Origin of the sequence: Pseudomonas sp. WJP1, assembly GCF_028471945.1 — a bacterium.
In the GTDB taxonomy this organism is placed as follows: Bacteria; Pseudomonadota; Gammaproteobacteria; order Pseudomonadales; family Pseudomonadaceae; genus Aquipseudomonas.
The window spans coordinates 2,361,302-2,416,399 of the sequence record NZ_CP110128.1 but is presented as its reverse complement, the minus strand read 5'-3'; the positions used below and the strand labels follow the sequence as shown (position 1 = coordinate 2,416,399).

Annotated in this window: 58 protein-coding genes and 3 tRNA genes (2 of these 61 only partly in view); 24 read left to right on the top strand and 37 right to left on the bottom strand. The window is 59.4% G+C overall.

Annotation, left to right across the window (positions count from 1 at the left end; translation table 11 throughout):
• The 4 genes from OH720_RS10945 to OH720_RS10930 all read right to left on the bottom strand — a co-directional run.
• Positions 1-697, bottom strand: the 5' portion of a protein-coding gene (locus OH720_RS10945) for a hypothetical protein (RefSeq protein ID WP_272605603.1). 827 nt of this gene lie to the left of the window's left edge; the window shows 697 of its 1,524 coding nt (coding positions 1-697); its start codon is at positions 695-697; the stop codon falls past the left edge of the window.
• Between the two features lie 359 nt (positions 698-1,056).
• Positions 1,057-1,422: a phage tail protein gene (locus OH720_RS10940; protein WP_272605602.1), complete on the bottom strand. Its 366-nt coding sequence runs from the start codon at positions 1,420-1,422 to the stop codon at positions 1,057-1,059.
• Positions 1,419-1,754, bottom strand: a complete 336-nt coding sequence (locus OH720_RS10935) for a hypothetical protein (protein WP_272605601.1) — start codon at positions 1,752-1,754, stop codon at positions 1,419-1,421. The genes OH720_RS10940 and OH720_RS10935 overlap by 4 nt, the downstream gene beginning before the upstream one ends.
• A complete protein-coding gene (locus OH720_RS10930) occupies positions 1,754-2,155 on the bottom strand; it encodes a hypothetical protein (RefSeq protein WP_272605600.1) in 402 nt (133 codons plus the stop codon). Before OH720_RS10930 ends, OH720_RS10935 begins: the two co-directional genes overlap by 1 nt.
• A gap of 427 nt (positions 2,156-2,582) precedes the next feature.
• Between OH720_RS10930 and OH720_RS10925 the strand changes: the two genes are divergently transcribed.
• Positions 2,583-3,761 carry a tyrosine-type recombinase/integrase gene (locus tag OH720_RS10925; protein ID WP_272605599.1) on the top strand — a complete coding sequence of 393 codons (1,179 nt, stop codon included), beginning with the start codon at positions 2,583-2,585 and terminating at the stop codon, positions 3,759-3,761.
• A 78-nt stretch (positions 3,762-3,839) separates the two neighbouring features.
• On the opposite strand, the gene OH720_RS10920 is transcribed toward OH720_RS10925, so the two are convergent.
• The 9 genes from OH720_RS10920 to thrS form a co-directional block, all read right to left on the bottom strand.
• A tRNA-Pro gene (locus OH720_RS10920) sits at positions 3,840-3,916 on the bottom strand.
• Positions 3,917-4,005: 89 nt separating this feature from the next.
• The gene (locus OH720_RS10915) at positions 4,006-4,362 is read right to left on the bottom strand and encodes a MerR family transcriptional regulator (protein WP_003179985.1); all 357 of its coding nucleotides are present in this window, start codon (positions 4,360-4,362) and stop codon (positions 4,006-4,008) included.
• Positions 4,343-4,645: an integration host factor subunit alpha gene (gene ihfA, locus OH720_RS10910; protein WP_002553164.1), complete on the bottom strand. Its 303-nt coding sequence runs from the start codon at positions 4,643-4,645 to the stop codon at positions 4,343-4,345. Before ihfA ends, OH720_RS10915 begins: the two co-directional genes overlap by 20 nt.
• Positions 4,646-4,648: 3 nt before the next feature.
• Positions 4,649-7,030 (bottom strand): phenylalanine--tRNA ligase subunit beta, encoded by a 2,382-nt coding sequence (gene pheT / locus OH720_RS10905; protein ID WP_272605598.1) that lies wholly within the window; start codon positions 7,028-7,030, stop codon positions 4,649-4,651.
• Between the two features lie 26 nt (positions 7,031-7,056).
• Positions 7,057-8,073, bottom strand: a complete 1,017-nt coding sequence (gene pheS, locus OH720_RS10900) for a phenylalanine--tRNA ligase subunit alpha (RefSeq protein WP_007905876.1) — start codon at positions 8,071-8,073, stop codon at positions 7,057-7,059.
• 109 nt (positions 8,074-8,182) lie between these two features.
• Positions 8,183-8,539, bottom strand: coding sequence for a 50S ribosomal protein L20 (gene rplT, locus OH720_RS10895; protein ID WP_007905879.1), 357 nt, complete (start codon positions 8,537-8,539; stop codon positions 8,183-8,185).
• Positions 8,540-8,567: 28 nt separating this feature from the next.
• Positions 8,568-8,762, bottom strand: a complete 195-nt coding sequence (rpmI, locus tag OH720_RS10890) for a 50S ribosomal protein L35 (RefSeq protein WP_002553160.1) — start codon at positions 8,760-8,762, stop codon at positions 8,568-8,570.
• A gap of 60 nt (positions 8,763-8,822) precedes the next feature.
• Positions 8,823-9,374, bottom strand: a complete 552-nt coding sequence (gene infC / locus OH720_RS10885) for a translation initiation factor IF-3 (RefSeq protein ID WP_172435703.1) — start codon at positions 9,372-9,374, stop codon at positions 8,823-8,825.
• Entirely contained in the window at positions 9,374-11,296 is a 1,923-nt protein-coding gene (thrS, locus tag OH720_RS10880; RefSeq protein WP_046815517.1) for a threonine--tRNA ligase, read from the bottom strand. Before thrS ends, infC begins: the two co-directional genes overlap by 1 nt.
• A 373-nt stretch (positions 11,297-11,669) precedes the next feature.
• On the opposite strand from thrS, the gene OH720_RS10875 reads away from it, so the two are divergent.
• Together OH720_RS10875 and OH720_RS10870 are read left to right on the top strand one after the other, a co-directional pair.
• Positions 11,670-11,969: a hypothetical protein gene (locus tag OH720_RS10875; protein ID WP_272605597.1), complete on the top strand. Its 300-nt coding sequence runs from the start codon at positions 11,670-11,672 to the stop codon at positions 11,967-11,969.
• Positions 11,970-12,261: 292 nt separating this feature from the next.
• Positions 12,262-12,474, top strand: a complete 213-nt coding sequence (locus OH720_RS10870; RefSeq protein WP_003179963.1) for a cold-shock protein — start codon at positions 12,262-12,264, stop codon at positions 12,472-12,474.
• Between the two features lie 71 nt (positions 12,475-12,545).
• Here OH720_RS10870 and OH720_RS10865 read toward each other — a convergent pair whose 3' ends face one another.
• Together OH720_RS10865 and OH720_RS10860 are read right to left on the bottom strand one after the other, a co-directional pair.
• The gene (locus OH720_RS10865; RefSeq protein WP_272605596.1) at positions 12,546-12,863 is read right to left on the bottom strand and encodes an I78 family peptidase inhibitor; all 318 of its coding nucleotides are present in this window, start codon (positions 12,861-12,863) and stop codon (positions 12,546-12,548) included.
• A gap of 165 nt (positions 12,864-13,028) precedes the next feature.
• Positions 13,029-13,334, bottom strand: coding sequence for a hypothetical protein (locus OH720_RS10860; protein ID WP_272605595.1), 306 nt, complete (start codon positions 13,332-13,334; stop codon positions 13,029-13,031).
• Between the two features lie 133 nt (positions 13,335-13,467).
• Here OH720_RS10860 and OH720_RS10855 point away from each other — a divergent pair, with 133 nt between their 5' ends.
• Positions 13,468-13,662, top strand: a complete 195-nt coding sequence (locus OH720_RS10855; protein ID WP_272605594.1) for a hypothetical protein — start codon at positions 13,468-13,470, stop codon at positions 13,660-13,662.
• Between the two features lie 203 nt (positions 13,663-13,865).
• Here the strand turns inward: OH720_RS10855 and OH720_RS10850 are convergent, their stop codons facing one another.
• The 8 genes from OH720_RS10850 to OH720_RS10815 form a co-directional block, all read right to left on the bottom strand.
• Complete coding sequence (locus OH720_RS10850; RefSeq protein WP_272605593.1) at positions 13,866-14,825, bottom strand: nucleoside hydrolase; 960 nt, start codon at positions 14,823-14,825, stop codon at positions 13,866-13,868.
• Positions 14,825-15,229, bottom strand: a complete 405-nt coding sequence (gene rbsD / locus OH720_RS10845) for a D-ribose pyranase (protein WP_272605592.1) — start codon at positions 15,227-15,229, stop codon at positions 14,825-14,827. The genes OH720_RS10850 and rbsD overlap by 1 nt, the downstream gene beginning before the upstream one ends.
• Complete coding sequence (gene rbsK, locus OH720_RS10840; RefSeq protein WP_272605591.1) at positions 15,226-16,143, bottom strand: ribokinase; 918 nt, start codon at positions 16,141-16,143, stop codon at positions 15,226-15,228. The genes rbsD and rbsK overlap by 4 nt, the downstream gene beginning before the upstream one ends.
• A gap of 41 nt (positions 16,144-16,184) precedes the next feature.
• On the bottom strand, positions 16,185-17,204 hold the full coding sequence (locus tag OH720_RS10835) for a LacI family DNA-binding transcriptional regulator (protein WP_272605590.1): 1,020 nt from the start codon (positions 17,202-17,204) through the stop codon (positions 16,185-16,187).
• A 3-nt stretch (positions 17,205-17,207) separates the two neighbouring features.
• Positions 17,208-18,185 carry an ABC transporter permease gene (locus OH720_RS10830; RefSeq protein ID WP_180205987.1) on the bottom strand — a complete coding sequence of 326 codons (978 nt, stop codon included), beginning with the start codon at positions 18,183-18,185 and terminating at the stop codon, positions 17,208-17,210.
• The gene (locus OH720_RS10825) at positions 18,182-19,735 is read right to left on the bottom strand and encodes a sugar ABC transporter ATP-binding protein (RefSeq protein WP_272605589.1); all 1,554 of its coding nucleotides are present in this window, start codon (positions 19,733-19,735) and stop codon (positions 18,182-18,184) included. The genes OH720_RS10830 and OH720_RS10825 overlap by 4 nt, the downstream gene beginning before the upstream one ends.
• A 54-nt stretch (positions 19,736-19,789) precedes the next feature.
• Positions 19,790-20,746, bottom strand: coding sequence for a sugar ABC transporter substrate-binding protein (locus OH720_RS10820; protein WP_272605588.1), 957 nt, complete (start codon positions 20,744-20,746; stop codon positions 19,790-19,792).
• 160 nt (positions 20,747-20,906) lie between these two features.
• The gene (locus tag OH720_RS10815) at positions 20,907-21,338 is read right to left on the bottom strand and encodes a hypothetical protein (RefSeq protein WP_272605587.1); all 432 of its coding nucleotides are present in this window, start codon (positions 21,336-21,338) and stop codon (positions 20,907-20,909) included.
• Between the two features lie 325 nt (positions 21,339-21,663).
• On the opposite strand from OH720_RS10815, the gene OH720_RS10810 reads away from it, so the two are divergent.
• The 3 genes from OH720_RS10810 (at position 21,664) to OH720_RS10800 (ending at position 23,868) form a co-directional block, all read left to right on the top strand.
• Entirely contained in the window at positions 21,664-22,752 is a 1,089-nt protein-coding gene (locus tag OH720_RS10810) for an asparaginase (protein ID WP_272605586.1), read from the top strand.
• A 131-nt stretch (positions 22,753-22,883) separates the two neighbouring features.
• Positions 22,884-23,174 carry a DUF1654 domain-containing protein gene (locus tag OH720_RS10805; RefSeq protein ID WP_272605585.1) on the top strand — a complete coding sequence of 97 codons (291 nt, stop codon included), beginning with the start codon at positions 22,884-22,886 and terminating at the stop codon, positions 23,172-23,174.
• Between the two features lie 4 nt (positions 23,175-23,178).
• The gene (locus tag OH720_RS10800; protein ID WP_272605584.1) at positions 23,179-23,868 is read left to right on the top strand and encodes an endonuclease I family protein; all 690 of its coding nucleotides are present in this window, start codon (positions 23,179-23,181) and stop codon (positions 23,866-23,868) included.
• A gap of 75 nt (positions 23,869-23,943) precedes the next feature.
• Here OH720_RS10800 and OH720_RS10795 read toward each other — a convergent pair whose 3' ends face one another.
• Positions 23,944-24,309, bottom strand: a complete 366-nt coding sequence (locus OH720_RS10795) for an SPOR domain-containing protein (RefSeq protein WP_272606433.1) — start codon at positions 24,307-24,309, stop codon at positions 23,944-23,946.
• Positions 24,310-24,560: 251 nt separating this feature from the next.
• Here OH720_RS10795 and csrA point away from each other — a divergent pair, with 251 nt between their 5' ends.
• Complete coding sequence (gene csrA, locus OH720_RS10790; protein ID WP_008057174.1) at positions 24,561-24,752, top strand: carbon storage regulator CsrA; 192 nt, start codon at positions 24,561-24,563, stop codon at positions 24,750-24,752.
• 104 nt (positions 24,753-24,856) lie between these two features.
• Here the strand turns inward: csrA and OH720_RS10785 are convergent, their stop codons facing one another.
• Positions 24,857-25,312 (bottom strand): DUF2214 family protein, encoded by a 456-nt coding sequence (locus OH720_RS10785; RefSeq protein ID WP_272605583.1) that lies wholly within the window; start codon positions 25,310-25,312, stop codon positions 24,857-24,859.
• 182 nt (positions 25,313-25,494) lie between these two features.
• On the opposite strand from OH720_RS10785, the gene OH720_RS10780 reads away from it, so the two are divergent.
• Entirely contained in the window at positions 25,495-26,247 is a 753-nt protein-coding gene (locus OH720_RS10780; RefSeq protein WP_272605582.1) for a carbonic anhydrase, read from the top strand.
• 63 nt (positions 26,248-26,310) lie between these two features.
• On the opposite strand, the gene OH720_RS10775 is transcribed toward OH720_RS10780, so the two are convergent.
• The gene (locus OH720_RS10775; protein WP_008057177.1) at positions 26,311-26,505 is read right to left on the bottom strand and encodes a hypothetical protein; all 195 of its coding nucleotides are present in this window, start codon (positions 26,503-26,505) and stop codon (positions 26,311-26,313) included.
• A 377-nt stretch (positions 26,506-26,882) separates the two neighbouring features.
• On the opposite strand from OH720_RS10775, the gene OH720_RS10770 reads away from it, so the two are divergent.
• On the top strand, positions 26,883-27,179 hold the full coding sequence (locus OH720_RS10770) for a hypothetical protein (RefSeq protein ID WP_272605581.1): 297 nt from the start codon (positions 26,883-26,885) through the stop codon (positions 27,177-27,179).
• A gap of 46 nt (positions 27,180-27,225) precedes the next feature.
• On the opposite strand, the gene OH720_RS10765 is transcribed toward OH720_RS10770, so the two are convergent.
• The 3 genes from OH720_RS10765 to OH720_RS10755 all read right to left on the bottom strand — a co-directional run bounded on the left by OH720_RS10765 (position 27,226) and on the right by OH720_RS10755 (position 30,017).
• Positions 27,226-29,187 carry a hypothetical protein gene (locus tag OH720_RS10765; protein ID WP_272605580.1) on the bottom strand — a complete coding sequence of 654 codons (1,962 nt, stop codon included), beginning with the start codon at positions 29,185-29,187 and terminating at the stop codon, positions 27,226-27,228.
• Positions 29,188-29,560: 373 nt separating this feature from the next.
• Positions 29,561-29,637 (bottom strand) — tRNA-Val (locus OH720_RS10760).
• Between the two features lie 303 nt (positions 29,638-29,940).
• Positions 29,941-30,017: transfer RNA gene (locus OH720_RS10755), tRNA-Val, on the bottom strand.
• A gap of 183 nt (positions 30,018-30,200) precedes the next feature.
• Here OH720_RS10755 and OH720_RS10750 point away from each other — a divergent pair.
• The gene (locus OH720_RS10750) at positions 30,201-31,484 is read left to right on the top strand and encodes an NAD(P)/FAD-dependent oxidoreductase (protein ID WP_008057182.1); all 1,284 of its coding nucleotides are present in this window, start codon (positions 30,201-30,203) and stop codon (positions 31,482-31,484) included.
• 61 nt (positions 31,485-31,545) lie between these two features.
• On the opposite strand, the gene OH720_RS10745 is transcribed toward OH720_RS10750, so the two are convergent.
• Both OH720_RS10745 and OH720_RS10740 read right to left on the bottom strand, forming a co-directional pair.
• Positions 31,546-31,980 carry a DoxX family protein gene (locus tag OH720_RS10745; protein ID WP_272605579.1) on the bottom strand — a complete coding sequence of 145 codons (435 nt, stop codon included), beginning with the start codon at positions 31,978-31,980 and terminating at the stop codon, positions 31,546-31,548.
• Positions 31,981-32,083: 103 nt separating this feature from the next.
• Positions 32,084-33,505, bottom strand: coding sequence for a transglycosylase SLT domain-containing protein (locus OH720_RS10740; protein WP_272605578.1), 1,422 nt, complete (start codon positions 33,503-33,505; stop codon positions 32,084-32,086).
• A 236-nt stretch (positions 33,506-33,741) separates the two neighbouring features.
• On the opposite strand from OH720_RS10740, the gene OH720_RS10735 reads away from it, so the two are divergent.
• Positions 33,742-34,548, top strand: a complete 807-nt coding sequence (locus tag OH720_RS10735; protein ID WP_272605577.1) for a TatD family hydrolase — start codon at positions 33,742-33,744, stop codon at positions 34,546-34,548.
• A gap of 38 nt (positions 34,549-34,586) precedes the next feature.
• Here the strand turns inward: OH720_RS10735 and OH720_RS10730 are convergent, their stop codons facing one another.
• Positions 34,587-35,816 carry an acyl-CoA dehydrogenase gene (locus tag OH720_RS10730; RefSeq protein ID WP_008057192.1) on the bottom strand — a complete coding sequence of 410 codons (1,230 nt, stop codon included), beginning with the start codon at positions 35,814-35,816 and terminating at the stop codon, positions 34,587-34,589.
• Between the two features lie 154 nt (positions 35,817-35,970).
• Between OH720_RS10730 and OH720_RS10725 the strand changes: the two genes are divergently transcribed.
• The 3 genes from OH720_RS10725 (at position 35,971) to OH720_RS10715 (ending at position 38,523) form a co-directional block, all read left to right on the top strand.
• Positions 35,971-36,900 (top strand): LysR family transcriptional regulator, encoded by a 930-nt coding sequence (locus OH720_RS10725; RefSeq protein WP_272605576.1) that lies wholly within the window; start codon positions 35,971-35,973, stop codon positions 36,898-36,900.
• A gap of 177 nt (positions 36,901-37,077) precedes the next feature.
• On the top strand, positions 37,078-37,476 hold the full coding sequence (locus tag OH720_RS10720) for a MerR family transcriptional regulator (protein ID WP_272605575.1): 399 nt from the start codon (positions 37,078-37,080) through the stop codon (positions 37,474-37,476).
• Positions 37,477-37,623: 147 nt separating this feature from the next.
• A complete protein-coding gene (locus OH720_RS10715; RefSeq protein WP_272605574.1) occupies positions 37,624-38,523 on the top strand; it encodes a hydroxymethylglutaryl-CoA lyase in 900 nt (299 codons plus the stop codon).
• A 682-nt stretch (positions 38,524-39,205) separates the two neighbouring features.
• Here the strand turns inward: OH720_RS10715 and OH720_RS10710 are convergent.
• Positions 39,206-40,903, bottom strand: coding sequence for an AMP-binding protein (locus OH720_RS10710; protein ID WP_272605573.1), 1,698 nt, complete (start codon positions 40,901-40,903; stop codon positions 39,206-39,208).
• Positions 40,904-41,095: 192 nt separating this feature from the next.
• On the opposite strand from OH720_RS10710, the gene OH720_RS10705 reads away from it, so the two are divergent.
• From OH720_RS10705 to OH720_RS10690, 4 genes are all read left to right on the top strand, one after another.
• On the top strand, positions 41,096-42,259 hold the full coding sequence (locus OH720_RS10705; RefSeq protein ID WP_008031893.1) for an isovaleryl-CoA dehydrogenase: 1,164 nt from the start codon (positions 41,096-41,098) through the stop codon (positions 42,257-42,259).
• 12 nt (positions 42,260-42,271) lie between these two features.
• Entirely contained in the window at positions 42,272-43,879 is a 1,608-nt protein-coding gene (locus tag OH720_RS10700) for a carboxyl transferase domain-containing protein (protein WP_272605572.1), read from the top strand.
• A 145-nt stretch (positions 43,880-44,024) separates the two neighbouring features.
• On the top strand, positions 44,025-44,840 hold the full coding sequence (locus tag OH720_RS10695) for a gamma-carboxygeranoyl-CoA hydratase (protein WP_272605571.1): 816 nt from the start codon (positions 44,025-44,027) through the stop codon (positions 44,838-44,840).
• Positions 44,840-46,795, top strand: coding sequence for an acetyl/propionyl/methylcrotonyl-CoA carboxylase subunit alpha (locus OH720_RS10690; protein ID WP_272605570.1), 1,956 nt, complete (start codon positions 44,840-44,842; stop codon positions 46,793-46,795). The genes OH720_RS10695 and OH720_RS10690 overlap by 1 nt, the downstream gene beginning before the upstream one ends.
• A 39-nt stretch (positions 46,796-46,834) precedes the next feature.
• Here OH720_RS10690 and OH720_RS10685 read toward each other — a convergent pair whose 3' ends face one another.
• Positions 46,835-47,473: a LexA family protein gene (locus tag OH720_RS10685; RefSeq protein ID WP_272605569.1), complete on the bottom strand. Its 639-nt coding sequence runs from the start codon at positions 47,471-47,473 to the stop codon at positions 46,835-46,837.
• Between the two features lie 129 nt (positions 47,474-47,602).
• Here OH720_RS10685 and OH720_RS10680 point away from each other — a divergent pair, with 129 nt between their 5' ends.
• Positions 47,603-47,944 carry a DUF6124 family protein gene (locus OH720_RS10680; protein ID WP_272605568.1) on the top strand — a complete coding sequence of 114 codons (342 nt, stop codon included), beginning with the start codon at positions 47,603-47,605 and terminating at the stop codon, positions 47,942-47,944.
• A gap of 562 nt (positions 47,945-48,506) precedes the next feature.
• Positions 48,507-49,655 (top strand): M14 family metallopeptidase, encoded by a 1,149-nt coding sequence (locus OH720_RS10675; RefSeq protein WP_272606432.1) that lies wholly within the window; start codon positions 48,507-48,509, stop codon positions 49,653-49,655.
• Between the two features lie 179 nt (positions 49,656-49,834).
• Here the strand turns inward: OH720_RS10675 and OH720_RS10670 are convergent, their stop codons facing one another.
• A complete protein-coding gene (locus OH720_RS10670; protein WP_272605567.1) occupies positions 49,835-50,380 on the bottom strand; it encodes a cytochrome b in 546 nt (181 codons plus the stop codon).
• Positions 50,377-51,453, bottom strand: coding sequence for a catalase family peroxidase (locus OH720_RS10665; protein WP_272605566.1), 1,077 nt, complete (start codon positions 51,451-51,453; stop codon positions 50,377-50,379). Before OH720_RS10665 ends, OH720_RS10670 begins: the two co-directional genes overlap by 4 nt.
• A 158-nt stretch (positions 51,454-51,611) precedes the next feature.
• On the opposite strand from OH720_RS10665, the gene OH720_RS10660 reads away from it, so the two are divergent.
• Positions 51,612-52,118 carry an RNA polymerase sigma factor gene (locus OH720_RS10660; protein WP_008057230.1) on the top strand — a complete coding sequence of 169 codons (507 nt, stop codon included), beginning with the start codon at positions 51,612-51,614 and terminating at the stop codon, positions 52,116-52,118.
• The gene (locus OH720_RS10655; protein WP_272605565.1) at positions 52,115-52,867 is read left to right on the top strand and encodes an anti-sigma factor family protein; all 753 of its coding nucleotides are present in this window, start codon (positions 52,115-52,117) and stop codon (positions 52,865-52,867) included. Before OH720_RS10660 ends, OH720_RS10655 begins: the two co-directional genes overlap by 4 nt.
• A 130-nt stretch (positions 52,868-52,997) precedes the next feature.
• Here OH720_RS10655 and OH720_RS10650 read toward each other — a convergent pair whose 3' ends face one another.
• Positions 52,998-53,834 carry an IclR family transcriptional regulator gene (locus OH720_RS10650; protein WP_008057234.1) on the bottom strand — a complete coding sequence of 279 codons (837 nt, stop codon included), beginning with the start codon at positions 53,832-53,834 and terminating at the stop codon, positions 52,998-53,000.
• Positions 53,835-54,077: 243 nt separating this feature from the next.
• Between OH720_RS10650 and OH720_RS10645 the strand changes: the two genes are divergently transcribed.
• A protein-coding gene (locus OH720_RS10645; RefSeq protein ID WP_272605564.1) for an ABC transporter ATP-binding protein crosses the window boundary here: on the top strand, positions 54,078-55,098 show its 5' portion. 5 nt of this gene lie beyond the right edge of the window; 1,021 of the gene's 1,026 nt are visible here — the first part of the coding sequence; the start codon lies at positions 54,078-54,080; its stop codon lies off the right edge, out of view.

Here is a 55,098-nt window from a genome sequence, read left to right as displayed (position 1 = left end):
AAATCACTACAAACGACGCTATCCAATATTTAGCAGGAAGCATCTGAACATACGACTCGTCACGTCTCACGAATGGAAAGGATGCCAATATCAGCGGCACCAAAAACAGCCCAGGAAAAAGCCATGTGAAATATCCACACATCAAATACAGTGGAACTTTAAAGGATTTAACCCAGCACCAAATACACACACTACAAAGCGGTAAAGCGAGATTATCGCTAAGCACGGGGTTATACATTGGAATAACAAAAAACACCCAGCTCAACAATAGCATTGCAATGGCAGTGATAGCCTTTTCCTTGCCAACACCAAGCGCGATGATGGCGTCATAAAGAAGCGCGGCCGAAATGGAGAGCAATGCCGAATTCAACAGCGCCTGTAAAAATATCAGACCATCCCTAGACATGCCGATGTGGGCAAGGGGAATAAGATGCAAAAATCCTGAAGTCCTAATAGCTCTATATGGATCCCCCTCAACAGGAAGCCCATCAGCCAATTTTTGAATATGGTCTAGGTACACACTTCCATCCCACCCAGCACCACCTCCAACAGGGATAAATCCAAGATACAGATGAACCAAAAACAGAATCACTAAAATAGATAGGCCAAGTGCGCAACCATAAAAATGTATAAATTTACTTCTGATCATGAAGATGCGGCCTGCAATGTGTAATGCGCCATTGTATAGCGAATCCATATGGTGATGCCCATCGTCAGGGCATCACCAATCAATTTAATCACCCGCAATTGGTGGACATGGACAGCGCTCAGCTGGCTGGCTCCGCGATCACTTCAGGTACTGGCTTCTCCATAATAGTCACCTTGGCGCTGTAGGTGTTGATCAGCTGTGCAGTACAACCACCGCCTAGGGCTGGGCGCCTAAGACTCGCGAGCCTCGGCGTCGGCCTCTTCAGCCGTAGCAAACTCGACCAGATTGATTGGGTCGAAGGCGTTGCTGGAATTGATGACGATGAAAGGCATGGTGTATCTCCGACTTCAAATTTTGGACAAAAATAAACCCGCTCAGTGGCGGGTGCGTTGTGCCGCTTCGGCGCGCTACATCAATTCAGCGGTGCGAGCCATTGGGTCAGCAGCAATGTCCGGAACAGTTGGCTCGACCGGCCACTCTGGATTGGCAGGCCATGACGCCTTGGCGGCCACCTTGCCCAGCGCGAACTTGTAGGCTTTCCAGGCTTTGAGATTGAGCAACAACACGGCCTGCTCGGCTTCGTCCTCTTCGGTCGCTTCGCCGGCATCGATGCCGTAACCGAGCGTGTCTACTCGATCTTGTATGCGGACGATCTGCGCTGCCGCTTTGGCATTCTTCTCGCCGAGTTCAGTTTTCATTGCGGCCAGGTGCGCGGCCAGCGCGGCAGCGTCTTTCATGGCTTTGGTGATGAGCTGGGTCCAGTCGATATTCATGCCTGCTCCTCACTCACGGTTTCGCTAGGGACTTCTGGAAGCGGCAACGGAAACGCAACCGGGCCGTCAGGTACGTTAAGCAACGAAACCGGAAAAGCTTGTTCAGGGCTATAGTTCCAAGGGTTTGGCAGGATTAAGGTTAGTTCAAGTTCCCCGTTCACTCGATCAACCTCATAAGTAAACCATCCCGATGAAATGGCGCCTGCGGGCAAAGTGTCGCCTTCGCCAACTGGCGAAAAGTCGAAATCTTCACCGTTAACTGTCAAAACGTCACCATTCTTGATAACTTCAAGTGTGTCGTCCCGACGTTGCGGACTAAGCATAATTTTCATTAAAACCACCGCCCTATTGCTACATAATCAATTGATAGAATCATTGCCCCTCTTGAAATTTGTGTAAACACATAACCGCTAGGCCATTGCGTTGTGGAGTTCAAGAGTGTGGAGCCCGGCACAAACCAGCCTTCGCCTGTCTCCAGCGCGCCTTGTATATTAATAGCGGGGGCTGCAATGAATGGGTATGGAAAGTTTTTAGCCCCTTCACCAGATCCACCAAAAAATAGTGAACCTGTCGGACTACTCATCGTGCGGATAACTGCGTATTTGTATCTGCAAATCAGCGTACCGTCAGCAAGCTTGATAAACGTACCATTCGCGTTTGAACCAGCCTCTAATATCTTTCCGGTCGGTACGCCGCTAGCTTGCGAAACTGCACCTACCGCCGCTGCACCCATAGACGTGGCGCCTGTACCGCCTGACCCGAGGCGAATGGGTGTGCCTACGCTCAATGTCGGCACTGTGAGCAGCCCGGCATATGAGTAAGACATTGTTGGTCCGGTGGCTGAGTTATCAGCGTTCACTGATCGCCACGTAACCCCCCGTTACCACCACCTCTGTTGACAATGAAACGTCCTTCACCTTGGGATGAAGAGTTCCATCCCATGTACATTCCCTGCGTGCTAAACAATGCAGCCGCTACTTGAACCGCAACTTCGGAGAACGACGCACGACCGTCTGTTCTATAGGTGAGCGCGGTGTCGGCTTCGACCGGCAGGAGCTCGATGACTGGGCGACGGCGTATGTCGAGGCCAAAGCAATTGATAAAAAACGCGCCCCGGAGCAACAATTGCCCCGCAGCGAGCGCCTGAAAGGAGATAAATCATGGCGCGAAAATCGATCACAGGCCTCTCCGAGAGGAAAGGCATCTGGCATATCGACAAGAAAATCAACGGAGAACGACTTTGCGAAAGCACTGGAACTGGTGACCGGGAAGAAGCGGAACGCTACCTGATCTTCAGGCTGGAGCAGATCCGCCAGCAGAAGGTGTACGGCGTAAAGAAGGTCAGGATCTGGCGGGAGGCGGCGACTCGCTTCCTGCTGGAGTTCAAGGACCAGCCTTCAATCAATTTATCGGCACACCACCTTTCTCAGTTGGACCCGTTCATTGGCGATATACCGCTCACCCACATTGATGACGAAGCCCTGGTGCCTTTCATCAAGGACAGGTTGGCGACCAAGAAGCTCGAGGACGGCAAGGTTAAGAAGGGTGTGAGCAACAGAACGGTGAACATCTCGATCGAGCGAGTGGTTCGGGTTTTGTCGTTGTGTGCCAGGAAGTGGCGAGACGATGAGCGCAGGCCGTGGCTGGATAGCGTGCCAATGCTCACGAAATTGGAAGAGAAGAAGTCGAGCCGCAAGCCGTACCCAATGTCATGGCAGGAGCAGTCGATTCTTTTTGGGGAGTTGCCAGCCCACCTGCAAACCATGGCGTTGTTCAAGGTGAACACCGGCACGCGGGAGCAGGAAGTCTGCAAGCTGCGATGGGATTGGGAGATTGCGGTACCGGAGCTTGGGACCAGCGTATTTCTGATCCCGGCTGATTTCGGCGGCAGACACGAACGGTCCGGGGTGAAAAACGGTGATGAGCGACTGGTCGTGCTCAACAGCGTAGCAAGGTCAATCATCGAGCAGCAGCGTGGACTGAGCAAGGAGTGGGTTTTCCCTTACAACGGTACCGCGGTGCACCGGATGAACGACTCGGCCTGGAAGAAGGCGCGGGTGAGAGCGGCGAAACTCTGGCAGGAGGAAAACCTTCGCCCCGCTCACCCAGGTTATGCATCCATTAGGATCCACGACCTCAAACACACATTTGGCCGTCGGCTACGCGCAGCAGGCGTGACTGAGGAAGACCGAAAGGCACTTCTGGGCCACAAGAACGGCAGCATCACCAGTCACTATTCGGGCGCTGAACTCGAGCATCTGATTGAAGCTGCGAACATGGTATCAGCAACCGATTCGCGCGGACCGGTCCTGACAATCTTGAAGAGGAAACAGGCGTGAAAAATCGAGAAGTCACGCAAAAGTCACGCACATGAAAAAGCCCAACTCGTGAAAGTTGGGCTAAGTCATTGAAAAATATGGTCGGGACGGAGTGATTCGAACACTCGACCCCTAGCACCCCATGCTAGTGCGCTACCGGACTGCGCTACGCCCCGACTAGGCGTGTTACTCGTTCCTCATCTCGAGGGACGCTCAAGAATATATCGCAAGCTTTTGAAAACTGGAAGTATTTAAATGCAGGAATTTATTTCTTGAGCACAACCAGCACATCTTCGAGCTCGGCAATCATCTGCCGGATCATCTGTTTGTACTGGGTGGTGTCGTCTTTGGCTTCATCGCCGGACAGGCGCAGGCGTGCGCCGCCGATGGTGAAACCCTGATCGTACAGCAGCGCGCGGATCTGCCGGATCATCAGCACGTCCTGGCGCTGATAATACCGGCGGTTTCCACGGCGTTTGACGGGGTTGAGTTGAGGAAACTCCTGCTCCCAGTAGCGCAGCACGTGTGGTTTTACCGCACACAGCTCGCTGACTTCACCAATGGTGAAGTAGCGTTTGCCTGGTATGACGGGAAGCTCGTCGTTATGACTTGGTTCCAGCATAAGCCTCAACTCGGGCCTTCAACTTCTGCCCTGGACGAAAGGTGACCACACGGCGAGCCGTGATCGGGATTTCTTCCCCCGTTTTCGGGTTGCGGCCAGGCCGCTGGCGTTTGTCCCGAAGGTCGAAATTGCCGAAACCGGACAATTTGACCTGCTCGTTGTCTTCAAGAGCGTGCCTGATTTCCTCGAAAAACAGTTCGACCAATTCCTTGGCTTCCCGCTTGTTCAGGCCCAGCTCTTCATACAGACGTTCCGCCATCTCAGCTTTCGTCAAAGCCCCCATACGTCACTTCCTTAACGTGGCGTCCAACCTTTGTTCGAGCGAGGTGAGGATGTTTTGCGTCGTGGAATTCACCTCATCGTCATTAAGAGTGCGCGATGGATGCTGCCAGGTCAAGCCAACTGCGAGGCTTTTTCTATCAGGATCAATGCCTTTACCCTGATACACGTCAAATAGCCTGAGGTCTGTCAGCCATTCGCCTGCATTTTCACGGATTACGTCCAGTACCGCCGAGGCGGCAACGTCTTTGTGCGCAATCAGTGCAAGGTCACGACGCACTTCAGGAAAGCGCGACAACTCGTGGAAGTTAGGCATTTTGCCCGAGGCCACTTCCGCCAGGACCAGCTCGAAAACGAAGACCGGACGATCCAGACCCAGGGTTTTCGACAGTTCAGGGTGGATGGCGCCGACGAAACCGACCAGACGACCTTCACGCTCGATGCGCGCGGTTTGACCCGGGTGCAACGCAGGGTGTTTGCCCGGCACGAAGCTGAAGGCATCCAGCGCACCGGCAAAGCCCAACACCGCTTCCACGTCAGCCTTGACGTCGAAGAAGTCGACGGTATCGCGACCCTGTGCCCAGCCTTCCGGCAGACGGCTGCCGCAGACTACACCGGCCAGCATCGGCTCTTGCTTCAGGCCTTCGAGCTGGCCGACGAAACGCAGGCCGCTTTCGAACAGACGAACGCGATCCTGCTGGCGGTTCAGGTTGTGCGAAAGCGCCTTGACCAGGCCTGGCCACAGGGACGAGCGCATGGCAGCCATGTCGTTCGAGATCGGGTTGGCCAGCAACAACGGCTCGACGCCTGGATTGAACAGCTCGAACTGTTTCGGATCGATGAAACTGTAGGTGATCGCTTCCTGGTAACCACGGGCGACCAGCAGGCGACGCAGTTCAGGCAGCTCGCTACGGGCTTCGGCCTTGGCTTGCGGCGCCAGGCGCGCTTGCGGGTAACGAACCGGCAGGCGGTTGTAGCCATACAGGCGAGCCAGTTCTTCGATCAGGTCGACTTCAAGGCTGATATCGAAGCGATGGCTTGGCACTTCCACGCGCCACTGCCCTGCCCCATCGGCAGTCACGGTCAGGCCCAAGGCGTTGAGCAGACGCTCGACTTCGGCCGAATCCATTTCCATGCCCAGCATCTGGGTGATGCGCTGGGCACGCAAGGTGACCGGGGCAATCTTCGGCAGGTGCTGTTCGCTGACGGTCTCGATGATCGGGCCGGCTTCGCCACCGGTGATGTCCAGCAGCAGGCCAGTGGCGCGCTCCATGGCTTCACGGGCCAGTTGCCAGTCCACACCGCGCTCGTAGCGGTGCGATGCGTCGGTGTGCAGGCCATAGGAGCGGGCCTTGCCAGCAACAGCGATCTGATCGAAGAACGCGCTTTCCAGGAAGATATCGCGGGTGGTCGCGGTGTTGACGCCGCTGTGCTCGCCACCCATGACGCCGGCGATTGCCAGGGCACGGGTGTGGTCGGCGATCACCAGCGTATCGCTACGCAGGCTGACTTCCTGACCGTCGAGCAGGACCAGCTTCTCGCCCTCGATGGCCATGCGCACGCGGATGCCGCCATTGATTTCGGCGAGATCGAAGGCGTGCAGTGGTTGACCCAGCTCCAGCATCACGTAGTTGGTGATGTCGACGGCAGCATCGATGCTGCGCACGTCGGCACGACGCAGGCGCTCGACCATCCACAGCGGTGTTGGCTTGGCCAGGTCGACGTTACGTATCACACGACCCAGGTAACGCGGGCAGGCGGCAGGGGCCAGCACTTCAACCGAACGCACTTCATCGTGCACGGCCGGAACGGAGGCAAACACTGGACGAGTGACCGGGGCGGCATACAGCGCGCCGACTTCACGGGCCAGGCCGGCCAGGGACAGGCAGTCACCACGGTTCGGCGTCAGGTCGACTTCGATGCTGGCGTCGTCCAGTTTCAGGTATTCACGAATGTCCTGGCCTACCGGCGCATCAGCCGGCAATTCCATCAGGCCATCGTTGCCTTCGCCCACTTGCAGCTCGGCTTGCGAGCACAGCATGCCGTTGGACTCGACGCCGCGCAGCTTGGCTTTCTTGATCTTGAAGTCGCCCGGCAGCTCGGCACCGAGGGTGGCGAACGGGATCTTCAGGCCCGGGCGCACGTTTGGCGCGCCGCAAACCACCTGGAAGGTCTCCGAGCCATTGCTGACCTGGCAAACGCGAAGCTTGTCGGCGTCCGGGTGCTGCTCGGTGCTCAGCACCTCGCCGACGATCACGCCGGTGAATTCGCCGGCGGCCGGCGTCACGCTATCGACCTCAAGACCGGCCATCGACAGACGGGCAACCAGCTCGTCGCGACTTACCTGCGGGCTTACCCAGCCACGCAGCCATTGTTCACTGAATTTCATCCTGCTCTCCTAAGAATTCGTTACGACTAGCGAAATTGCGCGAGGAACCGCAAGTCGTTGTCGAAGAACAGACGCAAGTCGTTCACGCCGTAACGCAGCATGGCCAGACGCTCGACGCCCATGCCGAAGGCGAAGCCCGAAAACTCTTCCGGGTCGATCCCGGACATGCGCAGCACGTTCGGATGAACCATGCCGCAGCCCATCACTTCCAGCCAGCCGGTCTGCTTGCAGACGCGGCAGCCTTTACCGCTGCACATCACACATTCCATGTCGACTTCGGCCGACGGCTCGGTGAACGGGAAGTAGGAAGGACGGAAACGCACGGCCAGTTCTTTCTCGAAGAACACCCGCAGGAATTCTTCGATGGTGCCCTTGAGGTCGGCGAAATTGATGTCGCGATCGACCAGCAGGCCTTCGACCTGGTGGAACATCGGCGAGTGGGTGATATCCGAGTCGCTACGGTACACACGACCTGGGCAGACGATGCGGATCGGCGGCTGTTTCGACTCCATGGTGCGGACCTGTACCGGCGAGGTATGGGTGCGCAGCAACATGTTGGCGTTGAAATAGAAGGTGTCATGCATCGACCGGGCCGGGTGATGGCCTGGGATGTTGAGCGCTTCGAAGTTGTGGTAGTCGTCTTCGACCTCAGGGCCCTCGGCAATGCCGTAGCCGATGTGGGTGAAGAACTGTTCTATACGTTCCAGAGTACGAGTAACCGGATGCAGACCACCCGAGGTCTGGCCGCGGCCAGGCAGGGTCACGTCAATGGACTCGGCAGACAGTTTGGCGGCCAGGTCGGCCTCTTCAAACAGTGCCTTGCGGGCATTGAGGACCTCTGTGACACGCTCCTTGGCAACGTTGATCAGGGCGCCGACTTGCGGACGCTCTTCTGCCGGCAAATTCCCCAGGGTCTTCATCACCTGAGTCAACTCGCCCTTCTTGCCGAGGTAGTGAACCCGGATTTGCTCCAGGGCATTGATATCTTCAGCGCTTTGCACAGCCTCTAGTGCTTGAGAGACGAGCGCATCCAGGTTTTCCATGTACAGACTCCAGATACAAAATAGGGGAAGAGCTTGAAGGCTCTTCCCCTATTTATGACGTTTAACACCTGGCCCCACAGAGGTGAGGCCGGGTGACTGTCGGGGGTACTTAAGCCAAGGTGGCTTTAGCTTTCTCGACAATCGCAGCAAACGCCGCTTTTTCGTTCACTGCCAGATCAGCCAGAACCTTACGGTCGATCTCGATGGACGCTTTTTTCAGGCCGGCGATGAAACGGCTGTAGGACAGACCGTTGATACGAGCACCAGCGTTGATACGAGCGATCCACAGAGCGCGGAACTGACGTTTTTTCTGACGACGGTCACGGTAGGCGTATTGGCCTGCCTTGATTACCGCTTGCTTGGCAACACGGAATACGCGGGAGCGTGCGCCGTAGTAGCCTTTAGCAAGTTTCAGAATTTTTTTGTGACGCTTACGGGCAATGACGCCACGCTTTACACGAGCCATGAGTTACTTCCTCTATTCTTGACTAAAATTAACGAAGGCGCAGCATGCGCTCGACTTTTGCCACGTCAGACGGATGCAGCAAGCTGCTACCGCGCAGTTGACGCTTACGCTTGGTCGACATTTTGGTCAGGATGTGGCTCTTGAAAGCGTGCTTGTGCTTGATACCGTTAGCAGTTTTCAGAAACCGCTTAGCAGCACCACTTTTGGTCTTCATTTTTGGCATGTTCGGATACTCCGCATTCAGTTGATAAACATAATCAGAAGGCCTGCCGTGCCCTGTTGATTACTTCTTCTTTTTCGGGGCGATGACCATGATCAGCTGGCGTCCTTCCATCTTAGGATGCTGTTCGACCGAACCGTACTCGAGCAAGTCACCTTCAACTCGCTTGAGGAGTTCCATCCCCAGCTCCTGGTGGGCCATCTCACGGCCGCGGAATCGCAAGGATACCTTGGCCCTGTCCCCGTCACTCAGGAAACGTACCAGGTTGCGCAGTTTTACCTGGTAATCCCCTTCCTCCGTCCCTGGACGAAACTTGATTTCTTTAACCTGGATCTGCTTCTGGTTTTTCTTGGCCGCAGCAATCTGCTTCTTCTTTTCGAAGATCGATTTGCCGTAGTCCATCAGTTTGCAAACAGGTGGTACTGCATCGGCGGAAATCTCCACCAGATCCAGCTTGGCCTCTTCAGCCTTAAGAAGCGCGTCTTCAATTGACACAATCCCGAGCTGTTCACCTTCAGCCCCAATTAACCGAACCTCGCGTGCCGAGATATTCTCGTTGATCGGGGCTTTCGGTGCAGTTCGTTTATCTTGTCTCATTTCACGCTTAATAATAATTACTCCGAATCTTGGCGACCACGCCGGGAAACCGCTTGCGCGAGGAACTCAGCGAACTGGGCGACGGGCATCGAGCCCAGGTCAGCACCTTCACGAGTACGCACAGCGACAGTCTGCATCTCGACTTCCCGATCTCCGATAACCAAGAGATAGGGAACCTTGAGCAAGGTATGCTCGCGGATTTTAAAGCCGATCTTTTCATTTCTCAAGTCAGACTTGGCACGAAACCCGCTTTCGTTGAGAGTTTTTTCCACTTCGGCGGCAAAATCTGCCTGTTTATCAGTGATATTCATGATCACTGCCTGGGTCGGAGCCAGCCACGCAGGGAATGCACCCTCGTAGTGCTCGATCAGGATTCCGACGAAACGTTCGAAGGAGCCCAGGATCGCCCGGTGCAACATCACCGGATGCTTGCGGCTGTTGTCTTCGGAGACGAATTCGGCACCCAGACGCACAGGCAGGTTAAAATCGAGCTGCAGGGTACCACACTGCCAGACACGGCCAAGGCAATCTTTCAGCGAGAATTCGATCTTCGGACCGTAGAACGCCCCCTCACCCGGCTGCAGATCGTACGGCAGGCCAGCACTATCAAGGGCTGCAGCCAATGCCGCTTCGGCGCGATCCCAAAGTTCGTCGGAACCGACGCGTTTTTCCGGACGAGTGGACAGCTTCATCTCGACGTCCTTGAAGCCGAAATCGGCGTAGACGTCCATGGTCAGCTTGATGAACGCAGCGGATTCGGCCTGCATCTGCTCTTCGGTGCAGAAGATGTGGGCGTCGTCCTGAGTGAACGCGCGCACACGCATGATGCCGTGCAGCGCACCCGACGGCTCGTTACGGTGGCAGGCACCGAACTCGGCCAGGCGCATCGGCAACTCGCGGTAGCTCTTCAGGCCCTGGTTGAACACCTGCACGTGGCAAGGGCAGTTCATCGGCTTGATGGCGTAGTCGCGGTTTTCCGACTGGGTGGTGAACATGTTGTCGGCGTAGTTGGCCCAGTGCCCGGATTTTTCCCACAGGCTGCGGTCAACGACCTGAGGGGTCTTGATTTCCAGGTAGCCGTTGTCGCGCTGCACCTTGCGCATGTACTGCTCGAGCACCTGGTACAGGGTCCAGCCGTTCGGGTGCCAGAACACCATGCCCGGCGACTCTTCCTGGGTGTGGAACAGGCCCAGGCGCTTGCCAATCTTGCGGTGATCGCGTTTTTCGGCTTCTTCGATGCGCTGGATGTAGGCCGCCAGCTGCTTCTTGTCGGCCCACGCGGTGCCGTAGACGCGCTGCAGTTGCTCGTTCTTGGCATCGCCGCGCCAGTAGGCGCCGGACAACTTGGTCAGCTTGAAGGATTTCAGGAAACGCGTGTTCGGCACGTGCGGACCGCGGCACATGTCGACGTATTCTTCGTGATAGTACAGGCCCATGGCCTGCTCGTTCGGCATGTCCTCGACCAGGCGCAACTTGTAGTCTTCGCCACGGGCCTTGAACACTTCGATCACTTCGGCGCGCGGAGTGACTTTCTTGATCACGTCGTAATCTTTTTCGATCAGCTGCTGCATGCGCTGTTCGATGGCGGCCAGGTCGTCCGGGGTGAAAGGACGCTCGAAGGCGATATCGTAATAAAAGCCTTCGTCAATGACCGGGCCGATGACCATCTTGGCCGTCGGGTACAGCTGCTTGACCGCATGACCGACCAGGTGGGCGCAAGAGTGGCGAATGATCTCCAGCCCCTCTTCATCCTTTGGCGTGATGATTTGCAGCGTAGCGTCGCTGCTGATGGTGTCGCTGGCGTCAACCAGCTTGCCATCGACCTTGCCCGCTACGGTGGCCTTGGCCAGGCCGGCACCAATGGATGCGGCGACCTCGGCTACGGAAACCGGGTGATCGAATGAACGTTGACTGCCGTCGGGAAGAGTAATAGTTGGCATGGCGCCTCCTCTCCTAGTGGTGACCCCTACCAAAGGTCACGTGGGTTGGGATGAGCCAGTACAAGATCCGATCCAGGCCATTCAATGACGAACGCCTGCCTTACAGCGGCAGGAGCCTTGCGGCCAACCGGAAAATCGAACCAGAGTGACTGGGATTCAAATCAGGGTTATTCGGGCATCTGCCGCGGCCGGGACTGAAGGTCGACCGGCGCCTGCGAACGCCCGAGCCAGGCATGCTAGCACAGATGAACGGTCGTGGCGGCGTCCAGGCTTTGCGCCGAGGCGAATCCGGCGTTTTTGTGCCAGAGTGCTGAACTTGAACCGCGTTTTACCCCTCAGATAACAAGACATTCCCCATAAGGAGCATCCCGGCATGCGTCTGAATCGTTTACTCGCTGTAGTCGCACCCATCGTCCTGCTGCTTCCGCTGGCCGCCCACGCCGATTGGCCGAAGGGTGAACGCGAGAAGTACATGGCGCAGTGCACCCAGGCCGCCGCACAACAGATCGGCGCCGCAGCGGCAAAATCCCACTGCGCCTGTGGAGCTGACGCAATCAAATCGTACCCTGCCAAGGATTTGCAGGCGCTGATGAACAACCAGGCCAGCGATGCCCTGAAACAACAGGCCCTGGGCCAGATAGCCAAGTGCAAGGCCCCTCCGGCGAAAAAATGATCCGATAAACGCACTGTAAAAGCGTTTTCGGCCGGTGAAAAACCCCTGAAAAACGCTTTTTCCTACAAATTGTGCAGGTTTTACAGGTTTTTTTCTCACCTTTACGTTGGGCTGAAAGCCTTTAAATACGGGGCTTTCAGCCCAATCCGCGAACAAAGAATGTGCGACTGTAGGGCAAACAACCGCTGTGGGGGGCTCCCAAAGCGAACATTTCGACTATGATACTCGGGTGTGCCCAGTTGGCCTGAGCAGCACAGTACTACTGAAAATATATGTTTCTTGGAGATACACCATGTCTAATCGCCAAACCGGCACCGTTAAATGGTTCAACGATGAAAAAGGCTTCGGCTTCATCACTCCTCAAGGTGGCGGTGACGACCTGTTCGTACACTTCAAAGCTATCGAAAGCGACGGTTTCAAAAGCCTGAAAGAAGGCCAGACTGTTTCCTTCGTGGCTGAGAAAGGCCAAAAGGGTATGCAAGCTGCTCAAGTTCGCCCAGAGTAATTTCCAGGCGCACTAAAAAAACCCCGTCCATGTGACGGGGTTTTTTATGGGCGTTACAAAAGCCCGGTCGATCAGCCGCAGTTGACGCGGGTGACGACCCGATTGGCATCGGTGTTGAGGTTCAGGCGATCCGAGCGGTACTCCAGCGTCACCATGTCGTTGGGCTGCAGGAACCGTGCGTTTTGCGCGCCTGCACGGGCGCGTGCCTGCTCCAGCAACTGGGGCGAAGCCTGCTTGCCGATGGCGAATTCGGCCGCTTTGGCCTCGCAACGGCTATGACCTGACTCAGTGGTAGTGGCCGGGTCAGTCGGCTCGGTGGTTCCCGTGCTGCAACCGGCCAGCATGGCAGCAGCCAGCACAGTACCCAATGACGCGAGCTTCCAAGGCATGACGCCTCCTTATTCGATGATTTAGCTGAATTCTTGCGACCGCCAATCCGGCGTTTGGTTTCACGGGGCACCCAGGCTCCCGCCCTTCTCAACGGACAAACGGCAAGTTTGCCTGAGCTGCGCCCCGCCCTTCATCTTTCAATCGTGACTGAATATGAATGGCATTCAGTAGACGTCGATGTAGTCAAAAGCCGGTTTTGGCCAGTTCTGCTTCAACGCATTGTAGATCTGCATGACCCAGACTTCGTCACTGGCCGCCACCCGCCCGACATAACCGGAACCCTTCGCCCAGGTTTCCAGGCGAAACAGCAAGCCGTCGATATCGGTGCCACCCACGACCCCCGATGAAATATAGGCGATGCCGCCCTTGGTCACGCGCAATTGCGTGTGCTCATCGTCGCTGGCTGCAGCCAACAGCTGGCGTACCGCTTCAAGGGTCAAGGCATCGGGAGTGTTCAAATCGATCTGCACAGCACGATCCTGAAATGGCCATCAAAGCCCAAGTGTCGCACAGCCCTGCATTCATGCCTAAGTCGCAGTGCCAAAAGCGTCGTAAAGTGATTAACTCGACACTCACCATTCTCCCTGACTCCCGAGCCCTGTCATGACCAGCGTGAGCATCGAAGCCGACATCAAGATCAAGTGGCCTGATGGCCATAAGTCCTACAGCCCCGGCAGCCCGGAAGAGCTGGCCATCATCGGCGTTGACCTGCTGGTCAAGGACCTGGGCACCGAAGCGGCACGCTCTTTCATCGACCAGCTCTTCGAAAAACACTCGCGTGCCGGGCATTCGCAGTGAGAGATTCCATGGCGGGGGGAAGCCTCTGGACGTGAAAGCAGCCTGACTTCGCGGATGTATTCGTTTCCCTGTAGGAGCGAGCCTGCTCGCGATGAACGCCCAGACAACGCGCTCATCCAGACAGGGCGCGTTATCGTTGACGTCCATCGCGAGCAGGCTCGCTCCTACAGGGGAATGCATTCAAAGGCCCCAGGGTTCGAGCGCTATTGCAGACGCGCCAGGCGCTCGGTCATCAGATCGAAGAAGCCCTGGGCGTCACCGCTTTCAACCCAGAAGGCGTTCTTCGGCGCCTTGAGACTGTCATACCAGTCGACGATGGTCTGGCCAAAGGTCGGACCTTCGCGGCTGTCGACCACCACATTGACCGAACGACCGCTGAACAGTGCCGGCTTGAGCAGGTAGGCGATGACCGTGGCGTCATGCACCGGGCCACCGGGAATGCCGTAGCGCTCCATGTCACCGCCGATGCACTCTTGCAGGATATCGCCCACCAGCTTGCCGGCCTTGTTGTTCAACGCCGCTATCTGCGCGAGGCGCGCGTCACTGGTGAGGATCTTGTGGGTCACGTCCAGTGGCAGGTAAACCAGGTCCACGCCACTCTTGAGCACCACCTCGGCCGCATGCGGATCGGCGAACAGGTTGAATTCGGCCACCGGGGTGATGTTACCGCCGTTGAAGTGCGCGCCGCCCATGATCACCACCTGCTTGATGCCCCGAACGATTTGCGGCTCGCGCATCAGCGCCAAGGCAAGATTGGTCTGTGGCCCCAGCATGGCGATGGTCACGCTATGGGGCGTGGCGGCCAGCAACGTGTCGATCAGGAAATCGATCGCACTGCCCTCGGCCAGTCCCCTCTTCGGCTCATGCACCGCGACACCCGGCAAACCTTCCTCGCCATGGACGTGCTCGGCATAGATGGGCGTGCGCACCAGCGGCTTCGATGCCCCGGCGTACACCGGCACCTCTTCGCGGCCGGCCCACTCGAGGGCTAGCCGTGCATTGCGTGAGGTTTTGTCCAGGGGCACATTGCCGGCGACGGTGGTCAAGGCGCGCACGTTCAATTCTTGTGGCGACGCCAGGGCAAACAGCAAGGCAATCACATCATCGGCACCCGGATCGGTATCGATGATCAAGTCGATCGGTTGCTCCAACTGGGCGCCCATCAGAACGTTACCCCGGCCACCAGCACAATATTGCAGTAAGGCTGGCATTCGCCGGTGCGCACGATCGCCCGCGCCTGTCGACTGAGGAGCTTGAACTGCTCATGGCTGACCAATTCGCGCCGCCCCAGCGCACCCTCGGCCTCCAGCGCGTCCAGGGTCGTCAGTGCCGGCGGGCGCCTCTCCAGGATCTCCTGCGCCAGCACATGGCTTTCGACCTGCATTTCGCTGAGCAATACTTTCAGGGTGCTGACGAAATCCGGAATGCCCTGGGTCAAGGCCAGGTCGATCAGTTCGACACCTGGCGGCACTGGCAGGCCCGCATCGCCTATCACCACCTTGTCGCCATGGCCCAGGGAGGCAATCAGCCGCGACAGCGCGACATTGAGTAAAGGGGTCTTTTTCATGGTGTTTTAAACGCCTGCACATCGGCCAGAGTGGGAATCGAGGGTTGCGCGCCAGCCCGGGTGACCGACAATGCCGCGCCGACCTGGCCGAACCGTATCGCTTGCGCTTCGCTCATCCCGGCCACCAGGGCCGCGGCGAAACCGCCAACGAAGGTATCGCCGGCCGCTGTGGTGTCGAGCGCCTTCACGCTCGGCGCCGGGAAATGTTCGAAGCCCTTGCCATCGGCAAACAATGATCCCTGGGCGCCGAGGGTGATGATGACCTTGCCGGCCCCCATCTCGATCAGTCGAGTGGCGGCGATCTGCGCCGTATGCAGCGAGTCCACCGGCAAGCCGCTGAGCGTTGCCGCTTCACTCTCGTTGGGGATCAGGTAATCGATGGACGCATACCAGTCCTGTGGCAACGCTCGACTGGCCGGCGCGGGGTTGAGGATCACGGTCTTGCCCAGCTCACGTCCGCGCTTGAGCGCATGGCCAACCGTGGCGTCCGGCACTTCCAGCTGGCAGATGATCACATCCGCCTCCTGCAGCACCGCATCGAAGCAGCCGAGCACCGCCGGCGTCAGTGCGCCGTTGGCCCCGGCGACGATTACGATGGCGTTCTGGCTGTTATCGTCGACCACGATCAACGCCACGCCACTGCTACCCTCCACGGCGCTGACGGCCCGACAATCGACGCCCTCGTCCAGCAACGCCTGGCGCAACTCCTGGCCGTAGGCATCGCTGCCCACGCAGCCCACCATCGACACCTGTGCACCGAGGCGCGCGGCCGCCACGGCCTGGTTCGCACCCTTGCCGCCACAGACCGTCGCGAACGACTGGCCGATCAGCGTTTCACCACCACGGGGCAAGCGCGGCGCCCGGGTCACCAGGTCCATGTTCAAGCTGCCGACTACCACTACTTTTGCTGACATAAATTACTACTCATCAAGACTATTTCAGCGCTGCCTGGGATTTAGCGATATTGATCAAACACCCCGGCCAACGGCGCGGTCGATTCGCGCATGACGATGCTGGGGGTGACGATCCGTTGCTCGGTCGCCAGGTCCGGCCTGGCAATCCGGCGCAGCAGCACCCCGGCGGCCATTTCGCCCAGTTGCAGGATCGACTGACCGACCGTGGTCAATGCCGGATAGACATAGCGGCTCATCTGGATGTCGTCGAAGCCGATGACCGACAGGTCCGTCGGCACGCGAATATTGCGCTCGGCGGCGGCACGCAGCACGCCGAAGCCGATCATGTCGTTGGCGGCGAAAATCGCGCTGGGGGGATTTTTTTCCAGCAGCATCGCGGCAGCGCTGTAGCCGCCGGTGCTGGTGAAATCGCTTTCCAGCATGCGCCCGTGCGCCACACGGATGCCCGCCTCTTCAAGGGCCCGACGAAACCCGGCCAGGCGCATCTGCGCCACACTGGTAGTCGCAGGGCCGCTGATAGTGGCGATGTCCCGATGCCCCAACTCCAGCAGATGCCGGGTCGCCAGGTAGGCGCCGTACTCGTGATCGATGCGAACCAGATCGGCGTCGACGCCTTCGAGCCCGCGGTCGACGATCACCATCGGCGTGCGCACGCCCGCCAGGCCCTCGGCCAGCCCGCTGTCACCTCCGGCCGAGGCGACGATCAGCCCGTCGATGCGTTTCTCCAGCAGTACCCGCAGGTAGCTGCGCTGCTTGTCCGGGTTGTCGTCCGAATTACACAGGATCACGCAGTAGCCATTGCGCTCACAGTAATCCTCGATGCCCCGCGCCAGCTCGGCGAAGTACGGGTTGAGGCTGTTGGGCACCAGCAGGCCGATGGTCGCCGTGGTCTTGGCCTTGAGGGACCGGGCCACGGCGCTGGGCACGTAGTCGAGGGTCTTGATCGCCGCCTCGACCTTGATCCGCACTTCTTCACTGACCGGCCGGGTCTTGTTCACCACATGGGACACCGTGGTGTAGGAAATCCCCGCCAGTGCCGCTACATCCTTGATCGTTGCCATGACTCAGGTCCGCCGGCTTGCGCGTTGACTGCGATAAGTATCAAGCACCACCGCCACCACGATCACCGCGCCAGTGATGATGCGCTTGGTCGGCTCGGTGGCGCCGATCTGCGCCAGGCCGGCGGCCAACACCGAAATGATCAGCACGCCGAAGAAGGTACTGATGACCGAGCCGCGCCCGCCCATCAGGCTGGTGCCGCCAATCACCACGGCAGCGATCACTTGCAGTTCCAGGCCGGAGCCGGCATTGGGGTCCGCCGCTTCCAGGCGAGAAATCTGGAACAACGCGGCAATACCGGCCAGCAACCCCATCAGGCTGAACACCAGGATCTTGTAGGGCTTGGGGTTGATCCCCGCCAGGCGTACCGCTTCTTCGTTGGTGCCGATGCCGATCAGGTAGCGGCCGAACACGGTACGGGTCAACACGGCCTGGGCGATGAAAATGATCAGCAAGGCAATGATGAACGATGGCGAAATCCCGAAGGCGATCGGATTGGACAACCAGGCAAACGCATCGCCGATGTAGGCCGTGCGCGAACCGGTCATCTGGTACGCCACGCCGCGGGCCATTTCCAGCACGCCCAGGGACACGATGAACGAAGGAATGCGCCAGGCCACGGTGATCGAGCCGGTGACGGTCCCCGCCAGCGCGGCAGCCGCCATGCCAAGCAATGCCGCCGGCAGCACGCTCCAGCCCCAGCCGAGAATCGCCACGCTGACGGTCGACGCGGCCAGTGCCAGCACCGACCCCACCGACAGATCGATGCCGCCGATGATCAGCACGAAGGTCATCCCGACCGCCAGGACCATCAGGTCCGGAATCTGGTTGGCCAGGGTACTGAAGGTGTTGTAGGAGAGAAAATGACTGCTCAGCACCGAGAACAGCACGATCATGGCCAGCAAGGCACCGGCCAGCCCCAGATAAGTACCCAGCCCGTAGAAATTGCCGCTGCGTTGGCCAGCCGAAGATGCGGTTTTCATTGAAGATCCCTAGGCGCCGCTGCGTTGAGCTGCGCATCACGTTGTTGGTAGCCGGCGAACGCGGCGGCAAGCAAATCATCCTGGGTCCAGCTGTCGCGCTCGAAAGTGTCGATCAGGCGTCCTGCCGAGAGCACGCCGATGCGGTCGCAGATCAACATCAATTCGCGCAGGTCGCTGGACACCACCACCAACGCCTTGCCCTGGCGCGTCAGCTGGCCGAGAAGCGCGTAAATGTCGAACTTGGCGCCGACATCGATGCCGCGCGTAGGCTCGTCGAACAGCAGCACCGAGCAATCACGCTCCAGCCAGCGACCGATGACCACCTTCTGCTGGTTGCCACCGGACAACTCGGACACCAACTGCGCCGGCCCGGAACTGCGGATGCGCATGGCGTCGATCTGCCGCTGGGCCAGTTTCGCCTCATCGCCAGGGTTGACCAGGCCACCACTGGAAATATCGGGCATGTTACCCAGCGCAATGTTCGCGCTGATCGATTGCGTCAGCAGCAGGCCCTCCCCCTTGCGGTCTTCAGTGATCAGGGCGATACCATGCCCGACCGCGTCCACCGGCGAACGGATACTCACCACCTGCGCCGGTGAACCCAGCGCCACCGTACCGCTGTCCGCGGTGTCGGCGCCGAAGATCAAGCGCAGCAACTCGGTGCGCCCTGCCCCGATCAAACCGGAAATGCCGAAGATCTCGCCCGCCCGCACTTCGAAGGACACGTCATGCACCTTGTCGGCGCGGGTCAGCCCCTTGACCGTCAATGCCGCCGCGCCAATGTCGCGCGGCCCCATGTCGAGGTGTTCGCCCAGTTCCCGCCCGACCATCAGCGTGACCAGTTGCTCGCTGTTGTAGTTGGCCATTGGCTCGACACACATCAGGTTGCCGTCACGCAGGACCGCAATGCGCTGGGCCACCCGTGCCAGTTCTTCGAGGCGATGGGAGATATAGATGATCGACACACCACGGGCCTGCAGGCGCGTGATCTGCTCGAAGAGCATTTCGACTTCGCGGGCGGTCAGCATCGCAGTCGGCTCATCGAGGATCAGCACGTGGCAATCGCCGATCAGGTTGCGCGCGATCTCGACCATCTGCTGGTGGCCGATGCCCAGCTCACCCACCAGCGTGTCGGGGTCGATCGCGTCCAGCCCTACCTGAGCCATGGCTTCGATCGCCGCCAGGCGCAGTTGCTTGCGCTTGATCCAGCCGCCGCTACTGGGCAGCTTGTGCAGGAACAGGTTTTCCGCCACCGACAGGGTCGGCAACAGGTTGAGCTCCTGCATCACCATGCGGATTCCCAGGTCTTCAGCCTGGGTGCGACTGCCCGGGCGGTAATCCTGCCCTTGAAACTGCATCTGGCCGGTGGTCGGCGTGACCAGCCCGCCAATGATCTTCGACAGCGTGCTTTTGCCGGCACCGTTCTCGCCGGTCAGTGCCAGCACCTCGCCGCGCATGAGCGTGAGGTTGATGCCGGCCAGGACGGGCTGCGCGTAAGTCTTGCCAATGCCGCTGACCGAGAGGACAGCGTGCGGGGCGCTAACAGACATAAGACTCTCCATGCGCTCGCCGGGACGGGCGAGCGTCATTGTGTCGCCGGAAAATTACTGTGTAACCAGCTCTACCGGAGTTTCGATCACGCCGTTGGTGCCGCTGTCGACTTTCTCGCCCTTGATGATCTTCAACGCGGTCTCGATGCCGAATACCGCCTGCCTGGCGGCAAACTGATCGGCGGTGGCCAGGACGCGGCCATCCTTGAGCATCGGCTTGATGGCGTTGATGTTGTCGTAACCGACCACCTTTACTTGGCCAGCCTTGCCCGCGGCACGTACGGCAGACACCACGCCCACCGCCATGCTGTCGTTGCCGGCCAGCAGGGCCTTGATGTTCGGGTACTCGCTGAGCATCGAGGAAGCCACCTGGTTGCCCTTGTTGATTTCCCAGTCGCCCGATTGCACGGACACAACCTTGATCTGCGCCGCCTCCATCGCATCCTTGAAGCCTGCGGTGCGGGCCTGGGCATTGGTGGTGGTGGACACGCCTTCGATGATGCCGACTTCATCACCGGCCTTGAGCTGTTTGGCCAGGTACTCACCCACCAGGCGTGCGCCCTTGCGGTTATCCGGGCCTACGAACGGCACGCTGATGTTCTTGCTCTTGACCACGGCCGGATCGAGCTGATTGTCGATGTTGATCACGGTGATGCCGGCGTCGACGGCTTTTTTGATCACCGGCACCATGGCCTTGGAATCAGCGGGTGCGATCACCAGGGCATTGACCCGGGAAACGATCATTTGCTCGACGATGCGGATCTGGTTGGCGGTATCGGTCTCGTCCTTGATGCCATTGGAGATGAGCTCGAACTCGCCGGAGTGGTCTTTCTGGTAAGCCTTGGCGCCGTCTTCCATGGTCAGGAAGAATTCGTTGGCCAGGGACTTCATCACCAGCGCGACCTTGGGCTTTTCAGGCGTCTGGGCGAACGCCGAAGAAACAGGCAGCGCGGCGGTTGCACCAGCCAATATTGCGACAGCGAGAAGACGTCCAGCGAATGGCAGCTTCATGGGTTCACTCCGATCTTATGATTATTGTGAGCAACGTCGAGGCGGCATCCAGAGGTGTCGCAAACGTTTGCGAACCCTGACTATGCGAATCTTGCCGGAATTTGTCAACGACCGTCATACCCCGTTCGCAGGTTGCGCGTATGCCCATCGGCAGGCCCGATCACGCCGAGGTGCTGACAATATTGCCGGAACCGGTCAACTCTTTCGCCAGGCTGGCGGCCACCTGCATCAATGCCGCTGACGTATCGGCAATTCGTGCCTGGATCGACATCACGGCCATGGCCTTGGCCTCTTCAGACTGGTAGGACGCGGCCTGGACAGCCGCCAGTTGTTGCTGTTGCTCACGCAATTGCTCTTGCAGTTCCTGCATGCGCTTGAGCAGCAATTGCACCGCAATGCTTTGCTGGCTGCCCTCGCCTTCGGCTTTTTCACCCGCCTGTGCGCCCTGCCTCATTTGGACAGATTTTTCATCTTCTACGGACGCACCGAGCTGTTGCGCCGAAGCCGCGTCGCTCTGGGTGTCGACGGCAGCCGTGGATTTCCCGCCGATAATGATAACCGCTGAATTGTTTAAACCGACCGACAACGACATGTGAACTCCCTGTAGATGATTCTTCACTGAAGCATCGACCTGCCAGCAGGTTTCTTTAATGCCGATATTTAAATGAGAGTCGTAATCCTTTCGGAAAGCCGAATGAAAAATCCACCGAGAGTCGGAAAGCCGGACAAAAGAGGATAATCGCCGATCAACACTGCGTTTAAATAACTAAACAATTCAACAGGTTAAGCGTTTTTTCTGATTCTGGTTGTAACTGGTACGAGTCCTGCTCTTTCTCCAGCACCCCAAAGGTTCAGATCCGTTTGGGGCGCATCTAGATGAACCTGCATCGGCACCGTCACTACTAGAGAGAAAAATAATGACATCTGCTTTGAAAAATCTTATTCCGGGCACCTTGGCCCTCCTGCTGCTCCTGCCCGCCGCCCTTCAGGCAAAAGAAGTCGAAACCCAACAGAAACTGGCGAATGTCGTGGTCCTGGCGACCGGCGGCACCATCGCCGGTGCAGGCGCCAGCGCCGCCAACAGCGCCACCTATCAAGCGGCGAAAGTCGGCATCGAACAATTGATCGCCGCGGTTCCGCAGCTCAGCCAATTGGCCAATGTCCGCGGCGAACAGGTCATGCAGATCGCCTCCGAAAGCATCACCAACGACAACCTGCTGCAGTTGGGCCGTCGCGTCGCCGAGCTGGCGGACAGCAAGGACGTCGATGGCATCGTGATAACCCACGGCACCGACACCCTGGAAGAAACCGCCTATTTCCTCAACCTGGTGGAAAAAACCGACAAGCCGATCATTGTCGTGGGCTCCATGCGCCCGGGCACGGCCATGTCGGCCGACGGCATGTTGAACCTGTACAACGCCGTCGCCGTCGCCAGCAGCAAAGACGCGCGTGGCAAAGGCGTGCTGGTGACCATGAACGATGAAATCCAGTCAGGTCGCGATGTCAGCAAAATGGTCAACATCAAGACCGAGGCGTTTAAAAGCGCCTGGGGCCCCCTCGGGATGGTGGTCGAAGGCAAATCCTACTGGTTCCGCCAGCCAGTCAAGCGCCACACCATGGACTCGGAATTCGACATCAAGACCATCCAGAGCCTGCCTGACGTCGAAATCGCCTACTCCTACGGCAACGTCGGCGACACCGCCTACAAGGCACTGGCCCAGTCGGGCGCCAAGGCCATCATCCATGCCGGCACCGGCAATGGCTCGGTCTCTTCCCGGGTCGTTCCTGCCCTGCAAGCCCTGCGCAAGGACGGGGTGCAGATCATCCGCTCTTCCCACGTCAATGCCGGTGGTTTTGTCCTGCGTAACGCCGAACAGCCTGACGACAAATACGACTGGGTGGTGGCGCATGACCTGAACCCGCAGAAAGCCCGGATCCTGGCGATGGTCGCGCTGACCAAGACCAATGACAGCAAAGAACTGCAACGGATGTTCTGGGAATATTGATTCACCCCTCGCCCGACCGACTCCGGTCGGGCACCCTCGCCTCCCGCCTGACAAAAAAACTCTCATCGCCCTACACCAATCGACAAAAACCACTGTCAGACGATTCTCTTGAATTTTAAGCAGTTGCGAAAATGCCTACAGTTAAATACTGTATGCACGTACAGCTTAATAAGGATAATCCTGTGGACACTACCTCCGCCGCACCAGACACCTATGTACGCATGGGCCTGCGCGTTCAGAAAATCATCAACAGCCCTACCGCCCAAAAAGCCAGGGCCGCCCTGATCTTTCGCCTTCCGGACGAGCCCGTGGACGAGTGGGAACGCCTGCTCGAAGAAATCGACGAGAACGACAACGTTACCCTCGCCTATCGCGACGATGGTGGCGTGCAGATTTTCTGGGTAGTGCCGAAGGAAGACTGAGTCGATGAGTGTCCGTTGTTTTGCTTTGCTGTTCCTGGTGCTTGCCACGGGCGCCCAGGCTGATGCGCCGCGCACGTTCAGCGAAGCCAAGAAAGTCGCCTGGAAGCTGTATGCACCGCAATCCACCGAGTTTTACTGCGGCTGCAAATACACCGGTAACAAGGTGAACCTCGCGGCGTGCGGTTATGTGCCGCGCAAAAACGCCAAGCGCGCCGAACGCATCGAGTGGGAACACATTGTTCCGGCCTGGCAAATCGGGCATCAGCGTCAGTGTTGGCAGGAGGGCGGGCGTAAAAACTGTACGCGGTACGATCCGACCTACCAGAAGGCCGAAGCCGACCTGCACAACCTGGTGCCCAGCATCGGCGAGGTCAATGGTGACCGCAGCAATTTCAGTTTCGGCTGGCTGCCGGAGCAATCGGGCCAATACGGTTCGTGCCTGACCCAGGTCGACTTCAAGGCGAAAAAAGTCATGCCCCGCCCTTCCATCCGCGGCATGATCGCCCGGACCTATTTCTACATGAGCAAGCAATATGGCTTGCGCCTGTCGAAACAGGACCAGCAGCTGTACAAGGCCTGGGACAAGACCTACCCGGTGCAAGCCTGGGAACGCCAACGCAACCAGAGCGTGGCGTGTGTCATGGGGCGCGGCAACGAGTTCGTCGGTCCGGTCGACATGAAAGCCTGCGGCTAAACGCTCGCTGCAAATAAGAAGGCCTGGGGTTTAAACACCCCAGGCCTTCGTTATTTCAGCCACCCGATAGAGTCTTTACTGAGCCGTCGGGCGCTCCAGCACCAGCACTTCAATGTTCTGCTTCTTCGCCTTGATCAGTGCGGCATTCACCTGCGCCTGCTTGGCGTCAGCTTCTTCTTTGGAGCTGTAAGGCCCCATCAGGATGCGGGTCTTGCCATTTTCCCTGATCACGTTGGACATGAAGCTGTGCTCGATCAGCCAGCCGCTGAGATCGCTGACGGCCTGGGGGGTTTCACCCCGTACTTCGAGATCCCACTGTGGCCCCGCGACCTGTGCCGACGTCGCCGCCGCTGCAGGCTGCGGCTTGGATGTCTCCTCGCGCTTGCCTTCACCGCATCCCGCCAGCGCCAATACCGCAATTGCCAAGACCATTTTGCGCACAGCGTTTCCCTCTGAATGCTTAAAGCGGGGGATTTTAGCATTCATGAATACATCGCGAGTGCCGCAAAATGGGCGCAAAACAACGAGAATGATAGTGGCGGCCTCTGTATAGTTACGCCTTGGGAATTAATGCTGTATCTGCGCGTCAGAAAGAGGCACCCAAACTGTGAGACTTCGCACTAATCTATACATAACACCGACCTCTGCACTGTCCGAATCAGGTGCCCCACGAAGCAATCAAGGAGAAGACCATGCTGATACTCACCCGCAAAGTCGGTGAAAGCATAAACATTGGTGATGACATTACGATCACCATCCTGGGCGTAAGCGGCCAGCAAGTCCGGATTGGCATCAACGCCCCCAAGGACGTTGCAGTGCATCGCGAAGAAATCTATCAGCGCATTCAGGCCGGCCTGACCGCCCCGGAAAAGCCACAAACCTGAATCCTGTCGCAGTCAGTAGCCAGCCCGTTCGCCCCGCAACGACGGCTGGCTAAAGATTCCAGCGCACTATTGTTTGCGCTTTACACGCCCCCGCCGCACCTCCGTCAGCCGAAAGTGATACCGCGCGCCATGCCGCTGGCCGCCACCATCATCAGCAATACCAGCCCCGCTTCAATATGACTGATGCGTGAAAACAGCGTTGCGCGCCAGGTATCTATTGCCGCGCCACGCGACCGCGCAACCCGCCATTTGATCAACGTCACCATGGGCGCGATTTCCAATAGCAGGATGAGCACCAGCAACGTCATCTTGAAATGGAACAACGGCTGGTGCAGGTAGTAATCCGTGCCTTTTTCGAAACCACCAAAAGCGCGCATGCCTCCGGTAACCAACAGCACAAGAGCAGAAATGCCCCATATGTTGTCTGCGACCAATACATCACGAGCCTCTCCTGCGCCAACAGCCAGGCGCCGAAAAGCCGTGCCACGCACCAGCACAGCCCAGAACCCAAGCGCAAACGCCAAAAGATGAATTGCTGCAAGCAACCAGTGAGTCAGCATCGGAAAACTCCTGTAAGGACGAAGTCGAATCAGCCTGTCAGTAGTAGTCCATGAACCTCGGGTTTGCCCGCAAAACATAATGTTACAGACCGACTAGACTCCAACACTCCAGTGCCAAGGCTCTTCGAGGCACTACCCCAACAGCAGTCATTCCCACCGAATTGACCTGAGTACACAACATCATGTGTGAATCATGTGATTCAAAATCCGCAGCAACTACCCATGAGCGTCGTCGCTTCCTTCGCCTTGCCGGATTGGGAGCAGGCGCTTTGCTTTTGGCCAGCGCCCTGCCAAGCCGGATGATTCAGGCAGCCGAGACAACCTCAGCGCCGCCAAAACCCAAAAACGTTATCAGCCCGGACGAGGCCCTGAAAAGGTTGATGGCGGGCAACGAACGGTATGTCAGCGGCAACTCCGAAACGCACGACTTCAAGGACGAACGAGAAGCATTGGTTTCCGGCCAGAATCCTTTCGTGGCGGTGCTGAGTTGCTCTGACTCGCGCATCGCCCCGGAATACGCTTTCGATACCGCACGGGGCGATCTTTTCGCCGTACGCCTGGCCGGCAACTTTGTCACGGACGAAGGTCTTGCAAGCCTTGAATACGGCGTGGCCGTGCTCGGTGCACCGCTCATCCTGGTATTGGGCCATGAGCGCTGCGGTGCTATCGAGGCTGGCGTGAAAGCCGTCAAGGACCACACTATATTCCCCGGCAAGATCCCTGCACTGACGGACGCACTCAAACCCGCCATCGAGCAGGTAAGCAGTCAACCAGGCGACCTGGTGGAAAACGCGACCGTGCAAAACATCAAGAACTCGATCGAACGCCTCAAGCAAGCCACGCCCTTGCTGACGGATGCGCTCAGCAAGGGCCAGTTGAAAATAGTGGGGGGCATTTATCGCCTGGCGACAGGTAAAGTCGAGCTGGTTGCCTGATTCGTCCAGCTACGATTGCCACGCCGCCGATATGAAGAGCCCAGCGCGAAGGCTGGGCTCTGGTTATTTCCTGCATTCCATCATCTTGTCCGCGAGCGCCTTGGCCCGTTCAATCAACAGATTCTGCCGGTCTTCGTGCGTGGCCCCGCCTACGACGGGTGCCGTCAGATTGCTTTCGGCAATCAACGCGGCGCAGAAATATTGATCCCACACAGCCTTGTGATCGGATGCCTGTCTGTTCATTTGGTCGGAGATCATATGCGACTCCTTCAGATGAGGTAACACTGCCTATTTTACGCCTCAATTGCCGTATCAAGGCACGGCCGCCACTTGCAGATGTGCCGCTACAGAATCCACCGCAGCAGCACATGGCTGGCAATCCAGGGAGACGCCTCGACCACCGTCCACTCAAGCAAAAGACAAATGGACAGGTAAGCCGCAAAGAACTTGATCATCGCCCGCCTCCCCATCATCACCCTCCAGCCTCGACGAACCCACGTAACGCCCGGTTGCCTGTTCTGCTTTGATGCAATTGGCTGCTTGCAGTTCAACCCAAGACGAATTGATTTTCATTCGGCCTGCCCGAACATCATTCTCAAATGATAATATTTCTCACGTGAAGATGAATGGCGGGGATGCCGAAGTTAATGAGGGAACGTTACGAGATCCATTTTGTGGCCAGCGGAGCCAAGGAGGTCATCATCATCGAACGCTCAAGCATGTGCGACCTTGAAGCCTGGAAGGCGGCCCTGCTGCATCATGGAGAGTGTGTGGGCAGTATGCTCAATACCCGGCGCATCGCTGACGCCATTGAAAAAGCCGCAGGTCGCGACATCAGGAAAGTGCGATGGAACAAGGCCAGCCATACCATCGCCTGGAGCGAGCGCGCCAGATTAGCCAGGAATGTGGTGGGGTTGAAAAATATCGGGTAGCTGCGCAGAAAGACGCCACCCCCGAACCCGACGCTGGTGAAATCAATCAGTAGCCGTGCGACTCGCGGTATTTCTGGTACTTGTGATACTCAATCCACTCGACCACATCGTAAGGAAGGTAAAGCTGCTGCCTGGCGCGGGAGATCGCGATGTACACGGCACAGATCCGCTGATCGAACTCATAGGCATCTTTGAACTGCACGTTGCTGAGCAGCCCGCGCGTCAGCAGGACCCGATCGAACTCCATCCCACCAGCTGCTTCTGCCATCATCAGCATGCAGCTCTTGGCGGAGCTACCAATCATCCTGTTCAACCGGGTTACCCCGGCGACATTGAAACCTTTTTCCAACTCGCTCTCGACCCAAAGAAACGACTCGTCGAATAGGTTCGCCTCACGCACCTGCTGCCAGTCTGCCATCTCGCTAAAATATGAGTGCGCCCCATCCGCGGCGCTCTCGGCACCGTAGTAGTCTGGTTTGAACAGCGCGATGGCAGTGGTCATGAAATCATTGAGATCCGACTCCGCCTTTTTGTCCGGGAAACTGAATAGACAGCTGGCATGTTGCAGCTCGATCATCCACTTCATCGTGTCCCAGCGAGACGCAGTCAGCACCACGCAGCCCTCGGGCGGCACGAAGCCTTGCGGATAATGCTCGATACCGACGTCTGCATCACGAGCACCTTCGAAGGGAACCTTGCTCTTCTCTGGGTGCAGGCAGATCAACGGGTTGACCAGACGCTCGACATTGCGACCTGAGCGAACGGAGTAGCTAACATCGCTTTGCCGCACCACCCGTTTTCTTTTGGCTATCTCGCCACTGGCCTGCTGGTACTCATCACCCAACGTAATCAACACCTGCCGTCCCCTCTCGAGGATCTGTAGCAGTGAGGCGGGAACATCCTGACTTTCATCAATGAGGACGTGCGTATAGCGAGCAGGTACCACGCAACCCGCCAGGCTTGCCCGCTTTATCATCAACAATGCTTCGAACCCGGTCCGACTGCACCATGCCGGGCTTGCCTCAAGGTACGACCACAGTCGGCTCGAATACTCAAGAAGCACCCTGGCATCCAGGCTGGACAAGGATTGCTTGAAATGAGGCAGATGCCTGGCCGACAAGCTGTGGTCCCTGGAGCGGCAATAGCGCTCGAGCACCCTGAGACAGGCATCAAGTGTCGCCTGCCCATCGTAGCCACGAAAACCGAGGATGTTCAGTTCCTGCGACAGTGCCTGCTTGCTCGGTCCCCTGGCCGGCTTACTGGCAGGTTTAGGCCTGGGACCGTGCAACAGGGCTCTCGCAAAGGCCTCGAAGGTTGTGCCCGTGTTCCGATCGCGCGCAGCCCCCATGCGCTCGTTAAGCGTTGCCAGTTTTTCCGGCGTGTGCGCCAGTATCAATGTCCCACCCGGTCGCAGGCACTCCACCAAGGCCCCTATAAGGTGACTTTTGCCTATCCCGGCGTAACCTTGAACATGCAGGTCTTCGTCCAGATTGGCACGAAAGGTTCTGACAAGCTTGTCTTGTGCAGCACTCAACCAACGCTCGCGATGCCTTGGCGTCACCATCTGCTGACTAAAGGGGTTGTTGTTACTTTGGTGGCGAATCTTGAAACCGACATCCCACCTGCCATCGGGCAGCAGGTAATCCCGCGCCGAAACTTCATCGGCGAGAAGAAAACGCAGGTCGAGACGTTTAATCGCATTTAGACCGAAGTACAACTTGCGTGGATCGAACAGCCGTTGCGCCTCTGACAACAAACCTGCGGCTGTTGACTGCCGCGAGTCGACCGCCCATGCAATGAGCTTGGCCAGAACCTTCTCTGCCGCATTGGCATTAAGGTCTTTATCCGCCGCCTGGGCCAGATTCTGGATGACCAACATCGCCGCCAGTTCTGGATCCGTCAGGACACCAAGCGCTTTTGCGCCATCGACGAGCAACAAGCCTGCACAGGTTTCATCTGTAATGGGCAAGAACACAGGGGTGGATAAATCAAGATGCTCCGGGTGCATATAACCTCATAGCCAAGACAGGGCACATCAAAAGATCAATCCTGGTCATACTCTTCATTCGATCCAGGGTCATCCTCCGGCGGGGGGCTCACCGGTCCTCGCCTGTCATTCCAGCACCTTTCGCACTGATTTGCTTCTGCAACTCATGAACTGATGTTTCGAGAAGCCGACGCAGGCCCTCGCAGCCGACTGGCAGAGCGACAACGACAATGCACCTGCATCGCCTTGAAGATCGGTATCAGTACGTGGGCGACGATCACCCAGTGTGAGCGAAACCTGAAGCTTGTGAACGCCCTGAAGAAATCCAGGACAACAAAAAAGGGCCCACCTTTCGGTGAGCCCTTCCAGACCGCCCAGCAGAGCGGATTTTGTTTGGTAGGCGCGATTGGACTCGAACCAACGACCCCCACCATGTCAAGGTGGTGCTCTAACCAACTGAGCTACGTGCCTGCTGTGGGCGGCATTTTACGGAATTCCGGGAGGGTGTCTACTGAAAAGGTACAGAAAAGTGAAAAGGGGACGGATTTATTCTTTTTGGACTGAATGGAAAGTAAATCAGCCGCCTTTTTCTCCCGGCATTTGCGGCCTTGAAGCCCAACCATACCCGAGAAATGGGAGCTGATATCGGCCTTCACATTGCTCAGTGTGAACGAACCCGATATTTCGTGAACGCTCCGGAAAAATCGCAAACAACAAAAAAGGGCTCACCTTTCGGTGAGCCCTTCCAGACCGCCCAGCAGAGCGGATTTTGTTTGGTAGGCGCGATTGGACTCGAACCAACGACCCCCACCATGTCAAGGTGGTGCTCTAACCAACTGAGCTACGTGCCTGCTGTGAGGCGGCATTCTACGGAATTCCGAGAGGGTGTCAACAGCTTTTTTCGAGCTAACCCTATGAAAATGCAAAATATTTAATTTTGCTGTGGGGAAGAAGATTTTCCGGTGGCTGGCGGCGTTTTTTCAACTCGGGTAGGATCGACACACTCGTTAAATTTATTAAACAGAGGCTGCAGGATGGCGAACACCCCTTACCCAGAGTCCTATTACGCCGCATCGGCCAATGCGGTGCCGCCGCGTCCGTCCTTGCAGGGTGAGGTGGAAACTGATGTCTGCGTGATCGGCGCCGGTTATACCGGGCTGTCCTCGGCCCTGTTCCTGCTGGAGCACGGCTTTCGGGTAACAGTGCTGGAAGCGGCCAGGGTGGGTTTCGGTGCTTCGGGGCGCAATGGGGGCCAGATCGTCAACAGCTACAGCCGCGATATCGATGTGATCGAGCGCAGTGTCGGCCCCCGTCAGGCTCAGTTGCTGGGACAGATGGCGTTCGAAGGCGGGCGGATCATTCGTGATCGGGTGGCCAGGTACAACATCCAATGCGACTTGAAGGACGGCGGCGTGTTTGCCGCCATCACGGCCAAACAGATGGGCCACCTGGAATCCCAGAAGCGCCTATGGGAGCGATTCGGGCATACGCAGCTGGAGTTGCTGGATCAGCGCCGCATCCGTGAGGTCGTGGCGTGCGATCAATACATCGGTGGCACGCTCGATATGAGCGGCGGGCATGTCCATCCGCTCAACCTGGCGCTGGGCGAAGCGGCGGCCGTGGAGTCGTTGGGCGGCACCATTCATGAGCAGTCGCCGGCAGTACGCATCGAGCGCGGCGCCAGCCCGGTCGTCCACACGCCACAGGGCAAGGTCAGGGCCAAGTTCGTTATCGTGGCGGGCAATGCCTACCTGGGCAACCTGGTGCCGGAGCTGGCGGCCAAATCGATGCCTTGCGGCACGCAGGTGATCACCACCGAGCCCCTGGGCGATGAGTTGGCGAAAAGCCTGCTGCCCCAGGACTATTGCGTCGAAGACTGCAACTACCTGCTCGACTACTACCGCCTGAGCGGTGACAAGCGCCTGATTTTCGGCGGCGGCGTGGTGTATGGCGCACGGGACCCGGCGAACATCGAGGCGATCATCCGTCCGAAGATGCTCAAGGCATTCCCGCAGCTCAAGGATGTGAAAATCGACTACGCCTGGACCGGAAATTTCCTGCTGACCCTGTCGCGCCTTCCTCAGGTCGGGCGACTGGGCGACAACATTTATTACTCCCAGGGCTGCAGCGGCCACGGCGTCACCTACACACACCTGGCGGGCAAGGTCCTGGCCGAAGCATTGCGCGGTCAAGCTGAACGTTTCGACGCCTTTGCCGACCTGCCCCACTACCCGTTCCCGGGTGGGCAAATGTTGCGCACCCCGTTTGCTGCGCTGGGTGCGTGGTACTACGGATTGCGCGACAAACTCGGGTTCTGACGCACAAACAAAAATGCCCGTATCTGACGATACGGGCATTTTTTTGTCTGCTCGCAAACCGTTACCCGGCAATGGCGCGATCCGCCGACAGCTTGCCGGCGCCTTCGATCAGCACCGCGATACTGCCGCCCAGCAACGCCAGGGCGAATTCATAGCCGTTGTTGGCCATGAACAGGCCGTTACTGATGTGAACGGTAAAGATCGCCACCAGAGAAAGGAAGGTCAGTCCCAGTGCCGCCGGACGTACCAGCAAGCCGATGATCAATGCCAGGCCACCAAAGAACTCGGTACCACCCGCCAGCGTCGCCATCAGGTAGCCCGGTGCCAGGCCGATGCTTTCCATGTACTGCGCGGTGCCCGCCAGGCCATAGCCACCGAATGCCCCGAAGAGTTTTTGCGAACCGTGGGCAGCGAAGATGATGCCGACGAAAATCCGCAAAACAGTCAGGCCGTAGCCAGCGCGGGTAAACAATACCTTGTTGATCAGTGTGCTCATGTTGTGTCGTCCCTAGAGAGTGTGTGTTGGTTGGCCGCTATATTAATCAGTAAATCTCATGTTAAAAGCGCAATAAATCCGCCATAACAATCAGTTTATTCGATCATTTACGAAGGGCAACTTTTTGCCCTTGGGGCTCCAACGACTCCCGCTCCCGATCGAACGCCAAGTAGTACTTGTTCACGCTATTAACATAGCTGACAGGTCCCATTCCCACCTGCTCCATGGCGATGCGTTCAACCTGGAAAAACCACTGGTTGGGGTTCAACCCGCGGCGCCAGGCTTCCGCGCGCATTCCCTGCACCCGCTCCGGGCCGATGTTGTAGGCCGCCAGCACAAAGGCCATGCGCTCGCGCTCATTGAGCTTGGGGCTGGCGAAGAACTTGCGGCGAATCATTGCCAGGTACTTGGCCCCGGCCTGCACGTTGGCATCCAGCTCCTGGATGTTGCTCACGCCCACACGTTGCGCCGCTGACGGCGTGATCTGCATCAGCCCGGTCGGCGCACCGCCACTGCGGGCTGAGGGCTGCAGGCCGGACTCCTTGAACGCCAGCGCCGCCAGGTTCAGCCAGTCCATGTCCTGGGCGCTCGCATGCTTTTGCAGCACCGGCCGCAGCTTTTCCAGACGCTGGCGGTCAGCCTTGGCCAGGGGATAGTGGACCTGGTACTGGCGGCGATAGATCCGCAGGAACGCGGCATCCTGATCCGACGGCTTTTTATAGCCCGCCAGGAAACGATCGATGCTGGCCCGCAGCATCGACGCGTCGCGGCGCACGAACCAGTACTCTTCGCCTGGCTCGCTGATGAGCACCTGGCGATCGATACGCAATTTCGGCAGGATCTTGCCCCAGCGTTCGGCAATCGGTTGCTCGACGATGGTCAGGTGAAAGATCCCGCCCTGGACCATCTCCAGCACGTCCTCGACTGCCAGGCTCGGGTCGACCCACTCGATCTTCACGGGCGGCAGCTTGTGCAACGCCAGCTTTTGATTGATCTGGCTGATGGCGTCGCCGGCGGCGCTGCCGTTGGGCAACGCCAGGGTTTTACCCGACAGTTGTTCGAGACGGGTGTAGCGACGCTCGCCCTTGATCCCCACCAGAACCAACGGGATGTTACTGGCAACCGGTTCACTGCTGCTGACGGCAAAGCCCGGCTGCAGGTCCAGCAGTTCGCCGGGGGCCACCAGGTCGCCCTCCCCGCGCTGCAACGCACCGAGCAGTTGATCCTTGGCCCTGGGAATGATCTTGAGGGTGATTTCCTGGCCGTCGCGGGCGTGGCCGTTGAGGTATTGCTCGAAAGCGCGCAAGCGATGGTATTCGACGCCAATGGCCTGGCCCTGGACTTCGCCGGAGCTGTTGCGGCTCTGGTTGACCAGCACGCGCAGCACGCGACTGCTGCGGATGTCCGTGAGGTCACGGACCTTGGCCGCCGGTACGGCTTGCAGCGGCCCGGGCAGCCGCGCAACCGCCGACATCGGCAGCAGCAGCGAGCAACACAGCAGTAGCAAAACCGAGGGACGAATCATCCACTCTCCGCAAAGAATTCAGGTCGACCACATGAATGGCTTCACGCAATCAAGCGACAGAAACAAAGCGCCCTGAAGCGCTGGCAACGCGCGAAAGACTGGCACAATGATGGCAACGCCACCACCCAGACTTGTTCGCGGCATTAAGAGACAGCGATAACCTGTTGTAGTTCTTGGCTTTTCTTATAAATCAGGTGCTCTGGTATGCTTTGCAGCCCTGGGCCCGAGGTAGCACCATGCAACTCATCGATATCGGCGTCAACCTGACCAACCCCAGTTTTGCCGACAAACACCAGGCTGTACTGGACCGCGCCTATGCCGCCGGGGTCTGCCAATTGGTGCTCACCGGCACCAATGTCGAGGGCAGCGAGCAGGCGCTGGAGTTGTGCCAGCAACTGGACGAAACAGCGCAGCGGCTGTTCGCCACCGCCGGTGTGCATCCCCATGCGGCCAGCGACTGGAATGCCGACAGCGCACGTCGCCTGCGCAGCCTGCTGAAGGAAACGAACATCGTGGCGGTCGGTGAATGCGGCCTGGATTTCAACCGCGATTTTTCACCGCGTGCGCAACAGGAGAAAGTCCTCGAAGAACACCTGGCGCTGGCGGTCGAACTGCAAATGCCGGTGTTCCTGCACGAACGCGATGCCAGCCAGCGCCTGCTGGAGATCCTGCGCGACTACCGCGATCAGTTGCCGGCCGCCGTGGTGCACTGCTTCACCGGCGATAAGAAAGCCTTGTTCAGTTACCTGGACCTGGATTTGCACATCGGCATTACCGGCTGGATCTGTGATGAGCGCCGGGGCACGCATTTGCACCCCTTGGTCAAGGAGATCAAACGCGGGCGCTTGATGCTGGAGAGCGATGCGCCGTACCTGTTACCGCGCAGCCTGCGCCCCAAACCGAAAAACGGGCGCAACGAGCCGGCGTATCTGACGGAAGTGTTACGTGAGGTGGCCTTGCACCGCGGCGAAAGCCAGGAAGACCTGGCCGCCCACACTACAGCATGCGCGCGGGCGTTCTACGGGTTGCCCAGCGTGGATTGAACGCGGGCCCGGATCGGGCCCGCGCTACGCCTGCCGTCTTAGTGACTGCTGCGCAACATCTCTTTAGGCACGTACTTGCCGATCTCGAACTTGCCGATCGCCGCGCGGTGCACTTCATCCGGCCCGTCAGCCAGGCGCAGGGTTCGCTGCATGGCATACATGTAGGCCAGCGGGAAATCGTTGGACACCCCTGCCCCGCCATGGATCTGGATCGCCCGGTCGATCACGCGCAGGGCGACGTTCGGCGCCACCACCTTGATCTGCGCGATCTCGCTCTTCGCCACTTTGTTGCCGACGGTGTCCATCATGTACGCCGCCTTGAGTGTCAGCAGGCGGGCCATGTCGATCTCCATCCGCGAATCGGCGATCTTGTCAATGTTACCGCCCAGGCGCGCCAGGGGTTTGCCGAACGCGGTGCGGTTCACCGAGCGTTTGCACATCAGTTCCAGCGCACGCTCCGCCATGCCGATCGAACGCATGCAGTGGTGAATCCGCCCCGGGCCCAGACGCCCCTGGGCAATTTCGAAGCCTCGTCCTTCACCCAACAGGACGTTTTCGTACGGCACCCGGACATTTTCAAACAGCACTTCGGCGTGACCGTGGGGCGCGTCGTCGTAACCGAACACCGGCAACGGACGCAAGATTTTCACGCCGGGGGTGTCCACTGGCACCAGAATCATCGAGTGCTGCGCATGGCGCGGTGCGTCGGGATTGCTCAGGCCCATGAAGATCAGGATCTTGCAGCGCGGATCGCAGGCTCCGGAGGTCCACCATTTCTTGCCGTTGATCACCCACTCGTCACCGTCGCGCACGGCGCGGGCGGCCATGTTGGTGGCGTCGGAGGACGCCACGTCCGGTTCGGTCATGGCGAACGCCGAGCGAATCTCACCGCGCAGCAAGGGTTCGAGCCAGCGTTGTTTCTGTTCTTCGTTGGCGTAGCGCACCAGCACTTCCATGTTGCCCGTGTCCGGCGCCGAGCAGTTGAACGGCTCAGGCCCCAGGAGCGAGCGCCCCATGATTTCCGCCAGCGGAGCGTATTCGAGGTTGGTCAGGCCGGCGCCGAGCTCGGACTCAGGCAGAAACAAATTCCACAGGCCTTCAGCCTTGGCCTTGAGTTTGAGTTCTTCCATGATCGCGGTCGGCTGCCAGCGGTCACCCTCGGCGACCTGGCGCTCGAAAACCGCTTCGGCTGGATAGACATAGGTGTCCATGAACGCGGTCACGCGCTCACGCAGTTCTTGCACCTTGGGCGAATAAGCGAAATCCATGGGCAGCTACCTTCTTGCGGGAGGTTGTTTAGGTCATGCAATCGATGCTAGAACAGCCATGAAAATTTACCTAGCCTATTCTCGGCGTGTATAAACATTCATCACCGATATATGATCGACTGATCGAGCCCACCTAAAACAAGAGAGCCGCGTAATGAATCTGAGCAAGGTCGACCTCAACCTTTTCATCGTCTTCGACGCGATCTACACCGAGGCCAACCTGACCCGCGCCGGGCAGATTGTGGGGATTACCCAACCTGCGGTGTCCAACGCGCTGGCCCGCCTGCGCGAGACCTTCAACGATCCATTGTTCGTGCGCACCGCCCAGGGCATGGTGCCAACGCCCATGGCGCAAAACATCATCGGTCCGGTGCGCAATGCGCTTTCGCTGCTGCGCGTTTCGGTGCAGGAAAGCCGCATCTTCAATCCATTGCAGGCGGTCAAGACCTACCGCATCAGCATGACCGACCTCACTGAAGCGGTGATCCTGCCGCCGCTGTTCCAACGCCTGCGCCGCCTTGCGCCGACGGTGATCATCGAAAGCTTCCTGTCCAAGCGCCGCGAGACCACCAAGGAACTGGCCGCCGGGCGACTCGACTTCGCCGTGGACGCCCCGCTCAACACCGACCCGCAGGTGCGCCACGTCAAGTTGATGGAAGACCGTTACGTGTGCGCCATGCGCAAGGGGCATCCGCTGGCGGGCAAGGAAAAACTCACCCTCGATGATTACCTGGGCCTGACCCACATCCACATTTCCAGCCGTCGCAGCGGCCTGGGCTATGTCGACCTGGCCCTGGGCAAAATGGGCATCCAGCGCAAGATCGCCCTGCGCTCCCAGCACTACCTGATGGCCTCGCAAGTGCTGCAGCAGACCGACATGGTCATGACCGTGCCGGAACGCTTTGCGCGTCGCAACGATTTGCACGCCTTTTATTTGCCGGTCAACGATGTGCCGCCGGTGGAAACCCACCTCTACTGGCACGAAAGCACCGACCAGGACCCGGCGAACCGCTGGATGCGCGAGCAGATGATCGAGTTGTGCCAGCAGGTGACGGCGCAGGAGAAGAAACTGGAGAAGGTGTAAGGCGTTACACCGCGTTATCGTTCTTCGCGGGCAAGCCTCGCTCCTACAGATCACCGAGAACCTGTAGGAGCGCGGCTTGCCCGCGAAGAGGCCCGCAATGACAACAAAAAACCTGCCCCTTGACGTATACGTCAACCTGCCAGTAGCTTAGCGCCATGACCCTTTGCGAGCGCGCCCATGAGCAGCCAGACCTACAGCATTTCCGACCTCGCCCGCGAGCTCGACATCACCACCCGGGCCATTCGCTTCTATGAAGAACAAGGCCTGCTCAGCCCCGAGCGGCGTGGCCAGGAACGCATCTACTCACCCCGTGACAAGGTCAGCCTGAAGCTGATCCTGCGGGGCAAGCGCATCGGTTTTTCCCTGGCCGAGTGCCGCGAGCTGATCGAGCTCTACGATCCTTCCAGCGGTAACACCAAGCAACTGCACAGCATGCTGGCGAAAATCAGTGAGCGCCGGGAGCAGCTGGAACAGCAGATGCTGGATATCGAACAGATGAAACTGGAGCTTGATACGGCTGAAGAGCGCTGTGTTCAGGCGCTGGAACAAACCCTCAAGAACCAAGCGATTCAGTAGATCTACACAATCCCCTGTGGGAGCGAGCCTGCTCGCGATGGCGGTAGCACATTCAACACTGAGGTCGATTGACCCGGCGCCATCGCGAGCAGGCTCACTCCCACAGGGTTCTCAGCGTATTCAGACAATCAGCACAGGTCGAATCCCATGTCCCTCCCCACCCACGTACGCATTGTCGAAGTCGGCCCCCGCGACGGCCTGCAAAACGAAGCCCAACCCATCAGCGTCGCCGACAAGGTGCAACTGGTCGATGCTCTGACGGCGGCGGGCCTTGGCTATATAGAAGTCGGCAGTTTCGTCTCGCCCAAGTGGGTGCCACAGATGGCGGGTTCCGCCGAGGTGTTCGCGCAGATCCAGCGCAAAGCCGGCGTGACCTACGGCGCCCTCGCCCCCAACCTGCGCGGCTTTGAAGATGCCCTGGCCAGCGGCGTCAAGGAAGTCGCGGTGTTCGCCGCGGCGTCGGAAGCGTTTTCCCAGCGCAATATCAACTGCTCGATCAGCGAAAGCCTGGAGCGCTTCGTGCCCATCATGGAAGCTGCCAAACAGCATGGCGTCAGCGTGCGCGGCTACGTGTCCTGTGTGCTGGGCTGCCCCTATGAAGGTGACGTCGCGCCCGAGCAAGTCGCCCGGGTCGCACGGGAGCTTTATGCCATGGGCTGCTACGAGGTGTCGCTGGGCGACACCATCGGCACCGGCACCGCAGGCGCCACGCGCAAGATGTTCGAGGTGGTGTCGGCCGATGTGCCTCGGGAAAAACTGGCCGGGCACTTCCACGACACCTACGGCCAGGCCATGGCCAACATCTACGCCAGCCTGCTGGAAGGCATCTCGGTGTTCGACAGCTCTATCGCCGGTCTCGGTGGCTGCCCTTACGCCAAGGGCGCCAGTGGCAACGTCGCCACCGAGGACGTGGTCTACCTGCTCAACGGCCTCGGGATCGAAACCGGAATCGACCTGGATGCGCTGATCCTGGCCGGCCAGCAAATTTGTAGCGTGCTGGGACGCCCCACTGGCTCCCGTGTGGCGAAGGCCCGCAGCGCACACTGAGTGTGCGGGTGTGTCGGGGTGTTACCGCAGCCGCGAAAATGTGGGCGGAAGCGAGTAACACGGAAACAAAATGTAGGGTTTTCCCTGAGGCAGAAAACCCTACAAAAAGCCAAGTGCTTGTTTTTAAAGGTTTTTTAAAAGTTGGCACGGCTTCTGCTATATCTATCGCATAACAAGAATAAAAAAATTGCGGCAAACCCAATAAAAACAAGACGTAACGACTCTGACATAACAAAAACAACACGGCAGAGACGCAGCTAACAGATTTTTTTGGAGAGGATGTGCTTTTCAGGGTGCTTTTCGGAGTTACCCGCAACCGGACAGAGAACAATAAAACTACCTTCAGGTAGCTCCCGAACTGGTTGGATCGCTCAGCGAAAAAGTAGATCAGCGCTCAAAAAAATACGTTTGCTCTTGATCCCGGATGGGGATCGACAAAAACAGCGGTAAAGGGCCACGGTCACCAAAAACAACAACAGACCGCCCCTCAATAATAAAAAAAGAGCACGCGCAACGAAAATTAAAGGGGAGCTTCGGCTCCCCTTTGTGCTGTCTGGCATTTGTGTTTCCACCACATCATTCTGTGGGAGCGGGCTTGCCCGCGATGGCGGTGGGTCAGCCGACAAATATATCGGTTGTGCTGCCGTCATCGCGGGCAAGCCCGCTCCCACAGGGTTAATCACTAACCCTGCTTGTTACGCAGCTCCTCGATGCTGATCTCGCGCATCCTGAATTTCTGGATCTTGCCGGTCACGGTCATTGGAAACTCTTCCACGAACTTGAAGTAACGCGGCGTCTTGAAGTGCGCGATGCGCTCCTTGCACCAGGCTTGCAGCTCCTGCTCAGTGGCACTATGGCCGGGGTGGAACTTGATCCAGGCAACGATCTCCTCACCATAACGCGAGCAAGGAATGCCGATCACCTGCACATCGGCCACCGCCGGGTGGGTGAAGAAGAATTCTTCCAGTTCGCGCGGATAAATGTTCTCGCCACCGCGAATGATCATGTCCTTGTTGCGTCCGGCAATGCACACGTAACCCTCGTCATTCATGCTGGCCAGGTCGCCGGTGTGCATCCAGCCGGCCTGGTCGATGGCCTCCGCCGTGCCTTGCGGGTTGTTCCAGTAACCAAGCATCACACTGTAACCGCGAGTGCAGAGCTCACCAATGGTGCCACGGGGCACCGGGTTGCCCGCTTCGTCGATGATCTTGCTTTCCAGCTGTGGCTGGGTACGGCCAACGGTGGTCACGCGCAACTCCAGGTCGTCCGAGGGACCGGTCTGCAACGACACCGGGCTGGTTTCCGTCATGCCGTAGGCGATCTGCACTTCGCTCATGTGCATTTCATTGATGACGCGACGCATCACCTCGATCGGGCAAGTCGCCCCGGCCATGATGCCGGTGCGCAGGCTCGACAGGTCGAACTCGGCGCGTTGCGGCTGATCGAGCATGGCGATGAACATAGTGGGCACACCGTAGAGCGCGGTGGCTTTTTCTTCGGCGACGGTGCTGAGGGTCAGCAGCGGATCAAACGCGTCATTGGGGTAGATCATGGTGCTGCCGTGGGTGATGCAACCAAGGTTGCCCATGACCATGCCGAAGCAGTGGTACAACGGCACCGGGATCACCAGGCGGTCGACGGCGCCCAGGCCCAGGCTTTCGCCGACCATATAGCCATTATTGAGAATGTTGTAGTGGCTCAGGGTCGCGCCCTTGGGGAAGCCGGTCGTGCCAGAGGTGTACTGGATGTTCACCGCCTGATCGAAGTGCAGGCTGTCCTGCCGCTCCTGCAGTTGCTCGACCGATACGCTGCCCGCCAGCTCGGTCAGTTGCGACCAGGGCAGGAAACCCTTCGGCGGCTGCGCATCAAGGCTGATCACCCCGCGCAGTTCCGGCAGGCGCTCGCTGTGCAATTCGCCGACGGATTGCTCCGCCAATTCCGGCACCAGGCCCTGCAGCATGGCGTGATAGTCGGAGGTCTTGAATGCCCCGGCGCTAACCAGCCACTGACAGCCCGACTGCTTCAACACGTATTCGAGTTCGGAACTGCGATAGGCCGGGTTGATGTTGACCAGAATCACGCCGATCTTCGCGGTCGCGACCTGCGTAATGCACCATTGGGCGCAGTTAGGCGCCCAGATGCCGAGGCGGTCGCCGGCCTGCAGGCCCAGCGCCAATAGTGCCCGGGCATGCAGGTCTACTTCATCCGCCAGTTGCCGCCAGGTGTAGCGCAGCTGTTGATGGCGCACCACCAGCGCCTCCCCGGCCGGGTACTGCGCGACCGTATTGTCGAACGCCTGGCCAATGGTCATTGCCAACAAGGCTTTGTCCTGGGATCCACGGGTGTAACTGCGTTGCGGGCTTGCACTGGGTTGATCCATGACGACCCCTATTGTCTTTATTGATGGGCTACCGACGCTTTCGCGTTCTATCTTGAACTGCCTCTACTCTCGCTCAAGTTGACGTTAACGTAAAGGGCGATTGACAGCCTTTCGTCACAGGTTTACGTTAACGTAAAGGTGAGAGCCGAACCACTGCCCTCCCCGCCCAACAAAAAAGCCAAAAGGTGACCCATGAGCTACCCATCCCTGAACTTTGCCCTCGGTGAAACCATCGACATGCTGCGCGATCAGGTCCAGTCCTTCGTCGCCAAGGAGATCGCCCCGCGCGCCGCCCAGATCGACATCGACAACCTGTTCCCCGCTGACCTGTGGCGCAAATTCGGCGACATGGGCCTGCTGGGCATTACCGTGCCGGAAGAGTACGGCGGTGCCGGCCTGGGTTACCTGGCGCACGTGGTCGCGATGGAAGAAATCAGCCGTGGCTCGGCCTCTGTGGCCCTGTCCTATGGCGCGCACTCCAACCTCTGCGTCAACCAGATCAACCGCAATGGCAACCACGAACAGAAATCCAAATACCTGCCGAAGCTGATCAGCGGCGAACACATCGGCGCCCTGGCCATGAGTGAGCCGAACGCCGGTTCCGACGTGGTCTCGATGAAGTTGCGTGCCGACAAACGCGGCGATCACTACGTGCTCAACGGCAGCAAGACCTGGATCACCAACGGTCCGGACGCCAACACCTATGTGATCTACGCCAAGACCGATCTGGAAAAAGGCCCGCACGGCATCACCGCCTTCATCGTCGAGCGCGACTGGAAAGGCTTCAGCCGCAGCAACAAGTTCGACAAGCTCGGCATGCGCGGCTCGAACACCTGCGAGCTGTTCTTCGATGACGTGGAAGTGCCAGAAGAGAACATCCTCGGCGTACTCAACGGCGGCGTGAAGGTATTGATGAGCGGCCTCGACTATGAGCGCGTCGTACTCTCCGGCGGCCCGACCGGGATCATGCAGGCCTGCATGGACCTGATCGTGCCGTACATCCACGACCGCAAGCAGTTCGGCCAGAGCATCGGCGAGTTCCAGCTGATCCAGGGCAAGGTCGCCGACATGTACACCCAGCTCAATGCCAGCCGCGCCTACCTGTACGCCGTGGCCCAGGCCTGTGAGCGCGGCGAAACCACCCGCAAGGACGCCGCCGGCGTGATCCTCTACAGCGCCGAGCGCGCCACGCAAATGGCCCTCGACGCGATCCAGATTCTCGGTGGCAACGGCTACATCAACGAATTCCCGGCAGGTCGCCTGCTGCGTGACGCCAAGCTGTACGAAATCGGCGCGGGCACCAGTGAGATCCGTCGCATGCTGATCGGCCGCGAACTGTTCAACGAAACCCGCTAAACGGAGCTGTCCATGGCTATCCTGCATACCCAGCTCAACCCCCGTTCGGCGGAGTTCGCGACCAACAGCGCGGCGATGCTCAAACAGGTCGACGCCCTGCACACCCTGCTGGCCCAAGTGGCACAAGGTGGCGGCCCGAAAGCGCAAGAACGCCACACCTCCCGGGGCAAACTGCTGCCCCGCGAGCGCATCAACCGCCTGCTCGACCCGGGTTCGCCGTTTCTGGAGATCAGCCAACTGGCGGCCTACGAGGTGTACGGCGAAGACGTTCCCGCCGCTGGCGTGATTGCCGGGATCGGTCGCGTGGAAGGCGTCGAATGCATGATCGTCGCCAACGATGCCACGGTGAAAGGTGGTTCCTACTACCCGCTGACGGTGAAAAAGCACCTGCGCGCGCAGACCATCGCCCAACAGAATCGCCTGCCCTGCATCTACCTGGTGGATTCCGGCGGCGCCAACCTGCCGCGCCAGGATGAAGTGTTTCCGGACCGTGAGCACTTCGGGCGGATCTTCTTCAACCAGGCCAACATGAGCGCCCAGGGCATCCCGCAGATCGCCGTGGTCATGGGCTCTTGCACCGCGGGCGGCGCCTATGTGCCGGCCATGGCCGACGAGGCCATCATGGTGCGCGAGCAAGCGACCATCTTCCTCGCCGGCCCGCCACTGGTGAAAGCCGCGACCGGCGAAGTGGTCAGCGCCGAAGACCTGGGCGGGGCCGATGTGCACTGCAAGATTTCCGGTGTGGCCGATCATTACGCCGAGAGCGATGAACACGCGTTGGCCATTGCCCGCCGCAGCGTCGCCAATCTCAACTGGCACAAGCAGGGTGAAGTGCAGCAACGCACGCCGATCGCCCCACTGTATGCCAGCGACGAGCTGTACGGCATCGTACCGGCCGATGCCAAGCAACCGTTCGACGTGCGCGAAGTCATCGCGCGGCTGGTGGACGGTTCGGTGTTCGACGAGTTCAAGGCCTTGTTCGGGACCACGCTGGTGTGCGGTTTTGCCTACCTGCACGGTTACCCGATCGCGATCCTGGCCAACAACGGCATCCTGTTCGCCGAAGCGGCACAGAAAGGCGCGCACTTCATCGAGCTGGCCTGTCAGCGCGGCATCCCGCTGCTGTTCCTGCAGAACATCACCGGTTTCATGGTCGGCCAGAAATACGAAGCCGGCGGCATCGCCAAGCACGGCGCGAAACTGGTGACCGCCGTGGCCTGCGCCAAGGTGCCGAAGTTCACCGTGATCATCGGCGGCAGCTTCGGTGCCGGCAACTACGGCATGTGTGGTCGGGCCTACGATCCGCGCTTCCTGTGGATGTGGCCGAACGCGCGCATCGGCGTGATGGGTGCCGAACAGGCGGCCGGCGTGCTGGTGCAGGTCAAGCGCGAGCAGGCCGAGCGCGGTGGTCATGGTTTCAGCGCCGAGCAGGAAGCCGAGATCAAGCAACCGATCCTCGATCAGTATGAAGAACAGGGCCACCCTTACTATTCCAGCGCTCGCTTGTGGGACGACGGCGTCATCGACCCGGCCCAGACCCGCGACGTCCTGGCACTGGCCTTGTCCGCGTCGTTGAACGCGCCAATCGAACCGAGCCGCTTCGGCGTGTTCCGGATGTGATCTCGAACCTGTAGGAGCGAGCGGGCGGCGTTCCGACTTGCCCGCGAACAGGCATAACGCGGTGCAATAAATACACCGCGGCGCTACCTTCGCGGGCAAGCCTCGCTCCTACAGGGAACGAGTTGAGTTGTGGAGACGGATGAATATGAGCGACTTCAACACCCTCGAACTGCTGACCGACCCCCGTGGCTTTGCCACGCTGTGGCTCAGCCGTGAAGAAAAGAACAACGCGTTCAATGCCCAGATGATCCGCGAACTGATCCTCGCCCTGGACAAGGTCGCGAGCGATGCCAACCTGCGTTTCCTGCTGGTGCGTGGCCGCGGCAAGCACTTCAGTGCGGGCGCCGACCTGGCCTGGATGCAGCAATCGGCCGAACTCGATTACGCCACCAACCTCGACGACGCCCGCGAGCTGGCGGAGTTGATGTACAACCTCGCCAAGCTGAAAATTCCGACCCTGGCCGTGGTGCAAGGCGCGGCGTTTGGCGGTGCCCTGGGCCTGATCAGTTGCTGTGACATGGCCATCGGCGCCGATGACGCGCAGTTCTGCCTGTCGGAAGTGCGTATCGGCCTGGCGCCGGCCGTAATCAGCCCGTTCGTGGTGCAAGCCATGGGCGAGCGCGCCGCGCGCCGTTACGCCTTGACCGCCGAGCGTTTCGGCGGGCAACGGGCCCGGGAACTCGGCCTGTTGTCGGAGAGTTACCCGACGGCCGAGCTGGAACAGAAAATCGAGCAATGGATCGACAACCTGCTGCTCAACAGCCCGGCCGCCATGCGCGCCAGCAAGGACTTGCTGCGTGAAGTCGGCGACGGCACGCTGACCCCGTCCCTGCGTCGCTACACCGAGAACGCCATCGCCCGCATCCGCGTCAGTCCCGAAGGCCAGGAAGGCCTGCGCGCCTTTCTGCAAAAACGTCCGCCGAGCTGGCAAGCCGCAACCACCACCAAGGAGCCGCGTTGATGAGCGCACCTGTCCTCACTACCCTGCTGGTGGCCAACCGCGGCGAAATCGCCTGCCGGGTGATGCGCACCGCCAAGGCCCTGGGCCTGACCACCGTGGCCGTGCACAGCGCCACCGACCGTGATGCCCGGCACAGCCGTGAAGCCGATATCCGTGTCGACCTCGGCGGCAGCAAGGCCGCCGACAGTTACCTGCAAATCGACAAGCTGATCGCTGCCGCCAAGGCCAGCGGTGCCCAGGCGATCCATCCCGGCTACGGCTTCCTGTCCGAGAACGCCGGGTTCGCCCGCGCCATCGAAGCCGCCGGCCTGATCTTCCTCGGTCCACCCGCCTCGGCCATCGACGCCATGGGCAGCAAGTCCGCGGCCAAGGCCTTGATGGAAACCGCTGGCGTGCCACTTGTACCGGGCTATCACGGTGAAGCCCAGGACCTCGAGACCTTCCGCGATGCCTGCGAACGCATCGGCTACCCGGTGCTGCTCAAGGCCACGGCCGGTGGCGGCGGCAAGGGCATGAAAGTGGTCGAGGACGTCAGCCAGTTGGCCGAAGCCCTGGCCTCGGCGCAACGTGAGGCGCAATCGTCGTTCGGCGATTCGCGGATGCTGGTGGAGAAGTACCTGCTCAAACCCCGCCACGTAGAGATCCAGGTGTTCGCCGATCAACACGGCAACTGCCTGTACCTCAATGAACGCGACTGCTCGATTCAGCGTCGGCACCAGAAAGTCGTCGAAGAAGCGCCGGCGCCCGGCCTGAGCCCTGAACTGCGTCGCGCCATGGGCGAAGCGGCCGTGCGTTCGGCGCAGGCCATCGGTTACGTCGGTGCCGGCACCGTGGAATTCCTGCTGGATGCCCGCGGCGAGTTCTTCTTCATGGAGATGAACACGCGCCTGCAGGTTGAACACCCGGTGACCGAAGCCATCACCGGCCTCGACCTGGTGGCCTGGCAGATCCGCGTGGCCCGCGGCGAAGCCTTGCCGATGACCCAGGATCAGGTGCCGTTGAACGGCCATGCGATTGAAGTGCGGCTCTATGCCGAGGACCCGAGTAACGACTTCCTGCCGGCGACCGGTCGCCTGGAGCTGTATCGCGAATCCGCGCCGGGTGCGGGTCGCCGCGTGGACAGCGGCGTCGAGGAAGGCGATGAGATTTCGCCCTTCTACGACCCGATGCTCGGCAAGCTGATTGCCTGGGGCGAGGACCGCGAACAGGCGCGCTTGCGCCTGCTGGCCATGCTCGATGAATTCGCCATCGGCGGGCTCAAGACCAACATCAATTTCCTGCGGCGCATCATCGGCCATCCGGCGTTTGCCCAGGCCGAGCTCGATACCGGGTTCATTCCCCGTTACCAGGAACAGCTGCTGCCACAGCCTGCGGCGCTCAGCGACGAGTTCTGGCAAGCCGCCGCCCAGGCCTTCGCCCAGAGCCTGCACAGCCCGTCGCGCAGCGATGACCCGAGCTCGCCATGGGCCATCGGCAACGGCCTGCGCGCCGGCCTGCCCGCGCAAATCACCCTGCACCTAAGTTGCGAGGGCCAGGACCGCGCGTTGACGCTGGGCAACCCCCAGTCCCACAGCGCTCGGCTCACAGGCGAGTACTTGCTGACCGAGCACGAGGGAGTGCGTCGCCAGCACCGGGCGATCCGTCGTGGCGATTTTGTCTACCTGCAATGGGAAGGCGAACTGCGCCGCATCGAGACCTACGACCCGATCACCGCCGTTGAAGCCAGCCACGCCCATCACGGCGGGCTCACCGCCCCCATGAACGGCAGCATCGTGCGGGTGCTGGTGGAGGCCGGGCAAACGGTCGAGGCCGGGGCGCAACTGGTGGTGCTGGAGGCCATGAAGATGGAGCACAGCATCCGCGCGCCCCACGCCGGCGTGATCAAGGCGCTGTATTGCCAGGAAGGCGAGATGGTCGGCGAAGGCAGTGCACTGGTCGAACTGGAAGAAGCCTGACAGGCAGGCCAGTCCCGCGCATGGCGCGGGCCGGCCTGGCTAGAACTTGACGGTCGCCTGGACCACCACGCCGATGATTCGGCACTCGTCGGTGAACAGGCTTTTCGGATAGGTCGGATTGAGCGGGACCAGGTAACGCTGCCCGCCCTCTTCGCTCAACTTGCGAAAAATCGCCTCGCTGCTGTCGGGCCATTGCGCGATCACCAGCTTGCCCGGCACCGCGTCCACATCCGGGTCCACCAGGATCAACATGCCCTCGGCAACGCTGGGGCCGCTGGGTGCGGTCATGGCATCGCCAACCACCGTCAGCCAGAACGCCGCGCCCCGGGCGTGGTAGTCGGACAGTTCGAACCGGTACGGCGCCCGCTCTCCATCGCGCACCTGCGCGGTGTCCCGCCAATCACTGACCGGATAGCGAAAGTACGGGTTGTACTTTTGCGTCAGGCAAACCTCGTCATCCTGTTCCTCCCCAGGCTCGCGAATCACCAGCGCCACTTCGAGAAAATCCAGGCCCAGGGCCTGCAGCACACGATTCATGTCGTCGATGCCGGGCTGACGACGTTTGGTCAGCCAATGCCCGATGCCACCCTGGGACATTCCGAGGCGGTCGGCGAGTATTTCCTGAGTGATCTTGAGTTCACTCATCTTGGCCTTGACCAAGGCTATCCATTTATCCATGTGCGGCACGATACGTGGCGAGCCTCGCCCGACAAAACACAAAATGTAGTATTAATACAATTGTCATAAATACATAACGTATTAGGATGGATTCACGGATCTGAATTTATCACGGAGCACGCCTTGACCATGAATCCACCCAGCAACGACTTGCCCGACATACAAATCGATACGTCCCTCAACTCACCCCAGGGTTCTGCCGCCGCACAGCGAGCGCTGGATTACTACTTGAAACCAGCTGTTGCAGAGGAAGCGGTACAAGCGCAACTCTTTGACGTAAACCGTAACATCGGCATCGAGGAAGCCCTGGTGCATGCTTCAGGGCTACTGCGTTGTGCAGCCGCCACCGCCTACGAGTCAGCCAACCACCTGCATGGTGCGCATCGGGACCTGGCGCTCTCGACCGTGCATATGATCGACATGGCAAAGGCCATGGTGAACCGCTCCCTGGAGGGCGGCAAGAATGGCTAGGTGGAGGGTGCTGAACAGAAGGACGGGAAAGAATTTTCCCGACGCGCAGGCAAAATTGTTTGACTTGCAAACGAGAATGATTATTATTGCATCAGCTGGTCGCGAGATCAGTCGATGGACCAGGTGACCTTAGGTCGGTCTCCTGGACTATCTCCTCATCAGGCTAATCACGGTTTTTGACCCGGCTTTTTGCCGGGTCTTTTTTTGCCAGTTTTCTGGCTTATGGCTTCAGGCTAATGAAGTCTTGATGTGCCGCAAATTCGATGGCGCGGATCATATCAAAACAATGTTAGTTGGCAAGAGAAGCCTTAAGCCATTGGGGCAAACTAATGGCAAATAGCACTTGAGAATCAATCGCATAATCTCTAAGCTGCGACGGCGTCAAGGAGGACGCCCCCCGCCCCGCCCCCCAGTTAACACCACGCCGAATACCGAAACCGAGAGGGTTCGTCGAACAGCATCGCCTGGAGTTTCATGGCAACCGGTGAAACGTTTTATCTGCGCTGCCAGCCCTCTACGCTTGCGTGTAAAGTAGCCGCCATAAAAATCTCAATCAGGAACCCTGACCGTGGCTAAAACTCTCGACATCAGTGCCAACTTCGACAGCGGCAACATCCAGGTCATCGATGTCAGCGACCCGCTCAAACCCCTGCTGGCCATCCGCCCCGACACCAAAAGCAACCATTTTCAATGGTTCCACTTCAAGGCCAGCGGCCTGCATGTCGGCCAGGACCACTGGTTTCGTCTGAACAATGCCAGCCAGTCCTCGTACAACAAGGCCTGGACCGGTTACCAGGCGGTGGCGTCCTACGACCACGTCAACTGGTTCCGTGTGCCAACCATTTTCGAGGGCGACTGCCTGCGTTTCAGCCTCGAAGCTGAACAGACCCACGCCTGGTTTGCCTACTTCGAACCCTACAGCCGTGGCCGCCATGACTGGCTGATCGAGCAGGCACTGACCAAGGCCGGCACCGAACTGCTGGCCACCGGCAAGAGCGTCGAAGGTCGTGACATCCAGCTGCTGCGCAAAGGTACCGGCGCCGAAGGCCAGCGCAAGGTGTGGATCATCGCCCAGCAACATCCCGGCGAACACATGGCTGAGTGGTTCATGGAAGGTGTGATCGAGCGCCTGGAAAAACACGACGACCCGGTGTTGAACAAATTGCTGGCCAGCGCCGACCTGTACCTGGTGCCGAACATGAACCCGGACGGTGCCTTCCACGGTCACCTGCGCACCAACGCCATGGGCCAGGACCTGAACCGCGCCTGGCAGAGCGCCAGCCAGGAGCTCAGCCCGGAAGTCTTTTTCGTCCAGCAGCAAATGGAACAGTACGGCGTCGACCTGTTCCTCGACATCCATGGTGACGAGGAAATCCCCCACGTGTTCACCGCCGGTTGCGAAGGCAATCCAGGTTACACGCCACGGATCGCCGAGCTCGAAGAACACTTCCGCAGCCATCTGAAACACACCACCAAAGACTTCCAGACCAAGCACGGCTACACCCGCGACGAACCGGGCCAGGCGAACATGACCCTGGCGTGCAACAGCGTCGGCCAGAAGTACGACTGCCTGTCGTTGACCCTGGAAATGCCCTTCAAGGATCACGACGACCATCCGAACCCGTTGACCGGGTGGTCGGGGAAACGGTCGAAGCAGTTGGGCAAGGATGTGTTGACCACGGTTGCCGATATGGTCGATACCTTGCGCTGATTGCGCTGCACTGCTTGGTTCGCCTGTAGGAGCCAGGCTTGCCGGCGAAGAACGATGACGCGGTGCTACAGACAGACCGCAGCGTCTGGTTCGCCGGCAAGCCTGGCTCCTACAAGCGAAGAACGATAACGCGGTGCGACAGGTGCAGCGCAGCGCCTGGTTCGCCGCACCGCTTGCTTCTAAGGGTGGTCTTTGCCTCGCAACATGCTGTCCAGCACCTCATCGCGCCGCACCCAACCATGAAACAACGCCGCGGCCAGATGCAGCAGCACCGTCAGAAATAGCAGATACGCCAGATACCCATGCGCCTTGCGCAGGAACGCGAACACTTGCGCATTCGCCGGCACAATCGACGGCAACTGCAATGAGCTGCTGAGCATCACCGGTTCGCCCGACGCTGAAATCATTGCCCAGCCCAATAACGGCAAAACCAGCATCAAGGCGTACAGCAGCACATGGGACGCCTTGGCCGCCAGCGCTTGCCAACCCGGCAGGTCGGCGGGCAGCGGTGGCTGCTGCGTGGAGAAACGCACGAGCAGTCGCACGATCACCAGCAACAGAATCGCCACGCCTAACGGCTTGTGCAGGTGAATCAGCCATTCATGACGCTCGGACACCGAGGCGACCATGCCTGCGCCGATAAACAGCATGGCGATGATCATCAGCGCCATCAGCCAGTGCAGCAGACGCGCCAATGGAGCGAAGTGGTTCGGTTGAGTGCTCATTGCTGGACCTCCTGTTTGGCGGCGGGCAACTGGCTGACTTCGCTGGTGCGACGCAGGTAGGAATTGGCGTAACCGGCTGAACGAGCGCTGAGCAGCGGGTCGTCGGAACCTTCGATGCCGGCAGGGAGTACCAGCGGGTCATAGTTGATGTCGCGGCACTCACCGCTGAGTTGCGGCTGGGTGCTTTCAAGAACCAGGGTGCCTGCGTTCAACACCTTGCGCCCGTCGGGCCAGGCCTTGCTGGCGTCGTTGACCGGATCACCGGGGTTGGCCAGGGTGATGTTCAATTGAAAGCGCAGCGGGCCCGCGGCGATGCGCTGAACCAGGTCTTTCTCGAGGAAATCACTGCCCTGCGGTGCCGTGGCGCCAGGTGCGTCCTGAACCAGCGGCGCCATGCTCCAGCGCACCGCTTGGCGCTGTCCGGAGGCGTTGACCAGATAGAATGCATTGACGCTGTTGTAGGTTTCCGTCACGTAGCTGGCCGAAGGCTTGGCAGTCTTGATCCAGGCCAAAAACGGCGCGGCTTCCGGGTGCGAACCGAAGAACGCCGGCACCGCCGCGGGGTCCGGTTTACCGGTAGCGGGCACCGGTGACTGGGCTTGCTGCAATTGATAGAACGCATCTGGCGTGCCCACCGGGAACACCGGCATGCTGTTCATCCCGGTGCGCCATTGCTGGCCGTTGGCCTGGGTGAAGCGCAACGCCAAGCTGCGGATCGGCACCGCGCTGTCTGGCGCGTAGGGATTACCCGCCGGCAACGCGAAACGACCCACCACCGGCGTACGCGCCTCGTTGAACACCTGTGCGGTGGAATAACTGCGAGCCTCGCCACTGCTTTCGAAATGGCCGATCACGCACACACCTTTGGCGTGGTTGCGGCGAAATCCAGGATGCACGCCGTTGTTGGTTTCCAGCACATTGACCAGCTTTTTCGGGGTTAGGCGCTGTGGGTCAAAGGTGCCGTTGACGTAGGCAAACGCCCCGGCCAATGCGGCCACGACCACGGCAATGCCGGCCAGACGCAACGTCAGGCTCGCGGCACTCAAGGGTGGCGGTGATGATCGATCTACCATGAAAGACTCCAGGGCCATCGGCCACAAGTGAGAAGAATCAGGCAGACGAACCTCGCGGCGATTTATTCCATCGCCCGGTATTTATTTTTCCGGGTGTGGAATAACCTCCCACGCCAAGCGTCTTCCTGGTTCAAAGCGTAGTGAGTAACCAGAAATTCATGAACGATATCGACGAACAACTGCGAGAAATCATTCCCAGGTTGCGCCGCTTCGCCGTATCGCTGACGCGCAATCCGAGCAGCGCCGACGACCTGGTGCAGTCGTGCCTGGAGCGTGCGCTGTCGAGTTGGGGCGACAAACGTGTCGAAGGCGACCTGCGCGCCTGGTTGTTCTCGATACTTTATCGACAGTTTCTCGATGCTCACCGCCGTACCCGACGCTACGCGCGAATGCTCGAATTCTTCACCGGACGCGACGATGCGCAGCCTTCGGTGGAGCGAACCGTGATCGCGCAATCGACCCTCAATGCCTTCGATCAGCTGCCCACTGAACAGCGCGCGCTGCTGCTGTGGGTGTCGGTTGAGGGCCTGAGTTACAAAGAGGTCGCCGAGATTCTCGACGTGCCCACCGGTACCGTGATGTCCCGCCTGTCCCGGGCCCGCCAGGCCCTGCGCCAACTCAGCGATGGCGAAATCAACCGCCCTGCCCTGCGGAGACTCAAATGATCAGCATGCCCCCCAGCGAGCGCGACCTGCACGCCTACGTCGACCATCAGCTCGGCGAGGAAGACCGGCGTCTGGTGGAGACTTTCCTGGCCAGTAACCCGGAAATTTCCGCACAAGTCCGTGCCTGGCAGCAGGACGCCCAACAACTGCGTGCTGCCCTGAGTGGTGCCTTGCGGCAACCGGACAATCCGGACCTCGATCCTGTGCAGATCCGCCGACGCTTAAGGAGCCAGTCCCGACGCCACCTGGCCAGCGCCGCGGTATTGCTGATCGCCGTCAGCATCGGTGGGGTCAGCGGCTGGCAGGCCCGGGAAATGACCCTCCTCAGCGCAGCGCAACCGATGGCCGATGCCATGCAGGCTTATCGTCTGATTGCCGAGCAGGGACTATTGCCGGCCGACTACAAGGCGGGCGACGACGGTGACATGCAGGGCTGGCTCGACCGTTATTTCACCCAGGCCAATCGCCTGCCTGATTTGTCGGGCGCAGGCTTCAAACCGGCCAGCGGGCGCTTGCTCAGCACTGAGCAAGGGCCGGCGGCGATGGTGGTCTACGAGGACCTACGCGGGCAGAAAATCAGTTTTTACGTGCGCCCGCCGGGACCGAAAAACTATCTGCTGCCCAGGGGCAGTCGCAGTGATGGAGGCTTGCAGGCTGAGTATTGGTCGGGGGGCGGGTACAACTACGCGATGGTCAGCCCGACGGATACGCCGGCGGCACAGATGCTCAGGCAAACCACCAAATTCTGATCACACCACCACCCCCTGTAGGAGTGAGCCTGCTCGCGATAGCGGTCTGTCAGGCAATATTTCAGTGACAGTAAGACCGTCATCGCGAGCAGGCTCACTCCTACAGGAGATTGGTGTGTTCTAGTAAATCTCAACCCTGCCCAAACACCTGCGAAGGCCGCCGCAACAACGGATCAAACGGATTGATCCGCGGCCCGATCAGCGCTGCTTCGCGCTTGAGCATCTCCACCACCGTCGGCAAGCGGTCCGGGCCAAGCCGATCACTCACGGTCGCCACGCTCAACGCCGCCACCGCGCGCCCTTCACGATCCAGTATCGGCACCGCCACCCCGGCCATGCCCTGTAAAACACCGGTGTTGCGCCCGGCGTAACCGAGCTTGCGCACGTTCTCGACTTCCGAACGCAGGAACACCTCGTCATACAGATGGAAATCCTTGAGCCGTGGCAAGTTGTAATGGATCACCGTATCGCGCTCCTCTTCTGGCAAGAACGCCAGGATCGCCAGGCTGCCCTGGCCCACCCCCAATGCCACGCGCCCGCCGATATCACCGGTGAAGGTGCGGATCGGAAACGGCCCTTCGCTGCGGTCCAGGCAGATCGCATCAAAGCCACTGCGCGCCAGCAGGAACAACGAGTCGCCCAACGATGCCGACAGCCGCAACAGCGCCGGACGCACCAGTTCACGCAGGTTGCCGCTGTTACCTGCGCGGGCGGCCAGGGCGAAAAAGTCCAGGCTCAGGCGATAGCGTTTACTGCGCGCATCCTGCTCGACCATGCCCTCGTCCATCAGGCTGCGCAGCAACCGGTGAGTGGTCGGTTGCGACAGGCCTATGTGCTGGGCCAATTGTGTCACCCGCTCACCGCCCTCGACGGTATCGCCCAACGCACGCAGCACCGCAAACAGTCTTGAGACGGCGCCGACACCGACCTCGTTTTTGTTTTCATTCCGCTCAATGGAATCTGACATGTGAATTCTCGACAATTAATTTACTGATCGAATAAAACTGAAAATAGTCATCGTCTCAGTGAAATCGACCATTGAGCCCATCCTAGTCTTCGTCCTAATCTGCGTCCACAGGGGCGATTCGAACAACAGCGGCAGCCGACTCAAGTCGAGCGCCAACGCACCCCGCAACAACCTTTCGTATCTGCCCATACAAAAAAGCGCGCCTTCTGGCGACGCATAACAATCCCCGGTGGAGGCGCAGTCATGGCTTTTGTGCAACTTGAAAAACTCGGCAAACGCTACGGTGAGATCGACGCCGTGGTCGCCACCGACCTGTCGGTGGAGAAAGGCGAATTCGTTTCCCTGCTCGGCCCTTCCGGGTGCGGCAAGACCACTACCCTGCAAATGATCGCCGGTTTCGTCGAAGTCACCAGTGGGCGCATCGTGCTCGACGGGCGCGACATCACCCACGCCAAGCCCGCCAGCCGGGGCCTGGGCGTGGTGTTCCAGAGTTACGCGCTGTTCCCGCACATGACCGTCAAGGACAACGTCGCCTTCGGCCTGCGCATGCGCAAGGTGCCGGGCGCCGAGATTGCGCAACGGGTGGATCGGGTGCTCAAGCTGGTGCGCCTCAACCAACACGCCGAGCGCTATCCGCGGGAGCTGTCCGGCGGCCAACGCCAACGTGTTGCCCTGGCCCGGGCGCTGGTGATCCAGCCGCCGGTGTTGCTACTCGATGAGCCGCTGTCCAACCTCGACGCCAACCTGCGTGAAGAGATGCAATTCGAGATCCGCCGCATCCAGCGCGAAGTCGGGATCACCACGCTGATGGTCACCCACGACCAGTCTGAAGCGCTGTCGATCAGCGACCGCGTGGTGGTGATGCAGGCCGGGCGCATCACCCAGATCGATGCCCCTTACACCCTCTACGAACACCCGCGCACCGAGTTCATTTCCGGATTCGTCGGCAAGGCCAACCTGCTGCCCGGTGAACGCGACACGGCGGGTGAGGTTCAGGTGTGCACCTATGGCGCCGGCGAACTGACCCTGAGCCTGCGTCCGGAAAAAATCGATCTGTGCGAGGCAGGCCATGGGCGCTTGCAAGGCAAGGTCAGCAGCCGCTTCTTTCTCGGAAGCCAATGGTTGTATAGCGTCTCGACCAGCCTTGGTGAACTCTGCGTGGTCCGCCGTAACGACGGCGCGGCACCCTTGAACGAAGGCACAGCGGTTGGCCTGGATTGGGACGCGGCACTGTTGCGCGTGCTGAGCATCGACGAGGTGACGG

What these genes read in the sequence shown, in the direction of transcription:
- OH720_RS10815 (WP_272605587.1), bottom strand. Translation starts at nt 21,338, where the DNA reads ATGTCGTTGTCGGTCGGTTTAAACAATTCAGCGGTTATCATTATCGGC.
- OH720_RS10710 (WP_272605573.1), bottom strand. Translation starts at nt 40,903, where the DNA reads ATGGATCAACCCAGTGCAAGCCCGCAACGCAGTTACACCCGTGGATCC.
- OH720_RS10850 (WP_272605593.1), bottom strand. Translation starts at nt 14,825, where the DNA reads ATGGGCGCCCAGTTGGAGCAACCGATCGACTTGATCATCGATACCGAT.
- OH720_RS10740 (WP_272605578.1), bottom strand. Translation starts at nt 33,505, where the DNA reads ATGATTCGTCCCTCGGTTTTGCTACTGCTGTGTTGCTCGCTGCTGCTG.
- OH720_RS10750 (WP_008057182.1), top strand. Translation starts at nt 30,201, where the DNA reads ATGGCGAACACCCCTTACCCAGAGTCCTATTACGCCGCATCGGCCAAT.
- OH720_RS10685 (WP_272605569.1), bottom strand. Translation starts at nt 47,473, where the DNA reads ATGGATAAATGGATAGCCTTGGTCAAGGCCAAGATGAGTGAACTCAAG.
- rbsD (WP_272605592.1), bottom strand. Translation starts at nt 15,229, where the DNA reads ATGAAAAAGACCCCTTTACTCAATGTCGCGCTGTCGCGGCTGATTGCC.
- ihfA (WP_002553164.1), bottom strand. Translation starts at nt 4,645, where the DNA reads ATGGGGGCTTTGACGAAAGCTGAGATGGCGGAACGTCTGTATGAAGAG.
- OH720_RS10785 (WP_272605583.1), bottom strand. Translation starts at nt 25,312, where the DNA reads ATGCTGACTCACTGGTTGCTTGCAGCAATTCATCTTTTGGCGTTTGCG.
- OH720_RS10700 (WP_272605572.1), top strand. Translation starts at nt 42,272, where the DNA reads ATGGCTATCCTGCATACCCAGCTCAACCCCCGTTCGGCGGAGTTCGCG.
- OH720_RS10870 (WP_003179963.1), top strand. Translation starts at nt 12,262, where the DNA reads ATGTCTAATCGCCAAACCGGCACCGTTAAATGGTTCAACGATGAAAAA.
- OH720_RS10820 (WP_272605588.1), bottom strand. Translation starts at nt 20,746, where the DNA reads ATGAAGCTGCCATTCGCTGGACGTCTTCTCGCTGTCGCAATATTGGCT.
- OH720_RS10940 (WP_272605602.1), bottom strand. Translation starts at nt 1,422, where the DNA reads ATGAATATCGACTGGACCCAGCTCATCACCAAAGCCATGAAAGACGCT.
- OH720_RS10825 (WP_272605589.1), bottom strand. Translation starts at nt 19,735, where the DNA reads ATGTCTGTTAGCGCCCCGCACGCTGTCCTCTCGGTCAGCGGCATTGGC.
- OH720_RS10930 (WP_272605600.1), bottom strand. Translation starts at nt 2,155, where the DNA reads ATGGGTGCAGCGGCGGTAGGTGCAGTTTCGCAAGCTAGCGGCGTACCG.
- OH720_RS10770 (WP_272605581.1), top strand. Translation starts at nt 26,883, where the DNA reads ATGCCGAAGTTAATGAGGGAACGTTACGAGATCCATTTTGTGGCCAGC.
- OH720_RS10780 (WP_272605582.1), top strand. Translation starts at nt 25,495, where the DNA reads ATGTGTGAATCATGTGATTCAAAATCCGCAGCAACTACCCATGAGCGT.
- OH720_RS10855 (WP_272605594.1), top strand. Translation starts at nt 13,468, where the DNA reads ATGACCAGCGTGAGCATCGAAGCCGACATCAAGATCAAGTGGCCTGAT.
- csrA (WP_008057174.1), top strand. Translation starts at nt 24,561, where the DNA reads ATGCTGATACTCACCCGCAAAGTCGGTGAAAGCATAAACATTGGTGAT.
- OH720_RS10720 (WP_272605575.1), top strand. Translation starts at nt 37,078, where the DNA reads ATGAGCAGCCAGACCTACAGCATTTCCGACCTCGCCCGCGAGCTCGAC.
- OH720_RS10735 (WP_272605577.1), top strand. Translation starts at nt 33,742, where the DNA reads ATGCAACTCATCGATATCGGCGTCAACCTGACCAACCCCAGTTTTGCC.
- rbsK (WP_272605591.1), bottom strand. Translation starts at nt 16,143, where the DNA reads ATGTCAGCAAAAGTAGTGGTAGTCGGCAGCTTGAACATGGACCTGGTG.
- OH720_RS10810 (WP_272605586.1), top strand. Translation starts at nt 21,664, where the DNA reads ATGACATCTGCTTTGAAAAATCTTATTCCGGGCACCTTGGCCCTCCTG.
- OH720_RS10765 (WP_272605580.1), bottom strand. Translation starts at nt 29,187, where the DNA reads ATGCACCCGGAGCATCTTGATTTATCCACCCCTGTGTTCTTGCCCATT.
- pheT (WP_272605598.1), bottom strand. Translation starts at nt 7,030, where the DNA reads ATGAAATTCAGTGAACAATGGCTGCGTGGCTGGGTAAGCCCGCAGGTA.
- OH720_RS10915 (WP_003179985.1), bottom strand. Translation starts at nt 4,362, where the DNA reads ATGCTGGAACCAAGTCATAACGACGAGCTTCCCGTCATACCAGGCAAA.
- OH720_RS10670 (WP_272605567.1), bottom strand. Translation starts at nt 50,380, where the DNA reads ATGAGCACTCAACCGAACCACTTCGCTCCATTGGCGCGTCTGCTGCAC.
- OH720_RS10695 (WP_272605571.1), top strand. Translation starts at nt 44,025, where the DNA reads ATGAGCGACTTCAACACCCTCGAACTGCTGACCGACCCCCGTGGCTTT.
- OH720_RS10745 (WP_272605579.1), bottom strand. Translation starts at nt 31,980, where the DNA reads ATGAGCACACTGATCAACAAGGTATTGTTTACCCGCGCTGGCTACGGC.
- rplT (WP_007905879.1), bottom strand. Translation starts at nt 8,539, where the DNA reads ATGGCTCGTGTAAAGCGTGGCGTCATTGCCCGTAAGCGTCACAAAAAA.
- OH720_RS10775 (WP_008057177.1), bottom strand. Translation starts at nt 26,505, where the DNA reads ATGATCTCCGACCAAATGAACAGACAGGCATCCGATCACAAGGCTGTG.
- OH720_RS10715 (WP_272605574.1), top strand. Translation starts at nt 37,624, where the DNA reads ATGTCCCTCCCCACCCACGTACGCATTGTCGAAGTCGGCCCCCGCGAC.
- rpmI (WP_002553160.1), bottom strand. Translation starts at nt 8,762, where the DNA reads ATGCCAAAAATGAAGACCAAAAGTGGTGCTGCTAAGCGGTTTCTGAAA.
- OH720_RS10925 (WP_272605599.1), top strand. Translation starts at nt 2,583, where the DNA reads ATGGCGCGAAAATCGATCACAGGCCTCTCCGAGAGGAAAGGCATCTGG.
- OH720_RS10665 (WP_272605566.1), bottom strand. Translation starts at nt 51,453, where the DNA reads ATGGTAGATCGATCATCACCGCCACCCTTGAGTGCCGCGAGCCTGACG.
- OH720_RS10835 (WP_272605590.1), bottom strand. Translation starts at nt 17,204, where the DNA reads ATGGCAACGATCAAGGATGTAGCGGCACTGGCGGGGATTTCCTACACC.
- OH720_RS10935 (WP_272605601.1), bottom strand. Translation starts at nt 1,754, where the DNA reads ATGAAAATTATGCTTAGTCCGCAACGTCGGGACGACACACTTGAAGTT.
- OH720_RS10805 (WP_272605585.1), top strand. Translation starts at nt 22,884, where the DNA reads ATGCCTACAGTTAAATACTGTATGCACGTACAGCTTAATAAGGATAAT.
- pheS (WP_007905876.1), bottom strand. Translation starts at nt 8,073, where the DNA reads ATGGAAAACCTGGATGCGCTCGTCTCTCAAGCACTAGAGGCTGTGCAA.
- OH720_RS10865 (WP_272605596.1), bottom strand. Translation starts at nt 12,863, where the DNA reads ATGCCTTGGAAGCTCGCGTCATTGGGTACTGTGCTGGCTGCTGCCATG.
- OH720_RS10655 (WP_272605565.1), top strand. Translation starts at nt 52,115, where the DNA reads ATGATCAGCATGCCCCCCAGCGAGCGCGACCTGCACGCCTACGTCGAC.
- OH720_RS10660 (WP_008057230.1), top strand. Translation starts at nt 51,612, where the DNA reads ATGAACGATATCGACGAACAACTGCGAGAAATCATTCCCAGGTTGCGC.
- OH720_RS10680 (WP_272605568.1), top strand. Translation starts at nt 47,603, where the DNA reads ATGAATCCACCCAGCAACGACTTGCCCGACATACAAATCGATACGTCC.
- OH720_RS10730 (WP_008057192.1), bottom strand. Translation starts at nt 35,816, where the DNA reads ATGGATTTCGCTTATTCGCCCAAGGTGCAAGAACTGCGTGAGCGCGTG.
- OH720_RS10690 (WP_272605570.1), top strand. Translation starts at nt 44,840, where the DNA reads ATGAGCGCACCTGTCCTCACTACCCTGCTGGTGGCCAACCGCGGCGAA.
- OH720_RS10830 (WP_180205987.1), bottom strand. Translation starts at nt 18,185, where the DNA reads ATGAAAACCGCATCTTCGGCTGGCCAACGCAGCGGCAATTTCTACGGG.
- OH720_RS10650 (WP_008057234.1), bottom strand. Translation starts at nt 53,834, where the DNA reads ATGTCAGATTCCATTGAGCGGAATGAAAACAAAAACGAGGTCGGTGTC.
- thrS (WP_046815517.1), bottom strand. Translation starts at nt 11,296, where the DNA reads ATGCCAACTATTACTCTTCCCGACGGCAGTCAACGTTCATTCGATCAC.
- OH720_RS10875 (WP_272605597.1), top strand. Translation starts at nt 11,670, where the DNA reads ATGCGTCTGAATCGTTTACTCGCTGTAGTCGCACCCATCGTCCTGCTG.
- OH720_RS10705 (WP_008031893.1), top strand. Translation starts at nt 41,096, where the DNA reads ATGAGCTACCCATCCCTGAACTTTGCCCTCGGTGAAACCATCGACATG.
- OH720_RS10800 (WP_272605584.1), top strand. Translation starts at nt 23,179, where the DNA reads ATGAGTGTCCGTTGTTTTGCTTTGCTGTTCCTGGTGCTTGCCACGGGC.
- OH720_RS10725 (WP_272605576.1), top strand. Translation starts at nt 35,971, where the DNA reads ATGAATCTGAGCAAGGTCGACCTCAACCTTTTCATCGTCTTCGACGCG.